Genomic DNA, 56,892 nt, shown 5'->3' with positions numbered 1-56,892 from the left:
ATATTAAAAAAGTACTTGCCTATTCAACCGTATCGCAATTAGGTTATATGTTTTTGGGTTTGGGTGTTGGTGCTTACACCGGCGCTTTCTTCCACGTACTAACTCACGCTTTCTTTAAAGCCTTATTATTTTTGGGTGCAGGTTCTGTAATCCATGCCATGGGCGGCGAGCAGGATATGCGCAAAATGGGCGGATTAAAAGGAAACATCAAGGTTACTTTTATTACCATGCTGGTAGGTACAATAGCTATTGCAGGTATCCCTCCGTTCTCGGGTTTCTTTTCAAAAGACGAAATTTTAGCGGCCGCTTTTGCGCATAGCACTACCTTTTATGTAGTGGGTGTAATTACAGCCGGCTTAACCTCTTTCTATATGTTCCGGATGATGTACCTTACCTTTTGGGGTAAGTTTCGCGGAACGCACGAACAAGAGCATCATTTGCACGAGTCGCCTGCAAACATGACTATCCCGCTTATTGTGCTGGCTATATTATCTGCTATTGGCGGGATGATAGGTGTGCCGGCAGTGATGGGTGGCCACCACGAATTAGGCGCTTATTTAGCACCGGTATTTGAGCAATCTACCAAACTATTAGGCGAGCATGAGCTAAGCCGTAATACCGAATGGATATTGATGGGTACATCGGTACTTATCGCCATAGTAGCTATGGGTTATGCTTATAGCAAATATGTAAGCAAAGCACACGTGCCGGTAGCTGACCAGGAGGAACGCCCTGCATTGGCCAACTTATCGTACCATAAGTTTTATATTGATGAGTTGTATGATAAAGTGATACGCAAGCCATTAGATGCCCTATCGGTATTCTTTTACAAAGTGGTTGAGCTTAGCGGTATTGATGGCTTTGTTAACGGATTAGGCAAAAGTTCGATTGAGGCAAGCAAAGGTTTGCGCCTTTTACAAACAGGCAACGTAGGCTTTTACATATTTATGATGGTGGTAGGTATTATTGCCATTTTGGTGTACAGTTTAGTTAGGATATAAGCGATAGCGTTTTAATATATAAAATGACGGTTAGTATATTACTTTTTTTACCGATAGTGGCAGCACTTGTAGTGTTGTTATTTAAGAACGAGGCTGCAAAGCACGTGGCGTTATTTTTTGCCGTAGCCGAGCTGGCCATTGCCATCTTTTTTTTAGCCGGCTTTGTTCCCGATGCATCTGTACAGTACGCAATTGAGCTGCCGTGGATACCTAAACTGGGCGTTTATTTTAACGCCGGTATTGATGGCATTAGCATGGTAATGGTATTGCTTACCACCGTATTGGTACCATTAATTATATTAACAACCTACCAGCATCAGTATAAAAACGCGAATGCCTTTTATGCATTGATATTGTTTATGCAAGCAGGTTTACTTACCGTATTTACCGCTTTAGATGGGTTTTTATTTTACGTGGGCTGGGAAGCAGCACTAATACCTATTTATTTTATATGTGCCTTGTGGGGCGGCGAAAACCGCATCCGTATTACTATTAAGTTTTTCATTTACACCTTTGCCGGCTCGTTGTTTATGCTGTTGGGTATTATTTACCTGTACCTGCAAACGCCAGGTAAGGTTTACGACCTGCATTCGTTTTACGCATTAACCTTAGATGCCAGCCATCAAAACTGGGTGTTTTGGGCATTCTTCCTGGCCTTTGCTATCAAAATGCCGATATTCCCGCTGCATACCTGGCAGCCCGATACCTATACCGAATCACCATCGGCAGGTACAATGATGCTATCAGGTATCATGCTAAAAATGGGTATTTATGGCGTTATCCGCTGGTTAATACCCAATGCGCCGGTTGGCTTTTTACAGTGGCAAAACTTGGTGATCGTATTATCGGTTATTGGAATTGTATATGCCTCGTTAATTGCATTTAACCAAAAAGACGGCAAGCGATTGGTGGCCTACTCGTCAATAGCACACGTTGGCCTTATTGCCGCGGGTATTTTTGCCTGGACCACACAAGGCGTACAAGGCGCCATGATACAGATGCTAAGCCATGGTATCAACGTGGTGGGTATGTTTTTTATATGGGATATTATCAGCCGCCGTTTAAACACAAGGGATATAAGCAGTCTGGGCGGTATTGCCAAAGTTGCGCCTAACTTCTCTATAGCATTTTTAATTATTGTTTTAGGTACAGTTGCCTTGCCATTAACCAATGGTTTTGTAGGCGAGTTTTTGTTACTTAAAGGGGTATTTAACTATAACATTTGGTTTGCAGCGGTTGCAGGCTTAACCATCATATTTGGCGCGGTATACATGCTGCGTATGTACAAAAATGTAATGCAGGGCGAGTTAAACGAACTAACAGCCACATTTACCGATATAGCAGGTTCGGAAAAATTAGTGCTGGGTATTATCTGCGTTTTAATTATAGGCATAGGGGTTTATCCGCAGCCTATACTACATATATCAGAAGCGGCGGTAACCAATTTAGTTGAATCGGTAAGCGCGAAGTTTGTAAATAGTAAGTTTTAAGGTTAAATTCTAAAATCTAATATCTAAACTCTAAAAATTAGAAGTGGATGAAGGAAGGCCATCGGCAAAGAAATATGACCTTGAAGACAGGACATTTGAATTTGCCAATGGCACAAAAGAGTTTTTAAAAAGGATAGATAAGTCGATACATAATATCGAATACTATAAACAGCTAATACGTTCCTCAGGGTCTGTTGCGGCTAATTTGATAGAAGCGAATGAAAGTTTTAGTAGAAACGATTATTCGCATAGAATTAAGATTTGCAGAAAAGAGGCTAAGGAAAGCCTGTTGTGGTTTAAGCTGATAGATATAGCAACACCATTAGAGGCAAACCGGACTGCTTTAATGCAAGAAGCAACTGAGTTGATGCGTATTTTTGGCGCGATACTCGAAAAAATGAAACAAATAAACCGTGAGTTATAAATTCCGGTCGGATCTTAGAATTTGAAGCGTAAGATATACCGCTTAGCATTTTGGGATTTAGAGATTAGAATTTAAGTTTTAAGATTTAGAGATTAGAATTTAGGTTTTAGAGATTAGGATTTAGAATTTAGGTTTTAGAAATTTAAACATGACCACTTTAATCATCATATCTGTTTTGCCTATAGTGCTTTTGTACCTGGGTTTGTATAAAGCTCAAAAAGCATTACTGCCGGTTACTATTGTAGGCCTGTTAGTGGCTTTAGGTGCCGCAATAATGGATTGGACGCCACAAAACAGTGCCCCTGTTATTTATAACGGAATGATGTTGTTCAACAATTATTCGGTTGCTTTTTCTGCGATCAGCATAATATCTACTATACTGATACTGATGCTGTCTAAGGGGTATTTTGAACGTATAAGCAAGAACATTGCAGAGTACTATGCTATCGTATTGTTCTCGTTAGCCGGTATTATTGTAATGGTATCGTACCACAACCTGGTGATGCTGTTTATCGGCATCGAGATAATGTCGGTAAGTTTATACATATTGGCGGGTATACGTAAAAGTGATTTCGCTTCAAACGAAGCGGCGTTAAAGTACTTCCTGATGGGGGCATTCTCAACCGGCTTCCTGTTGTTTGGTATCACCTTAATTTATGGCGCTTCAGGTTCATTTGACCTGGATGCCATACGCGATTATGTAACCGCCCACCCGCATGATATCGACCCGATATTTTATACCGGGATACTTTTGATAATTATAGGTTTATGCTTTAAGGTTGGTGCTGCCCCTTTCCACTTCTGGACACCGGATGTTTACGAAGGTGCACCATCGTTAATAACCGCCTACATGTCAACCGTAGTTAAAGCAGCCGGTTTTGCGGCGTTCCTGCGTTTATTCTCGGCCTGCTTTATACTAATGTCAGATTTTTGGGCACCGGTTTTATTAGTAATAACTATTGTTACATTATTTATCGGCAACATTACCGCCTTATATCAGCAAAGCTTTAAAAGGATGCTGGCATTTTCCAGTATATCACATGCAGGATATTTATTGTTTGCCATAGTAGCTATTGGGGCTGGTTCGGCAAATTCGGTGTTTGTGTATGCTACGGCTTATTCTATAGCTTCTATCATCGCATTTGGCGGCTTGATATTAGTAAGGCAACAAACCGGCAGTGACAACTTTGAAGGCTTTAACGGCCTTGCAAAACGCAACCCTTTCCTGGCGTTTGTATTAACGGTAAGTATGTTGTCATTAGCTGGTATACCGCTTACCGCAGGGTTTATTGGCAAGTTTTACATGTTTTCGGGCGCATTGGCGCAATACAAATATTGGTTGGTTATTATAGCTGTTATAAACGCTATCATTAGTATATTCTATTACTTCCGCGTTATCATTGCCATGTACTTCCGCAGTGCCGAACGTGCCGAGGTTGAAGTACCCGCTTACTACAAATTTGTATTAGGGTTTTCGGCGTTGGTAACCATCGTTATCGGTATCTATCCGGCCTTCATATCGGGCCTTATTTAGTAGATTAGGCAAGCACATTAAAACTAATTTCGCTTTCATTATTTGGCATCGGCGTATCGTCGACCAAAGAAAAATGCTTTGATTTACTTTTTTATGTGGAATAAAATTTTATATTAGTGAGAGCGGGGTAACGAAAAAAATGCAAAAATTCCTGCTGTAATCAACAAAAAAGTGGAATGCTTTACAGCTAATAGTGAAAAGTTTAAAGGCTATATATCCACTAATGCAAGCCAGCCCTGTCAGGATTATTTTTAATAGGCCCCCCTTATTTAATCCATGAGCATTAAAGCTATTTGATTTAATATTTGTAGTTTTACGGATATAGTTAATGGAAAATTTTTGGGAACACCTGCAAAATTTAACGGATGCGCGGTCTATAATAAGTGATGGTGGCTTTGTGCTGCTGCTTATTGTAGTATTTGCCGAAACCGGGCTATTCTTCGGGTTTTTTTTACCGGGAGATTATTTATTGTTTTTGGCAGGGTTGCTAAGCGCAGCCGGTATTATACAGGTTCCTATATATATACTGGTACTCAGCCTGATAGCATCGGGTATTTTGGGCAACTACACGGGCTACTGGTTTGGTTACCGAACGGGGCCTGTGCTATTCAGTAAAAACGATTCATTCTTCTTCAAAAAGCGTTATATAGCCGTTGCCGAAGAGTTTTATGCTAAATATGGTGGCATGGCGCTTATTTTAGGCAGATTTTTCCCCATAGTTAGAACATTTGCTCCTATATTTGCAGGTATTGTTAAAGTAGACCTTAAGAAGTTTACTTTATACAATATAATTGGCAGTGTAGGATGGGTTACCACTTTAACACTTGCCGGTTATTTTTTGGGCCGCAGGTATCCCGAGTTAAAGGATTACCTGCAATACATCATATTAGGATTAATAATAATAACAACAATTCCGCTGGTTATTGCTTACCTCCGAAGAAGGTTTGTAAAATCAAAGGACGAACAAAACAACTAAATATACATGAGCACACAGCATCCCTGGCATCAGGTTTCACCGGGTGATAACATTCCTGAAATAGTAAACGCGATCATCGAGATCCCTAAAGGGTCAAAAGCTAAATATGAAATAGATAAAGAGTCGGGGTTGTTAAAACTCGATCGGGTTTTATTCTCATCGGTAATGTACCCTGCTAACTACGGGTTTATACCACAAACCTATTGCGACGATAAAGATCCCTTGGATATTTTGGTATTGTGTTCTATTGATGTATTCCCGATGTCTATCATTGAGGCGAAGGTTGTTGGCGTGATGCATATGGTTGATAACGGCGAACAAGACGATAAGATAATTGCAGTTGCAAAAAACGATATGTCGGTTAATTATATAAATGATTTGGCCGAATTACCGCCACACACCATGACAGAGATCGTTCGTTTTTTTAAGGATTACAAAAAACTCGAAGACAAAAATGTAACTATCGAGCATCTGTTAGGTGTTAGATACGCACATAAAGTAATTGCCGAAAGTTTGGAGCTATATAAAGCAACTTTCCCCGTTTACCAATAAATAATTGATGGACCCCGGACCCTACGAGATAAACGTATTTTATATTTTCCTAACCATATTTTTGGTTCTGCTTAACGGCTTTTTTGTAGCCGCTGAGTTTGCCATGGTAAGGGTGCGTGGCTCGCAAATAGAGATAAAAGCTAAAGCCGGCAGCGGCGTTGCTAAAGTAGCCCGCGGCATTTTGCATAACCTTGATGGATACCTGGCGGCAACGCAATTGGGTATTACCATAGCATCACTTGGCTTGGGTGTTGTAGGCGAGGGTGTGGTTACTAATATAGTATTAAGTGCTTTTGTAAAAGTAGGCATCCACATTTCTCCGGGTTTTGAAACGGCCAGCCACGTTGTAGCCTTTACAACTATTACTATCCTTCATATTGTATTTGGTGAATTGGCACCAAAATCATTAGCCATACAAAAATCGGTGCGTACTACATTAGCTGTATCGTTACCGCTTAGGTTTTTCTTTGTGGTTTTCAGGCCGTTTATATGGCTGTTAAACGGTTTCGCTAACTTTATTTTAAAGCTTTTCGGTATAACAACTTTAGAAGGCGGCGAGGCACACCATAGTTCCGAAGAATTGCAGTACCTGCTTGAGCAAGGCAAGGAAACCGGCGCGCTCGACTCTAACGAGCACGAGCTTATACAAAATGTGTTTGATTTTAACGAGCGCGTAGTTAAAAACATAATGGTACCCCGCACCAAAATATCGGGTATAGAGGTAAGCACAACCAAAGAGGAGTTGCTGGAGATATTAATAACCGAAGGCTATTCGCGCATGCCGGTTTATGATGAGGTGATTGATAAGATCATTGGTATTGTACATGCTAAAGATATTTTGCCTTTACTTGCCCGTAACGAGTCAATCGTATTAAAAGACATTATACGTAAGCCATATTTTATCCCCGAGACCAAAAAAATAAACGACCTGATGGCCGAACTGCAGCAAAAGCGCATACAAATAGCCATTGTATCAGACGAGTTTGGCGGCACAGCGGGCATGGTTACACTTGAGGATATTGTTGAAGAACTTGTTGGCGAGATACAGGATGAGTTTGATGAAGAAAAGCCAATTGTTGAAAAAATAAACGACCGCGAATTTGTGGTAAATGCGCTTGCCCCAATTTATGACGTGAACGAGCACCTGCCGCATGATTTGCCCGAGGATGGCGATTTTGATACCGTATCTGGCTGGTTAGGCGATATATTCGGGAAAATACCTGATGTAGGTGAGCAAAAAGAATCTAACGGATATAATATTACGGTGCTAAAAAAATCCGATCAAAATATTGAATCTGTAAAGCTGGAGTTGCTGATAAACGAAGAGGACGCTGTAGATTTACATTAGTAATTATACTATGCAGCTTTTTTACACCCCCGATATTGATTCTTCATTATCCCAATACTTTTTAAGCGAAGAAGAAAGCAAGCACGCCGTGCGCGTTTTGCGCCTGGTTAATGGCGATGAAGTAACGTTAATAGATGGAAAAGGCGGCCTTTATAAAGCCGAAATTAAAGATGCTCACCCCAAGCGCACCATACTGCAAATCAACAACGTCATTAACGCATACAACAAGCGCAACCACTATTTACATATTGCTATAGCACCTACAAAAAACCTCGACAGGATCGAGTGGTTTTTAGAAAAAGCGACCGAGATAGGTATCGATGAAATATCGCTTATCATCTGCCAGCGATCTGAACGTAAAGATGCCAAGATAGAGCGGTTGGATAAGATCATCACTTCGGCCATTAAACAGTCCATAAAGGCTTATCATCCGGTTTTAAATCCTGTTACTCCGCTAAACCAATTCTTAAAGAAACCATTTGACGGGCAAAAATTTATAGCTCATTGTGCCGATGGCGAAAAAGTGGATTTGGCACAATCAATACTAAAACAAAGCCGTTATTTAATATTGATAGGCCCCGAAGGCGATTTTACCCCGGCTGAAGTGGATATGGCTTTGCATAACGGTTTTAAACCCATAACTTTAGGTGAAAGCCGTTTGCGGACAGAGACAGCCGGCTTGGAAGCCTGTTTTGAGGTAAACTTTTTAAACCGATGAAGAAAAGCATTTGTATTACCGCTTTTATAACACTGGTGCTTTGCATCAGCAGCTTTACTGCGCCATCATACAAAATGGGCCGGCTTAAATACAATGGCGGCGGCGATTGGTATGGCGACCGTACCGCATTGGTTAACCTGATCAAATTTTGCAATGTCAATTTAAAAACCAACTTTGAGCCCGAAGAAGAGGTGGTAGAGGCGGGCAGCGAGCAATTGTTTAATTATCCTTTTATATTTATGACAGGCCACGGCAATGTGGTATTTAGTGATTTAGAGGCTGCAAATCTGCGTAAATACTTAATTAGCGGGGGCTTTTTGCACATTGATGATAACTACGGCTTTGACAAGTTTATCCGCCCGCAAATGAAGAAGGTATTCCCCGAGCTTGATTTTGTTGAATTGCCCGTAAACTATGCTATATATCATCAAAAGTTTAACTTCCCGGCAGGATTGCCAAAAATACACGAGCATGATGGTAAACGCCCGCAGGGATTTGGGTTGATATATAAAGGCCGCCTGGTGTGCTTTTACACCTATGAGTGCGACTTGGGCAATGGCTGGGAAGATTACGGCACCTATGCAGGCGATACGCAAGAGGCGCGCTTAAAAGCCCTTAGGATGGGCGCAAATATGATACAATATGTGTTTACTAAATAGTAAGAGCGATGTATAAGATAAAGGTTAACAGTACGTACGATTTTGAAGTTGACAGGGCAGCAGCTGCCTTAGTAGTTAATACGGATATTATTGACGCTGATATCAAACAACTAAACAAATTGCTTTATCATATCATCAACAATAATGCTTCATACACCGCCGAGGTAATCAGCTTTGATAAAGAAGCTAAAACGGCCGAGATAAAGGTCAACAACAATATATATACTGTTGCCGCAAAAGATGAATTTGATGTGCTACTGGATAAAATGGGACTGAGTAACTTAAATACTGCCAAAATAAGCGATATAAAAGCACCGATGCCCGGCATGGTATTAAAGGTTTTAGTTGAAGAAGGGGCGGCGGTGAAAAAAGGAGATAACCTGTTTGTATTAGAGGCAATGAAGATGGAAAACATTATCAAATCGCCGGCGAATGTTGTTGTAAAAACAATTAAAATAAAACCCGGTGATAAAGTTGAAAAGGGGCAGATATTAATTCTTTTTTAGCCGAAACAATTGCGACAAACGAACATTTCTTAATAATATTTTAACAAAAGGGATAAATACATATGCCTTTTGTTGGTTTTGTGCTTTTTTATTGTGAAATTACTTCTCAATTAACAAAAGCATCACTTTATGAAGAAAATTTTACTATCGTGCCTGATTCTTTTTGCGTGCGTTACACTCGCGTTTAGCCAAAACGTAGTGATAACCGGAAAAGTAACAGATCAGAAGGACGGTTCCGCATTGCCGGGGGTAAGCGTTACTGTTAAAGGAAGTCCAACCATTGGCACACAAACCGATATCTCTGGTAATTACAGGCTTTCGGTACCTTCGGGCGCTACTACGCTTGTATTTAAATTTGTTGGCTATAAAGATGTTGATTTACCTATTAGCGGCAATGTTATTAATGCCCAATTAGGTACAGACTCTAAAGTACTTAATGAAGTAGTTGTAGTAGGCTACGGTACGCAAAAAAGACAAAATATTACCGGGGCCATTTCGCGGGTTACTTCAAAAGAGATTGAGGGCACACCGGTTACTTCAATTGAGCAAGCTATTCAGGGTCGCTCAGCCGGGGTGGTTGTTCAGGCAAATAATGGTAAACTGGGCCAGGGTATTAAAATAAACGTTCGTGGCCAGGCATCTATTTCTGCCGGCACCCAACCTTTGGTTGTATTGGATGGAATTATATTAAACCAGGCCGATATTTCAGGTATATCCGCTTCAAGCGATCCTTTGGCCGATATCAACTTTAATGATATAGAATCTGTTGATGTGCTAAAAGATGCTGCGGCATCGGCCATATATGGTGCCAGGGCCTCAAATGGGGTAATATTACTTACGTCAAAAAAAGGGAAAGCCGGACAGTCGCATATTAACTTTTCATCGCAGTGGGGGACAAATAAACCATCAAGGCATATGCAGTTTCTTAATTCAACACAATATGTGCAAATTTTAAGGCGCGCTGCTATTGGTGCAGGCAAGTTGGATTTTGCAAACCAAGACCCGACTAACCCTGATTATGCCACGGTTGATGCTGCAATTGCTGATGAGCAAGATTTTGTTGAAAGCAGACTTACCAGGTATGCAGCAGGTAATACCGATTATACGGCAGTTAACACTAATTGGGAAAACTTGGCCTATCAAAAAGCTCCGCAACAGCAGTACGATCTAAATATAACGGGGGGTAACGATAAAACCACTTATTATATTGGCGGCCAATACCTCAACCAAAAAGGTATTTTGGTGGCAAACGCCCTAAAAAGATACTCGGGCCGTTTAAATTTAACAAGCAAGGTATTCAGCACACTTGAAGTAGGCATGAATCTTAACTTTACCAGTAATTTAAACAATCGCTTATCATCCGATAACCAGTTTTCTACACCAATGCAAATTGTGGCTTTATCGCCTATAACTCCGCTTATAGATCCACGCAGCGGGCTGTTAAGCGGTAGTTTGCCTGGGGCAGCAAGTAACTTCCCTGTTTATTATAACCCATTGTTAAATGTGGCCAATTCCTATTATAACACAACTATATATAGAACGTTGGGCAATATTTTTGCAAACTGGCAGATCGTAAAAAAACTAAGTTTCCGTTCGGAATTTGGTGTAGACCAAACTAACCAAAATGAAGACAGCTACTACGGTAGGTTAACCTTCAGAAATACCGGGCAGGAAAATGGATCTGGTGAGAATACCAACAACAGCATTATTCATTATACGGTGAATAATTATGTTACCTATAAAAATGTATTTGCAAGCGACCATGCTTTAGACATTACCGGTGGTATGAGTTATGAGTACAGCCATTTTGTGGGTAATGATATACAAGGACAGCAGTTCCCATCTGATGCATATAAACAAATTGAATCTGCCGCAGTAAAATCAGGTGGTACATCAACTCAAAACGAGTACAGTTTTGTTTCGTATTTTGGAAGAGCTAATTACGCGTATAAAAGTAAGTATCTTTTATCTGTAAGTGCCAGAACGGATGCATCATCAAGGTTTGGTGCAAACAACAGGTATGGTTTTTTCCCGGCTGCTTCAGCAGGATGGATACTTTCGCAAGAGGATTTTCTTAAAAATTCCAACACCCTAAGTAATTTAAAACTTAAAACAAGCTATGGTTTAACAGGAAATGCCGAAATTGGTAACTATGCTGCTTTAGGTTTATTTTCTGGTGATGCCGGATATAACGGAACAGCAGGACAGCGATATTATCAAATTGGTAACCCAAATTTAAAGTGGGAAACCACCGCACAATTTGACGCTGGTGTTGAATTTGGCTTTTTTAACAACCGCTTCACAGGTGAATTTGATTATTATCGTAAAAACACCCGCGATTTGCTGTTGAACGTAAATATACCGGGTACTTTAGGGATATCTACACAAACACAAAACTTAGGAAAGTTATATAATCAGGGGTTAGAACTTACCCTGTCGGCCGATGTGTTTGTTGGGAAATTTAGATGGACAACCAGTATTAATGGGGCATACAATAAAAACGTAGTCACTTACGTAAACGGACAGATTTTAGGAACCAACGATTTGAACCGGGTTATTGAAGGCCAGCCAATTGGGGTATTTTATGGCCGCGAATATGCGGGAGTTGACCCGGCTAATGGCGACGCATTGTATTATGTAAATACAAAGGACGCTAACGGCAATTTAGACAGAAATAAAACTGCTGATTATAACGTTGCACAAAACGTAGTATTGGGTAACCCTACACCAAAGTACACCGGGGGCTTTACCAACAGTTTCGCATACGGAGGGTTTGATCTATCGGTAACCTTACAAGGTGCCGCAGGCAATAAAATATTTGCAGGTGGTGGCCAGTACATGAGCGCAAGCGCAAGTAATGGTTTTGATAATCAAACGGTAGATCAAATGAAATACTGGGATAAACCGGGAGATATAACAGATGTACCTGAACCAAGGCTATTTTATGCCAACGGAACCAATGCATCAAGCCGTTATTTATCAAGTGGCTCATACCTAAGGTGTAAAACAGTAATGTTTGGATACAACATCCCGCAAAGTATATTGTCTAAAATTAAGGTTGCAAAAGCAAGGGTGTTTATGAACGCATATAACTTGTTCCTGGTTACTAAATATAAGGGATGGGACCCCGAGGTTAATGCCGATTACCAGGCTACAAACATAAACCTTGGTGTTGATTTTTATTCGGCACCACAACCTCGTACCATTACTTTTGGAGTAAATATTGGATTATAATAAATTACTATAGCAATGAAAACGAAAAGATTTATATATATATCAACCTTTTGTATCGCGTTAATTTTAACTGCATGCAATAAGGAACTTGACCTGAAACCTCATCAGCAAATTGACCAGGATCAGGCTATTCTTACATCCCGCGATGTAGAGATTACTTTAATAGGCGCTTATAACCGGGCCGGACTATCAGATTTTTACGGCGGCAGTGTGTTTTTAGAGCCCGATCTGCTGGCGACGCAAAGTGTGATTGACTGGTCGGGTACTTACCAGGAGCTTACACAAATGGTGAGTCAAACTATACCTAACGATAATGGCTTTGTGGCCAACTTGTGGCTTGCAGGCTACCAGGTAATTAACCAAACCAACAATGTTTTGGCTAACGTTGATAAAGTTGATGCCGACCAAAAAGATCGTGTGGAAGGTGAGGCTAAATTTTTGAGAGGTCTTGTTTATTTTGACTTGGTTAGGCTATTTGGCAAAGCATATAATGATGGCAGCCCTACAGCTAACCTTGGCGTACCAATTGTGTTAACGCCAACTAAATCGGTTGATGCTTCTTCGCAGGTTGTACGAGCAACAGTTGATGCGGGTTATAAACAGGCTATTGCCGACTTAACAAGTGCCGAGACCTTGCTGCCGGATGATAATGGCGTATATGCCGCAAAAAATGCGGCATCGGCCATACTGGCAAGGCTTTATTTGCAAAAAGAAGATTATACCAATGCAGCCATTGAGGCAAATAAGGTAATAAGCTCGGGTTTATATGAATTAAATAAACCATATGCTAACGAGTTTGCTTTTAATAATCCCGGCCATGTTGATAATACGTCTGAGGATATCTTTGCCATTCAGGTAACCAACCAGCAGGGCGTGAATGATTTGAATACCTATTATGCATCAGCAGATTTTAGTGGCCGTGGCGACATCGCTATCAAACAAAGTTTTTTAAATACGTTTGAAGCAAATGATCAGCGACGCGATGTGTATTATGAAGCCGATGATGTATTATGGACAAGTAAATTCAATAATGTATATGGAAACGTGCGTATAGTACGTTTAGCAGAAATGTACCTGATACGCGCTGAAGCAAACCTGCGTAATAACACAGCTGTAGGCGACACACCCTTAAATGATGTAAATGTAATACGAAAAAGAGCGGGCTTAGCTAATGCAACAACCGTAAGTATTGCAAGTATTAATGTTGAGAGAAGGCATGAGTTAGCATTTGAGGGAGGCTTTTTCTTGCATGATGCTAAACGCCTTAAACTGAATGTAGGTGCCCTGCCTTACAATTCACCCAAATTAATATTTCCAATACCATTAAGAGAAATTAATGCTAACCCCAAATTGCAGCAAAACGAAGGGTACTAATAAACAACAAAATAAAAGCCCGAAGCTATTAGCTTCGGGCTTTTATTTTTAATACTGCGCACGGCACTACAACTCTCCTAATTTTATCAATGCGTAAAATAGTCCGGTGCAATGCAATGCCTGGGCTATTTTATTATCAGCCAAAAGCTGTTTTACTTCGGCTATGGTGTATTCTTCCACTACTAAATGTTCTAATTCATCCAGGTGTTGTTCCTGCACTTTTACGCCGCCTTTGGCCAGGTAACAAAAAGTTTTATTGTTTGCTGTAGACGGGTTGGCATATACGGTGCTAATTAGTTCAATATCATCAAACTGATAACCAGTTTCCTCCAATAACTCTCGCCGCATTGCTGCTTCGGGTATTTCGTCGCCATCAATAACGCCGCCTGGTATTTCAAGTGATACAATATCAGCGGCATGCCTATATTGGCGTACCATTAAAACTTTATTATCAGCAGTAATGGCTACGGCGTTTACCCAATTGGGGTATTCAAGCACATAATAATCTTCCACTATACGGCCGTCAGGCATTTCGCATTTGTCGGTACGTAATGTGGCCCACGGGCCTTTATGTATATAGGTTGATGAAAGGGTTTTCCATTCCATTATTATAGAGATTAGATGTTGGAGACAAGTGATAAGGTCTTTCGGTGCAAATAACTACCAACTGCCTGATGAGCCGCCGCCGCCAAAGCTGCCGCCGCCAAAACCACCAAAGCCACCACCGCCTGACGACCCGCCGCCGCCCCAGCTACCGCCGCCGCCCCAGTCGCTACCGCTACTACGACCACCGCCGCCAAGTAAATTACCGGCCAGGAACCACCAGAAAGGGCTTGCACCGCCGCGGCTGCCAATAATACGGCCACCGCCACCGCCGCCACCTCTGCGAAATATGATGATAAGGATAACTACAACAATAATGATAAGGAAACCTATAGGGCTTCCATTGCCTTTGCTTTTAACAGATTTTTTTTCAGCTTTGTATTCGCCTTTGGTGTATTTGATAATATCATCTGTAGCAGCATCAAGCCCGCCATAATAATCATTCTCCCTAAAGCGGGGCTTCATATCGTTTTGGATGATCTGTTGGGTAATAATATCGGGTAAAGCACCTTCGGCGCCGTAGCCGGTTTGTATGGTCATCTTACGGTCCTCAAGCGCAACCAATACTAAAATACCGTTGTTTTTATCCTTTTGGCCAATTCCCCACTTGCGGCCCAATTGCAAAGCATAATCGCCAATTTCATATTCCCCGGTCGATTTCATAATAACCACCGCTATTTGGGTAGACGAGGAATCATTAAAGGCAACCAGCTTACTTTCCAATTTTTGCTTGTCGCCTTCGGCAAGCGTATTGGTATAATCGGTAACCAGTGTATTGGATTTTTCAGGAATTTCCTGCGAAAACGCGGTGAATATGCAGAGCACTAAGCCCAGGCATAAAATAAGTTTTTTAAGCATTAAGTTTAGGTTAGTTACCATCCATAAAGGCTATATCGTCGGGCAATTCATTTTTATCATCAAGCAGGTAAGGGAAGTACTTTTTTAATTGTTCGCCGGCATTTTTTACGCCGGTAACAATCCCCTCAACCAGGTTACCATATTTAAAATGGTTAAGCATATCCTCTTTTGTGCTATCCCAAAAATCATCGGGCACTACTTTGTTTATGCCTGCATCGCCAATAATGGCAAACTTACGGTCAACAGTAGCTACGTATATCAATACCCCGTTGCGCAGTTTGGTTTTATGCATCTCTAACTGGGCAAAGTATTTAACAGCGCGGTCAAGCGCTTCGTCGCTACAGGTTTTGTCTATACAAACGCGTATCTCGCCCGATGTATTCTTCTCGGCCTCGGCTACTGCCTTTTGTATTTGCTGCTGTTCTTCTTCTGTAAATACTGCCATATAATTAGGATTACACTGATTATTAGAATGATTTCACCGATTAGTTGCCCACCAAATACTAATCGGTGTGATCCAAACTAATCGGTGAAATCAAAATTATTAGAATGCTACTTTTGGCGCTTTATCTGATCCGGCTTCCGATTGGAAGTACCCCTTCTCGTTAAAACCGAACATTTTAGCGGTTATATTAGCCGGGAACGTACGGATTTTGCTATTGTAGTCCTGCACGGCAACGTTAAAATCGCGGCGGGCAACAGATATGCGGTTCTCAGTGCCCTCTAACTGCACTTGCAGCCCCCTGAAGGCATCATTTGCCCTTAGGTTAGGGTAGTTCTCTGATGCAACTAATAGTCGCCCTAAAGCTGTGCTTAGCTGCCCCTGCGCCTGCTGATATTGCTGTATGCTTTCGGGAGTAAGTTTAGTGGGATCAACCTGTATAGATGTAGCCCTTGCGCGGGCATTGGTAACTTCGGTTAAGGTGCTTTTTTCAAAATTAGCTTCACCTTTAACAGTGGCAACCAGGTTAGGTATCAAATCGGTACGGCGCTGGTATTGGGTTTGCACTTCGCCCCATTTGCCTTTAACATTCTCGTCAGATTTTACCATGCCATTATAACTGCAGCCACCCATAAGGGCTAATACAACTACAACAGCTATTACGATAAATAAATTTTTCATTGCGTTTTTGTGTTTAATATGGTGATGTGAATTTACAAATTAGATTACAAAACCCATACCGATGTTACAAACTGTAACATTTACGCCATAATGGCAATATTTAGCTATGTAAATGTATTTAAATAGGGTTTAACAAGATATGATTTTATATTTGCTTCTGTTTAATTTGATAACTGACACGCACATTCTCTCCAAAATTCATGAAGAAAATATTTTCTGCTGTTTTAATTTGCACAGGCTTACACACCGCCGCGCAAACCACACCTCAACAAAACCTTGTACAGTACGTTAAGCCAATTATTGGAACACAACGTATGGGCCATACCTATCCGGGTGCTACCGTACCCTTTGGTATGGTGCAGCTAAGCCCCGAAACCGACACCGCCAGCTACGAACTGAACGGTAAATATAACCCAAAGGTATACGAGTATTGCGCGGGTTATCAATACGATGATAAAACCATAGTTGGTTTTAGCCATACCCATTTTAGTGGTACCGGCCATTCAGATCTGGGTGACTTTTTAATAATGCCAACAGTTGGTGCTTTAAAACTGAACCCAGGGGTGGCAGATAAGCCGGGGAGCGGCTACCGCTCAGGTTTCTCTCATGCTAACGAGGTAAGCGCAGCCAACTATTATAAAGTAAAGCTGGACGAAAGCAATATTATAGCCGAGATGACCACCAGCGCACGAGTAGGCTTTCATCAGTATACCTTCCCTAAGTCAGATCAATCGCATATTATATTAGATCTGATGGCGGGCATCTATAATTATCCCGACAAAACCGTTTGGACCTATGTAAAGGTGTTAAATGATAGTACGCTGGTTGGCTATCGCCAAACCGATGGTTGGGCACGCACGCGTAACCTGTATTTTGCAATGGCATTTTCTAAACCATTTATACAGCATGGCTTTAAGAAGTATGATAAACGCGAAGTATATGGCGGTTTTTGGGGTAAATTCAATCAAAGCAAAAACTTCCCCGAAATTGCAGGCAAGCAAATACGTGCCTACTTTGATTTTAAAACAAACGAAGGAGAAAAGATAAAGATAAAGTTTGCGTTATCGCCGGTAAGTATGGACGGCGCTATGGCTAACATGCAGGCCGAAGTACCGGGTTGGGATTTTGATAAAGTAAAGGCCGATGGCCAGCAACTTTGGGAAACCGAACTGGAGAAAATAACAGTTAACGCATCTACCGAGCGCAAGCAGGATTTTTATACCGCCATGTACCATACCATGATAAACCCAACAGTTTATATGGATGTTGACGGGCAGTACAAAGGCCTCGATCAAAACATACATAAGGCCGAGGGCTTTACCAATTATACCACCTTTAGTTTATGGGATACTTACCGCGCCCTGCACCCGCTGTTTAACATTATACAGCCACAGCGCAATGCCGATATGGTAAGATCGATGATGGTGCATTTTGACCAGAGCCCCGAGCATATGCTACCCGTATGGAGCAACTCGGGTAACGAAAACTGGTGTATGAGCGGCTACCACAGCGTTGCCGTTATTGCGGATGCCGTTGTTAAGGGCAATGCTCCTTTTGATGCTAACAAAGCCCTGGATGCCTGCGTGGCTACCGCCCGCCACCGTAGCTATGAAGGGATTGGCGAATATATAGACCTTGGTTACGTACCCGACGAAAAGACAGGTGTATCGGTATCTAATACTTTAGAGTATGCTTACGACGATTGGGCCATTGCCCAAATGGCCAAAAAACTTGGCCGAACAGATATTTATAACGAGTTTATAAAACGATCTGAAAACTATAAAAATGTTTACGACGCCAAAGCCGGCTTTATGCGCCCTAAACTGGCTAACGGAACTTTCCGCACTAAGTTTGACCCATTGAGTACCATTAACGAAGGCTTTATTGAAGGTAACTCGTGGAACTATACTTTATTTGCCCCGCAGGATCCTGAAGGTTTGATAAAACTGATGGGTGGCGACAAACGTTTTGTAGGGTATTTAGATTCGCTGTTTACCATGAACCTGCCGGATAAATATTTTGCCGAGACCGAAGATATTACCCGCGACGGTATTATTGGTAATTACGTGCATGGTAACGAACCATCGCACCATGTGGCCTACCTGTATAACTGGACGGATAAGCCATGGAAAACACAGGAACGCATACGCATGATATTACCGCGCATGTACAAACCAACACCCGATGGTTTGGGTGGCAACGATGATACCGGCCAAATGAGCGCCTGGTATATATTCAGCAGCTTAGGGTTTTACCCAATGGCACCCGGTTCGGTTGATTATGCTATTGGCAGCCCGGCGGTAAATAACGCCGTTGTGCAAGTTGGCGGTGGCAAAACTTTTACCATCAACGTAAAAAATCAAAGCGAAAAAAATGTTTACGTGCAAAAGATAACACTGAATGGTAAACCATTAACAGGTTTAAACATTACCCACCAGCAAATTATGGATGGGGGCGAAATGGTGTTTTATATGAGCAGTAAGCACAAGTAGTTATTTAGAGAATGGAGAGTGGTTGATTGGTTAAATGGCTGGTCAACCACTTTTTGTTTGTTGGCTTATGAAGTTCGCCACTGGGTTGATTTATTGATTACTGGCAGCCATGCCATAGAGTAATCAATAAATCATTGTAAACATAAAGGGGGTAATTATCAATATCTCTAATCCCTCAATCGTGTCATTAGCCCGCCAGGCAGTGGCGTTCTCTTGCTGCTAAGCTTTTTAACTTGTCTTTAAGTATGGTACGGGCACGGTGCAAAGTAGTACGCGATAATAATTCAGACATACCTAATTTACCGCTGATTTCCTGGTGCGAGTATCCTTCTATAGCGTACATATTAAAAACGGAACGATAGGTATCAGGCAGATCGGCAACCATGCTCATCAGCTCCTGCGCTTCTAAGCCATTATTATTGTAGCTGCTGCTTACCGGTATGTTTTGCTCAGCAAAGTCGTCAACCAACACCATTGTTTTGGCTTTGCGGTAGCGCGATATAGCACTGTGTACCATTATACGACGTATCCATCCCTCAAGGCTGCCTTCGCCGCGGTAATTGTTCATGTTCTTAAACATCTTTATAAAACCTTCCTGTAAAATATCCTGTGCCTCATCTTTATCTTTAGCATAGCGCATGCACACAGCAAGCATTTTAGGCGCTAAAATTCTGTACAACATTTCTTGTTGTTTACGGTCGTTGCGCAAACACCCTTCCCAAAGGGTGTGTAAGCGATTATCAACTGGAGCGATCATTTTTCTCATTCTTTAATGTACTTGGGCCTATGCCAAAACAGAGCCGATTTTATAAGATGCTGATAATCAACAAAATAATTTTAAAACATTTTTTAAACTGTTCGGTAGCGAACAGTTGACCGTTCTTTACCGAACGCTTTTAAGTGTACTATATACACTAAGCTTGTCATCTATACGGAATGCCCTGCAAAAGTGTAACAAGGGCTTATGTATATAAATTCTTTAGCTAGTCGCCAGCGTTTATCCTGCCGGGAATAAAAGCTATCTTTGCATCATCCGGGATAAAAACCCGGCACAACAGCATGATCAAAGAAATTGAAATTGTATGCCCGCCCGGGCAACAGGAAGACGAAACGTTACTGATATCACTTGCAGCCGCAACAGCCAACATTGCTGTTAAAAGTATAAATGGCATTAAAATACTCAAACGATCAATAGACGCCCGAGGCCGCAAGGTGTTATACCGTATGCAGGTGCGCCTGTACGTTGACGAACCTTACCTGCCCGAAGTGTACAACCTGCAATACCCAAATGTAAAGGATGCAAAGCGCGTGCTGATAGTAGGCGCAGGCCCGGCGGGGATATTTGCCGCCCTGCAATGCATAGAAATGGGCCTGAAGCCTGTAATACTGGAGCGCGGCAAGGATGTTAAGCAACGCCGCCGCGATTTGGCCAACATTAACAAACAGGGCCTGGTAAACCCGGAATCGAACTATTGCTTTGGCGAGGGGGGAGCAGGTACTTATTCGGACGGTAAGCTATATACCCGATCTACCAAGCGCGGCGATGTTACCGGCGTGCTAAAAACCTTTGTGGCCCATGGTGCTACCGAAGATATTTTGGTGGATGCACGCCCGCATATTGGAACCAACAAATTGCCGCAGATAATTACCGCCATGCGCGAAACCATTTTAAATGCCGGTGGCGAGGTGTTGTTTGATACCAAAGTAACTGCCTTGCTGGTGCAATTTGGTAAAGTAAAAGGTGTGCAGTTAGCCAATGGCGAAAAACTATTGGCCGATGCAGTGATATTGGCAACAGGCCACTCGGCGCATGATGTTTTCAGGATGCTGCATAGCCAGGATATTTTGATAGAAGCTAAGCCCTTTGCCCTTGGCGTGCGTATTGAGCACCCGCAAGAGATAATAGATCGCGCACAATATCATTGTGAGTACCGCGGGCCGGATCTGCCGCCATCATATTATAATTTAGTGGAGCAGGTGAACGACCGGGGAGTATTTTCGTTTTGCATGTGCCCCGGCGGCATTATTGCCCCTTGTGCCACTGCCGCTGATGAAATTGTAGTGAATGGTTGGAGCCCATCTAAACGAAATAATCCTTTTGCTAACTCGGGCACGGTTGTGCAAATAAATATGGAAGACGTAAAGGGCGATATGAATGACCCTTTCAGGATGCTGAATTTTCAGCAGCAGGCCGAGCATTTGGCCTTTAAGGCAGGTGGTGGTAACCTGGTTGCCCCGGCGCAACGCATGGTTGATTTTGTTGAACGCCGCGTATCTGCCGATCTGCCCCAAAATTCGTACCTGCCTGGCTGCAAAAGCACCGACCTGCAGCAAGTTTTACCCGACTGGATACACGAGCGTCTGCGCAAAGCCCTACCCGCCTTTGGCCGTAAAATGAAAGACTATTATACCAACGAGGCCATATTAGTAGGGGTAGAGTCGCGCACTTCATCACCCATAAAAGTACCGCGGGACAGGGAAACCCTGCAACACCCGCAAGTTGCCGGCCTATACCCCTGCGGCGAAGGCGCCGGTTATGCAGGGGGCATTATCTCGGCAGCTATTGATGGGGTAAATTGTGCGAATGCGGCGGTAGGATATCTATCGTAGAGGCGCGATACTTCGCGTCTCTCTCAGCGTTAGGGATTGTAGCGGATACCTGCCTGCGCCTAAGGCCTGCGCAGTATAAGCGTAAAGCCCGACCGCAGGGAACGCACATAAGAACCAATTATACTTAAACGTTATACAACCATGACAACTGCCCAAAACCTGCAAAATAAATTGCAAACCATACTAAGCGGAGATGCCTGGTATGGGCCTAATACCTATAGTTTGTTGGACCAAATCCCTTTTGAGGCTGCCTATGAAAAACCAAGCGGATCTATCCATAGCATAGCCGGTATTTTACTGCACATGCTGGGATGGACAATAGAGGTTACCGACCGCATGAATGGCCAGGTAGCAAAAGAACCCACCGGCGGCGACTGGCCCGACCCCGGCCAACCCAACGAAGATAAGTGGCATAGCCTGATAAGCGATTATAAACTGGCTAATACCGTACTAAGCGGTGTGATACAAAACTTTGCCGAAGATAAATGGCAGCAACCCATAAAAGACGCCCGTAACCGCGAACTGGGTACCGGCGTGAGCCACCTTGTACTAATTGAGGGCCTTATACAGCACCATATTTACCACAGCGGGCAAATTGCATTGCTAAGCAGAATAGTTGGCAGTTTATAGTTTGCTGTTAGCAAGCAAAGCACACTGCTAACTGGCTTAATAAGCCAACTCTTCGCAGCTAAAGCCGGCAATGTGCAGCATGTGGTTAATAGTTTGCGGCTCAACCCCGCTGCTTACTACGCGCAGTATATTGTCGCAATCCTCCAGGTCAAAATTGTATTGCCTTATTTCTGATAAAGAAGCAAGCAGGGGGTGTATCCTGCTTACTTCGTGCGTGGTACCAACGCTTGTTTCAAATATCAGCACATCCATAATTGTTGTTTTTTGGGTAGATGTATAGTTAAACTTTTAAATACCGTCATGCTGAACTTGTTTCAGCACCTCACATACAAATTGTCTATCTATCCTGTGAGATGCCGAAATAATTCGGCATGACGGTAAATTATTACTCCGCTGCTTTTGTTTCTTCGGCGGGTTGTTCGCCCATCCAGTCGCCGCGGCCACGGCGGCCCCAGCTGGCGCAGCGGTCGCGCATTTGCTCTTTAAAGCGGGCCTTGTCTTCCTCGCTCATGCCATTGAATTTTTCCATCATCATTTGCTTACGGCGCATCCAGGGGGCACCGCCGCCCTTGCCACCAAAGCCGAATAATATTTTACACAGCACAAATATGCCCATGGCCTGCCAAAAAGTTATTACGCCTACATGCAGTATGCCCGGCAGCAGGTTGTTCCATAGCTGCATTACTACAAAACTTATAAGGGTCAGTATAGCTGCTACGCCAAAAGGTATCAGCCAAAAGAATTTTTTACGGTTATTAAATGAAGGTCTCATTGTATGTATTTTTTACTTAATGTTTTAATATTCTGTTATTTCCTGATAAAGTTGTTTTAGCCGCTTGCGCAGGTGTACAACCGCATACCGCTTGCGCGATACCAGCGTTTGTACGTTATCGCCGGTGCGTTTAGCTATCTCGTCAAACGGTACGTCGTCCAGTTCGTGCCAAATAAATACCTGGCGTTGGTTTTCGGGCAGCTCGTCAAGCGCTAAAAAAAGCTGTTCCCAAAAAAGGCTGCGCATGTATTCGGTTTCGGGCGTGTTGGCCTCGGCCATTAGTATGGCGTTAAAGTCGGGCGCGTCGTCATCGTCGTCGCCGGTAGCGGGTAGCATATCGTCTAAAAGAGTTTCGGTATGCTTTTTATGCTTATCGGTTATTTTGTTGCGGGCAACTTTATACAGCCAGGCGCTGGTTTGTTCAATAGGGCCGGCGTTTATTACATTGCTAAACTGGTACCAAACATCCTGCAGAATGTCTTCGGCGTCGGCATCGTTATTCACCCGCTTGCGAATAAAGCCCAGCAAGCTTTTACCATACGACGCTATAGTTTGTATGATGTGGCTGTTTTTGTCCTGGGGCATTGTTGCGGCGGCTGTCAATTTTATCAGTGTTTAAAGATAAAGACGAGCGTGGTTGTAAAACATTTTAAATTATTTTTTATTTTTCGCCTCAGCCCGTCGTATCAACTCACCCCGACATCGCTAAGCCGCTCGTCGGTCCTCTCTTCGCAAGCGAAAAGAGGGCGGGAAGAAATTGTTGAACTTTGCTCCCTCTCCAAAGGAGGGGGCGGAAAAGCTTTTTAAAGACCTCTCCTTTTGGAGAGGATTTAGGTGAGGCCAAACTAAAACCCTCCCTGCACGTTATAACCCCATGGCCGATAAAAAGACATTGATACTGGGCGCCACGCCCGACGCAAGCCGTTACGCTTACCTGGCCGCTAATCGTTTAGTGCGCAGCGGGCACAGCATAGTAAACGTAGGCATAAAAACCGGCGAGGTAGCCGGCGTGCCTATAGAAAAACCCGAAACTATACACACCGATATTGATACCATTACCCTGTATGTAGGCCCCCAAAACCAACCGCCACTGTACGATTATATACTGAACACCCAACCCAAACGCATTATTTTTAACCCCGGCACCGAAAACCAGGAATTGCGCCGCCTTGCCGAACAAAAAGGCATTAAAACCGACTACGCCTGTACTTTGGTGTTGCTAAGCGTAGGGCAGTATTGATTTTTGAGGTGTTTTAGGGGAAAGGTAAAAGGCGAAAGGTAAAAGGTTTGATACGGGAGGTTCGGCCCTCTCTCCGCGCGTCTTTGCGAGGTACGAAGCAATCTCCAAACTGTGCAGATAAGTAACTATATTTGGTTATGACCACCTATTACCTAAGCACCGACCAGCCCAGCACTTGCCCTATTTGCGGCACGCGAACGGATATTATATCTAACTTCTTTCATACACTATTACAACTTACCATAAACGAGTGTTTAAATACCCAATGCAAACACGTATTTTGTGAGGTAGAAGGATAATATGAAAGAAGGCCAAAGTTTATGGACAAAAGAGCAGCTGATATTAGCTATTAATTTATATAGCAAGATACGCTTTGGCCAAATGCACGCCAGCAACAAGGATGTACAGGAATTAGCCGCGATAATTGACAGAACGCCGGCTGCTGTTGCCCGTAAGTTAGGCAACTTTGCCAGTTTTGACCCTAACCTGCAAGCCCGAGGTGTAAAAGGCTTAGAAAATGTAAGCAAGCTTGATAGGCAAGTTTGGCAAGAGTATATGAACAATTGGGATGAATTGTTTATTGAGGGAGAAACCTTGCTTGCTCAAAAGAAAGCCACGACAATAGAAGCACTTAACCCGTTAGAAGAGGAGGAATGGCAACCCGCCGAGGGTCGAGAAGCACGCCGGTCGGTGCTTGTCCGTTTAAATCAAACTGCTTTTCGCAAAATGGTATTGAGTAACTTTGATAACAAATGCTCTATTACCGGCATCGATCAAACTTCTCTACTTGTTGCCAGTCATATTTTGCCATGGAGTAAAGATGAAGGCAATAGACTTAACCCCAAAAATGGCTTAGCCCTAAATGCATTGCACGATAAAGCTTTTGATAGGGGATTAATCACTATTACCGAAGATTTTAAAATTAAAGTGTCGCCCGTATTTTTAAAAAGCAACACTATAGAAAGCATCAAAGAAAACTTTGTTAACTATGATGGTAAATTAATGATAGCGCCTAAGAAATTTTTTCCTGATATAGAGTTTTTGAAAATCCATAACGAAAGTTTTAAGGCTTAGTTCACTTATATCCGATTGCCACATCCACGTCATAGGGTTATTTTCGCTTATGCCAAACATCAAATTCTCTTACCTCTATCGCGATAGCAGCAACTATAAAAACTTCGGCTTTATAGTCTTTGATAATTCATGCAATATAAGCTTAGAGGGATTCGAAGCAATTATTCGCTCTAAACTAATAGATGATACTTGGTTTTATGCCAGTGAGTGGGGCTTGTCAAATCTGTATTTCGATACTATAGACATTGAAGCCGACCCGACTTGGCATGAATTTGAAAGTGTTGAGTATACCGAAGATACAGCGACAAATAGTTTATCAATTTCTTCTTTCTACTGTGTAGATGAGTTAATGAATAATGTTGCAATTTTTCCACACTACATTATAAACATGTAATTATGGGTAACTTGCTTTTAAAATTACAGGAAATTGAAAAAGGAAGTCATATTAGAGTTATTTGGCAGGTTTGAACAAGCTTGTTATAACCATGAGGGTTTAGAATACTGGAGTGCAAGAGACCTGCAATCAATTTTAGGCTACTTGCGATGGGAGAACTTTTTTAACGCCATTGAGAGAGCCAAAAAGGCCTGTGAGAATGCTGATTCTAAAATAGAGGATCATTTTCGTGACACCACGAAAATGATCGCGATAGCAAAAAGCGCACAAAGAGAAGTCGAAGACGTTGCTCTAACAAGATACGCCTGTTATCTCATCGCGCAAAATGGTGACCCATCAAAACCGCCAATTGCGTTTGCCCAAACATACTTTGCAGTACAAACTCGAAAACAGGAAATTATAGAGCAGCGCTTAATTGATGTTGAACGTGTGACGGCTCGCGACAAGCTATCCAAGTCTGAAAAGAAATTATCAGGGATATTGTACGAGCGAGGTGTAGACGGTAAAGGTTTTGCCCTAATTCGTTCAAAGGGCGACCAAGCTTTATTTGGTGGTTTTAGCACTAATGATATGAAGAAGAAGCTGGGCATACCAGCATCAAAACCATTAGCAGATTTTTTGCCTACGCTTACTATCAAAGCCAAAGATTTTGCCAACGAACTCACCAGCCATAATGTAATAGAGAAAGACCTGAACAAAGAAACCCAGATATCGCAGGAACATATCGACAACAACAAAGCAGTCAGGAACATTTTATTGCAACGCGGTGTTAAGCCTGAAGCGTTACCGCCAGCAGATGATGTAAAGAAATTAGAGCGGCGTTTAGAAACCGACGAAAAGAATGCTGCCAAAGGCTCAAAAAAATAACATGAAAAACCGCTACCTCCCAATACTACTACTCACTGCCACAGCTTTAATATCCGCTTGTTCGCCTAAGGGGCCGTATGCTTTAACTAATAAGGTGTATCAGCAGCATGCCGATAGCCTGAGCACTACTTTATTGGCCGAGACCCCTGCCGTGCTGGCCGATAGCACGGGCAAACCCATACCAAGCGACTGGGTGGGCACTGTTAATTTTAACCTGCGCAAACCCAATTACGTGGTGATACATTATACCGCGCAAGATTCGGTTGCGCAAACGCTGCGCACTTTTACATTGGTGAAACCGCAGGTAAGCGCCCATTATGTAATTGGCAAGGATGGCAAGGTGATACACATGCTAAACGATTATATGCGCGCCTGGCATGCAGGCACCGGCAAATGGGGCAGCGTGACTGATATGAACAGTTGCTCGATAGGTATCGAGCTGGATAATAAGGGCAACGAGCCTTTTGCACCGGCACAGATAAAAAGCCTGCTGGCGCTGCTTACCCAGTTAAAACGAACTTACAATATACCGGTGGCTAATTTTATTGGTCACCAGGATGTGGCCCCACCCCGCAAAGCCGACCCGGGTAAGTTGTTCCCGTGGCAGTTATTGGCACAAAAGGGTTTCGGCCTGTGGTGCGATACCACCCTTATACCCGCCCCCGAAGGATTTGACAGCACCACAGCACTGCGCCTAATTGGTTATGATACCAGCAACCTGAACGCCGCTATTACCGCCTTTAAAGCCCACTTTGTACAGTTTGATGATACCCCCGTACTCACCCCCTGCGATTTGGATGTGCTGTATAATGTGTACAGGAAGTATTGAAGAGGTAAGAGGTAAAAGGTAAAGGGTAAAAGGTAGCTCCCTACGATAGAAAGCCTTTGCCTTTAACCTTTCGCCTTTCACCTTTAACCTTTCTTCACCCAGCCATCCTTTAATGTTACGGTGCGGTTAAATACCAGCTTATCGGTAGTCGAGTTTTTGTCGAGTGTAAAGTAGCCCTTGCGTATAAATTGCACCGGTGTACCCGCTACGGCGTTGGCCAGGTCGGGTTCGATGTATGCGGTTGGCAATATATGCAGGCTGTTGGGATTAATATAATCTTTAAAGTCACCGTCCTCGTTGCTTGGGTCTTCTACCTGAAAAAGGCGGTCGTACAGGCGTATCTCCGCAGTAAGGGCGTGGTCCGCGCTCACCCAGTGTATGGTGCCTTTAACGTTTATGCCGCTGGTATCGCTGCCGCTTTTTGATTCGGGTATGTAGGTGCAATGTATTTCGGTAATATTGCCATCGGCATCCTTAACAATGCTTTCGCCTTTAATAATGTAGGCACTTTTAAGGCGTACCATTAACCCCACACCCAGGCGGAAGTATTTTTTGGTAGGCTCTTCCATAAAGTCGTCGCGCTCTATCCACAACTCGCGACTAAACGGAAACTCACGGCTGCCATCGCCACCTTCAACTTCAGGGTTGTTTTCGCCATGGAATATTTCCGTTTGACCTTCCGGATAATTAGTGATAACCAGTTTAACCGGGTCAAGCACGGCCATACGGCGCCAGGCGGTTTTGTTAAGGTCTTCGCGTATGCAAAACTCCAGCAAGCCTACATCTATCATGTTTTCGCGCTTGGCCACGCCAATACGCTCGCAAAACTCGCGGATGCTGGCAGGGGTATAACCACGGCGGCGCAGGCCGCTAATGGTAGGCATGCGCGGGTCGTCCCAGCCGTCTACATGGCCATCGGTAACCAGTTGCAGCAGCTTGCGCTTGCTCATTACCGTATAGTTTAGGTTAAGGCGGGCAAACTCATATTGTTTGCTCGGGAACAGGCTCAATTGCTCAATAAACCATTCGTACAATGGGCGGTGAGGTATAAACTCAACCGTACATATCGAGTGGGTGATCTCTTCTATGGCATCGCTTTGACCATGAGCAAAATCGTACATCGGGTAAATGCACCAGGCATCGCCGGTACGGTGATGGTGAGCATGTTTAATGCGATACATTAAAGGGTCGCGCAGGTGCATGTTTGGCGATGCCAGGTCAAGCTTGGCCCGTAGTACCTTGGCGCCATCGGGGTATTTGCCGGCTTTCATATCGGCAAAAAGTTGCAGGTTTTCTTCAACAGAGCGACTGCGGTATTGATTAGCCACACCGGGTTCGGTAGGGGTGCCTTTTTGCGAGGCTATCTCCTCGGCGCTACTATCATCAACATAAGCCAGGTCTTTTTTTATCAGGGCAACGGCAAAGTCGTACAGCTTGTCAAAGTAGTCAGACGCGTATAGCTCGTTGGCCCATTCAAAGCCCAGCCATTTTACATCTTCCTTAATGCTGTCTACGTACTCTACATCTTCCTTTACAGGGTTAGTATCGTCAAAACGCAGGTTGGTTTTGCCATTATATTTTTGAGCAAGGCCAAAGTTAAGGCATATCGATTTTGCGTGCCCTATGTGCAGGTAGCCGTTAGGCTCGGGCGGGAAACGGGTTAACACCCTTCCCCCATGCTTACCGGCAGCAATATCGGCTTCAACAATTTCCTCTAAAAAGTTTAATGATCTTTCTTCGCTCATGATAGGGGCAAAAATAGGAAAATACACAGAATTATACGTTTTTATGCATAATTATACAGCAGTGTGTATAAGGGCTGGTATAATTTTTTCTTTTAACTTTGATAAGCTTTTAAGCATAGCTGAATCTATGAGCGATACCCAATTTAACCGCCCTATACGTGTTTTAGTCGCGAAAGTAGGCCTTGACGGGCACGACCGCGGCGCCCGCATCATCGCCACCACCTTGCGCGATGCCGGCATGGAGGTAATATACACCGGCCTGCGCCAAACGCCCGAAATGGTAGTGAACACCGCCCTGCAAGAGGATGTGGACGCTATCGGCATCAGCATACTATCGGGCGCGCACATGACGGTTTTCCCTAAGGTGATGGCTTTAATAAAGGAGAAGAAGATGGATGATGTACTGCTTACCGGTGGTGGTATTATCCCTGCGGATGATATGGCCGAACTGCAAAAAATAGGCGTAGGCAAATTGTTCCCGCCGGGTACCAGCACGCAAGACATTGTTACCTATATAACCAATTGGGTGCACCAGCACCGTAATTTTTGATTGAACTTATTATGGAGTTTGAAAACATACTGGTCCAAACCAGGGGCCGCATACAATACATTGTCATCAATCGCGAAAGCAAATTAAACGCGCTAAATAAATTTACCTTAATAGAGCTGCACGAGGCTTTAACTGATGCTTTTAATGATGAAAGCATTGGCGGCATAATAATTACCGGCGCGGGCACAAAGGCCTTTGTTGCCGGTGCAGATATTACCGAGTTTGCCGATCTGGACGTTGCGGGTGGGCGCAACCTTGCCCGTGAGGGCCATACCAAGGTTTTTAATGTAATTGCTAACGGCAACAAGCCGGTAATAGCGGCTATAAATGGTTTTGCATTGGGTGGAGGGCTGGAACTTGCTATGGCCTGCCATATACGCATTGCTGCCGATACCGCTAAAATGGGCCTGCCCGAAGTTACCTTGGGCCTTATACCCGGCTACGGTGGCACCCAGCGTTTAACCCAATTGGTGGGCCGCGGCAAGGCGCTCGAAATGATAATGACAGCTGATATGCTTACCGCTGCTGATGCCTTGCAGGCAGGTTTGGTTAACCAGGTAGTGTTTCAGGCCGATTTACTGCCCAGGGCCGAAGAACTGATGAATAAAATACTTACCCGGGCCCCATTGGCCATTGCTGCCGCCATTCGGGCTGTTAACGATGCCGCTAATGACGGGGTTAATGGCTACGAAACCGAGATAGAAGAGTTTGGAAAATGCTTTGGTACGGATGATTTTAAAGAGGGGGTGGCCGCATTTTTAGAAAGGCGGAAGCCGGAATTTAAGGGCAAATAATTATCAAGTTTACAATAGCCTGACCAAAATACCCATCTGGTCAAAAAATAATTATCTGTTAATCAATCGATTGAATTAACGTGACAATAGGATGAAAAATTGAATGTGATTTGGTGCTTTACTTTGCCCTGTCTTTAAACAAAAAGACAAATGGTTTAAATAAAAAAGTCATGAAAAGTACATTAAAAATCACAACATTAATTTTAGCATTTGCCGGCTTATCATTTGCTGCAAAAGCCCAAACCTCTACCACCACATCTACTACAACTTCTAACGGTGTTCGTTATAGCATTGGTGTTGATGCAGGCATCCCAACGGGTAAATTTAACGATGCTTATAAATGGAATTTAGGCGGTTCGGTACAGGCGGATATCCCTGTAGCTAACCAATTGTTTGTAACTGTAAACGCAGGTTATAACAACGTATTTGGCGAAAAGAATTTAGCAGGCACAGGCTTAGATGTACCTAACGTACAGTTACTGCCTGTTAAAGCCGGTTTAAAATTCTTCCCGTTATCTAACTTTTACATACAGAGCGAAGCTGGTGCAGCATTCCTGCTAAACAAATCTGATTTCTTTAACGAGAAATCAACCGCGTTTGTTTATGCGCCGCAAATTGGTGTACAGTTCCCGGTAAGTGCAAGTAACTTTATTGATGCAGGTATACGCTACGAAGCTACTACCAAATACAGCAGCAATTTTGATGCAAGCAAAGTAAACTTTTTAGGTGTGCGTGTTGCATACGGTTTCTAAAACTGTTACCACTTAATAGTAAATAAGGGAGGCGTTAAGCCTCCCTTTTTTTGTTTTGTTTAGCACTGTTTTTTAGTTAAGATTTAAAATTCTTTGTAAATAATCAAATATTTGTACCTTAACTGCGAATACATCACCGGTAAACTGTAAATGCTAATATGAAGAAGATCCTCATCATTGATGACGAAGTTAATGTTGGCTTATTGCTATCTAAGTTTTTAACACGTAATGGCTTTGAGGTAGAAACCGCCCCCAACGGCAGTACGGGTATGGAATACCTTAAACGTAACCATTTTGACCTGGTACTTTGCGACTTTAGGCTGGAAGATACCGATGGCCGCGAGATGCTTAAAAACATTAAGGCCTTATACCCCAATACCGGCGTTATTATTATTACAGGCTACTCGGATATTAAAATGGCCGTTGAGCTGATAAAAATGGGCGCTTACGATTATATTACTAAGCCCCTTTACCCTGATGAGATATTAAATACCATTACCAAAGCTATTGAAACCCAATACGCCTTACAGGAAAAAGCTAGTAACGAATGGGGCAATAATGATAAACCCAGCCCGCGCGAAGGTAAAAAACAAATATTATCGGGCGAGTTTGTGGTGGGTACCAGCCGTGCATCAAAAGAGTTGTTAAGGCAAATTGAATTGGTTGCACCTACCAATTATAGTGTAATTATTTTAGGCGAAAGCGGTACCGGCAAAGAGTCGGTTGCTAAAAGCATACACTTAAACAGCCCTCGCCACAATCAGCCATTTATTGCGATGGATTGCGGGTCGCTTACCAAAGAGTTGGCAGCAAGCGAGTTTTTTGGCCACGAGAAAGGATCATTTACCGGGGCGTTATATACCAAGATAGGCCACTTTGAAATGGCGAATGGCGGTACCTTGTTTTTAGACGAAGTAGGTAACCTATCGTACGAGATACAAGCGGCATTGCTGCGCACGGTGCAGGAGCGTAAAGTAAAGCGTATAGGCAGTACAAAAGAAATAGATCTGGATGTGCGCATTATTATTGCCACTAATGAGAGCCTGCAGGAAGGTATACAAAAAGGAAAATTCCGCGAGGATCTTTATCACCGCTTTAACGAGTTTAGCATTTTTATGCCGCCACTGCGCGAGCGTGGCAACGATATAATGATGCTGGCCGACCACTTTTTAAATGTGGCCAACCAGGAGCTGGATCGTAATGTAACTACCTTCTCGCCCGAGGTAATAGAGTGTTTTATGAACTACCGCTGGCAAGGTAATATTCGCGAATTAAAGAATGTGGTTAGGCGGGCAACGCTGCTTAGCGAGGGTAATGAAATTACCATGAAGGCCCTGCCGCTGGAGATATCAAACTTTAAGGTAACCGCGTACGAGCCGGTAAACAATACAGGCGCACAAGGCAATTATGAGGTAAAAGAAGCCCCTAAGCACGATCTGAAAAATGCCGCGCTTGGGGCCGAGCACGAAACGATACTTAAAGTGCTGCGCGAGGTTAACTTTAACAAAACCAAAGCTGCCGAGATATTGAATATTGACCGTAAAACGCTTTACAACAAAATGAAAGCCATCAACCTAAAATAAAAAGTATGGATGGTGATGAACAAAAACCGGTTGATGCGCATACCTTCGCGATGCTTAAACATGATATAAAAAATCAACTGTCAAACATTCAGCTGGCTTTAGAAGGTTTACGTTACGAATTGCCGAATACCCAAGGCGACCATACTCTTTATATAGAAAGCCTTGAAAAGGCCGCCGCTAATATTGACGCACTGCTAAATTATATTGATTAAATAGTTAGTGCACAGGCCAAACGGCAAAACTTTTTACCATTTTTTTGTTTATATAGCATCACAATTAGCTTACAGGGGCATGTCCATTTTTAGTTACAAGCAGCGCAATAATATTATACTGGTAAGCATTATTGTGCTGGGTTGTTTTTTGCTGTATGCCCTAAGCGAATTATTCAGCTCAATTTTAGGCGCTATAGTGCTTTTCACCATATTCAGGCCGTTTTATTTGTATATGGTTGAGCAACGAAAGTTCAACCCGTCGGCTGCAGCGCTTCTCATTATTTTTATATCGCTTATTGTAATTGTTATTCCTTTCCTGTCATTAAGTATAATGGTGATTGGTAAGATAGGCAGCATTAACCGCGACTCGATACCCATTGACCAATGGTCGCAAAAGATTGATGCCTTTGCGGGTAGTAATTTAAACCAGCCGCACCTTGCCGAAAATACTATACAAAAGCTTGGAGCCTATATAGCCGACCTGTTTCCATCACTTATTACGGGTTTTGCAGGCATTTTAATTACCCTGCTGGTAATGTATTTTTTGCTGTACTTTATGTTTGTGCAAATGCGCGAATTTGAAATGGGTATGCTTAAGTATGCACCCTTTCGCGAGCAGCATGCTTTAAAATTTGCTACCGAACTGCGCAATTCTACTTATTCTAACGTATTGGGGCAGGGGGTTATAGCCGTTACACAAGGGATACTGCTGGCCATGGGTTTTTATGCCTTTGGCATACCCGATGCCGTATTTTGGGGGGTAATAGGGTCGTTTATTTCGTTTTTGCCGGTGGTGGGTGCACCAACCCTTTGTATACCTGCAAGCATTATACTATTTGCAAACGGGCACAATGTAAAAGGGATATTGCTTTTAGCGTATGGTTTGCTATTTATTGGCAATGTAGATAATGTACTGCGTATGATGATCAACAAGCGCATTGGCAATACGCACCCTATTATATCCGTTATAGGAGTGTTTATAGGGCTACCACTATTTGGAATATTAGGACTGGTTTTTGGCCCTGTATTACTATCGTACTTTTTATTGCTGCTAGAAATTTATGAAACCAACCGCATGGCTGCCGAACGGCTGGAGCGTATACGCATGCCCGAGGATAGTAACTAAGGCATTTTATACTTATTTTTGTATTAAACAGCTCAAACTGTAAAAACGGACAATTAATTTATAATTATCAAAAACAAAAACTCAAATTAAAAATTTATACTAATATGAAAGATAACTCAAAAGTAGTAATTGCATTGCTGGCAGGATTAGCAGCAGGAGCAGCATTGGGTATATTATTTGCACCAGAAAAAGGTACAGAAACACGTGATAAGCTTTCTGAATCACTAAAAAACCTGGGCGATACTATTAAAGAAACAGCCGCTGCCGAAATTGATAACCTTGTTGGTTTAAAAGATAGGGTTGTAGAAAACATTAAAAGTAAAGTTAAAGGCGCCGAAGAAGAATACCAGGACGACCTGGAGCACGCATAATTACCGGGTACTGAAAAAATTAATAAGGTACGGAACTAACTAATGACTATGGAAACTGAAAAAGAACCAGTACGCCCAATAATTGATCAGCTTAGCGAATATGCTGAAACACGTTTTAAACTTTTAAAATATGAAGTTATTGAGCGAGGCACATCATTAATAGCCGATATGGTTATCCAGATAGTGATTGTTATAAGCCTGTTGCTTACATTTTTATTTGCAAGCTTTACACTGGCCTTATTTTTAGGTAGTGTGTTGCACTCGTACTGGCAAGGTTTTGGCTGTGTTGCCCTTATTTACCTTGTTATAGCGGTAATTATAATGGTTAATAAAAGGGGTTTCCAAAAACCAATTATTAACGCGTTGGTTAGAAAGCTGTTTAATTAATTTTACTATGGACACACCTATCAGAAATATATTTGAATTACAAACCGAGATCGGCAGGTTAAAAAATCTGGAGGCCCAGCAAGCTATAGCGTTAAAAACACGCTTTGCGGGTCCTTCGGCTATATTTTCCACATTCATGTCGTTGTTCCCCAAATCGCCTGATACTGATGGCGTAAAAAGTGCGGGGCTGTTTCAGCAGGACTTTTTAGGACTATTGTCGAGATTTGTATTACCTATTACATTAAATAAAACCTTATTTAAACACTCTAACTTTATAGTAAAAGCCTTGGTTGGTATACTGTCACAAAAAGCATCACATTACATCAGCGAAGATGCTGTTGGCGGCTTATGGAGCAAAGTAAAAGGCTTGGTAAACAACTTTACTAAAAAGAAAGATACAGAAAAGCCAGTACCGGCTTATGTTAAAGACTGATCCTGTTGCGAAACACGATCTTTTAGAAAAGGGGTAAACTTACAGAGTTTGCCCCTTTTTTATTGGGTTAAACTAAAAAGCTTATTTTCGCATTTTATTTTATAAAGTGGGAAAAGACAAGATCAGGCGGTTTGCAGAGATAGAGACCTTTAGCAACGTTTTACAATTAGATGCAGGCAAACCTTACAAGGGCAATTGGGCAAATGATTTTTTTAAGAATAGCAACCCGGTAGTACTGGAACTGGCCTGTGGTAAGGGCGAATACACGGTTAACCTGGCCCGTATGTTCCCCCATAAAAACTTTATAGGGATTGATTATAAAGGCAACCGTATTTGGCGCGGCGCTAAAACAGCTATTGAAGAAAGCGTAAATAACGTTGCATTTTTACGCATGCAGATAGAAACCCTTACCGATTACTTTGCCCCCGGCGAAGTGGACGAAATATGGATAACCTTCCCCGACCCGCAGCCGCAATTAAGTCGCGAGAAGAAACGCCTTACCTCGCCACGGTTTTTAGATATGTACCGCATAGTGCTAAAGCCCGGTGGTTATATGAACCTTAAAACAGATAACGACGGCTTTTATGAATACACTGCCGGTAAAATAAGCGAGCTGGCCCTAAACTTGCACATCAACACCGCCGACCTGTATCACTCGGAATTTGCAGATGAGGTATTATCTATTAAAACGTATTACGAAAAAAAATACTTGCAGCATAACAAGAATATAAACTACCTTAAATTCTCGTTTTAAAAACCCATGCCCGATTACAATTTTTTTGATAACGTGTACGATGTTGTTAGGCAAATACCCGCGGGCAGGGTAACCTCCTACGGCGCTATTGCGGCCTACCTGGGTTCTAAGCAATCATCGCGGGTTGTGGGTTATGCCATGATGGCTTGCGGCAATGCACAGCCGCCTGTGCCTGCCCACAGGGTAGTGAACCGCCAGGGCCTGCTTACGGGTAAATTCCATTTTGGTGGCGATACCATGGAGCAGCTTTTAGCCAATGAGGGTGTTGTGGTAATAGACAACCAGGTGCTAAACTTTAAAGCGCTGTATTGGGACCCTGCAGTGGAGCTGGCGCTTTAGAGTATCTCCAGCAACTCCATCCTGTTACCAAAAGGGTCTATAAAGGCAAAGCGGTCGCGGCCGGGTATAACCGGCTCTTCTACAATTTCAACCCCGTTATTTTCTAAATGCTGGCGCGCGGCGGCAACATCAGTTACCTCTAATGCGGTATGCCTTATAGTTCGTGGCAGTGCAGGCTCTACGCCAATATGTAGCTGCCCATCGCCAATGTTAAACCAATACCCTGCGGATGAGAACAGATGGTCGGGGCGGTAAATTTGTTCAAGGCCCAAAACCGCGCCGTAAAACTGCCGCGCCTCTTCCAGCCGATCGGGCGGCACACAAACATGAAAATGGTCTACGCGTTTAAAGGTGATCATTAGGATAAGAGGTTTAATAAAGATAAGGTTGTTATTATTCGTCTTCGGCAAAAGTTAAAACATAGTTGTTAATATCTGATACCGAAAATTCGGTAGCGCCGTAAAACGTTTTTTCGAGGCCTTTAAGCACGGTAACCTGGTCTTTAATATCCTCAAAAAAGGCCCGTATGCCCTTAAGTTTAATATATAATAACAGCGATGCGCCATCGGTGCGGCTAATCTCGGGCAATTCATCGCCAAGGCTTTCCATGGTTTGAAACATCATGGTAACATTACCCTTCATCATCATGGCCCATACTAAATCGGTGCCGGTTTCGGGTACGGTTACTATCAGTTCAAATCCTAAAATGCGGTACCAGGCAATAGTTGCATTAATATCTTTAACAAATAGGTTGGGTGAAAGGCTTTCCATAGCAATTTATTAAAATAAGTAATTTACGCCAAGTTGGTATTGGCTTAGCGTTGAACCAATAGATGCGTAATCGTCCAGGCGGCTTGGTGCGAGCATATAATCTGCATACAGTTGAATTTTTTTGTTTATTGTAGCGCCCGCTTTAATTGGGAACGAAAACCATAGTTTTTTAAATTCGGGGAAATCAGCTTTGGTATTGGTATAATTGGGGCTGGTTGTAGTAAGGCTGTGTTTTCCGTACTGCGGTATGTTTAGCGCAAAGCCACTGCCAATAAACAGCTGTAAATTGTCGGCAGAATAGTAATTATAAATTAATTGTGGTGTAAGGGCGATATTTGTTTGCTTAAGATTATTTAAAGTAGACCTTGTGCCTAACGTTGTATTTGCAGCGGCGGGGGCTTCAATATCGTTAAAACTATAGGTGCTACTTATAACAGATGCTTCTACCCGTATGTAAAACCGCTGCGTATTTTTGTTTATTAGAAAATCTACCCCGGCGGTAATAAGTGGCGAAACTTTTGACTGACTTGTACCTGCCGGAAAAAAGCCATTAAAGTCGATTGTGAATTTATTAATGCTTGTACCAGCGCCAGCAAAAAACCTTATTCCAAAAACATTTTCGGAGCTAAGTTGCAAATTGGTTGAGCCGTTTATGGCTTTGGCAATTTTAATCAGATCGCTTTCTGTGTAAGACGAAACTGCTATTCCCTTTGCCAATTTACTATTGTTGGGATCATGCATTTGCGCCAGCGATTGTAACTGCACCCTAAAACGGTTCACCGTGTTTATACGTTCGCTGTTTTCGCTATCAAGGTACTGCCCATATATTAATTCTTCTGCATTGGCTCCGCTCTCGGCAATGTAATACCTTGTTTTTATTTTATCGGTGTAGGTATATAAAGTTACTTTTGAGCCTTTTGAAATAATCTTTAAAAAAAGCGTATCGGTTAAATTTTTAATTTCAGCCTGAACAGTAATATTACCTACACCTACCGGATTTTGGCTTACAATAGTTACAAAACGTTCAAAATACTCTGCTTTATCTACACCAAATGCTTTAATATTGTTAACAGCATATTTACCCTCTGCCTTGCCAATGCTTTTAAAAGTGATGCTTTTAGGATTATTGTCCCACTCGCGGTAATCTATACTGCCCTTAATGGTATCGCCGCTAAGGCTTACAATATAGCCAGGTTTGTAATTTCGTTGAGCCAGTAAAAACGAGGGAATTAAAGAAAAAATTAGTAGGGTATAAAAGTATTTCATTTGTTAAGGTTAGGTTTGTAAAAATATCATTTTTAACCGTAATCAGGAGGGGGATTTTTAATTTCATGGGACAACTTATAAACGATTTTGAAGCCTATCGTACCAAAATGAACGATAGGATAATGGAGACTGCCAACACCAACATTAAGCGGTTTTTCGCCTTAGATACCACCACTTACGCCGATGGCGCGCTGGATGTTAAAACAAAAGAAATGCTGGGCCTGGTGGCATCAATGGTATTGCGTTGCGACGATTGCATAAAATACCACCTGGGCAAATGTCACGAAGCCGGTGTACAGCACAACGAAATGAACGAGGTGTTTATGATAGCCAACCTGGTGGGCGGCTCGATAGTGATACCGCATTACCGCCGCGCGGTGGAGTATTGGGATGAGTTGAATGGAGTTGGCGGTTTGCAGTAAACAGTTTACAGCTATAAACAAACTTGTAATAAATTAAGCTAATTTAGACGTATGCCAACTGCCAACTTAAAACCTCCAACTGATAACTTAAAAAGGTGCCACTGGTGCGGAACCGACCCCTTGTACATGAAATACCACGACGAGGAATGGGGTAAGGTAGTACATGATGATAAAACACTGTTTGAGTTTTTAACGCTCGAATCGGCACAGGCAGGTTTAAGCTGGATAACCATTTTACGCCGCCGCGAGGGTTACCGCAAAGCCTTTGCCAATTTTGATGTGCACAAAGTGGCTGCTTTTACCCAAGAAGACCAACAGCGTTTATTGCAGGATGAGGGGATTATCCGCAATCGTTTAAAAGTGTCGGCGGCTATTCGTAACGCGCAATTATTTATAGAGGTGCAAAAAGAGTTTGGTTCGTTTTATAATTACCTGTACAGCTTTATGCCCGATGGCAAGCCCATTACCCGCTATGATGGCCCTAAAGTAAGCACGCCCGAATCTGACGCGATAAGCAAGGATATGAAAAAGCGGGGTTTTAAGTTTTTTGGCACTACCATTTGCTATGCCTACACGCAGGCTACCGGCATGGTGAACGATCATGTTCCCGAATGCGCTTTCAGGTAGATATTTCAGATCCTAAAAAGATTTCACAGATTTAAATCTGATGAAAAACATAATCGTATTTTTGAAACGAACAACCTCATCGGTGTAATCACAAAAACAATCGGTGCAATCATAAATTATCATGAAGAAGCTTTTTCTATTGGATGGTATGGCCCTTATATACCGGGCACATTTTGCTTTAAGTAAATCGCCGCGTTTTACATCGGGCGGCTTAAATACGTCGGCGGTAATGGGTTTTACCAACACCCTGCTGGAGGTATTAAAAAAGGAAAAGCCAACCCACATGGCCGTAGTTTTTGATACCGATGCACCAACCGACCGCCATACCGAATACGAAAAATACAAGGCCCATCGCGAGGCTATGCCCGAAGATTTGAGCAAAGCCTTGCCTTACATATTTAAAGTTGTGCTGGGCTTTAACATTCCGTTGATAACATCTGACGGGTACGAGGCTGACGACATTATAGGCACCCTGGCCAAAAAAGCTGAACAAAAAGGTTACCAGGTTTACTGCATGACCCCCGATAAGGATTTTGCGCAGCTGGTGTCTGAAAACATCCGCATATACAAACCTGCCCGTATGGGTAACGATATGGAAATACTGGGCGTAAAAGAAGTGCTGGAGAAATGGGAAATTGAACGCCCCGAACAGGTGATTGATATTTTGGGCCTTTGGGGTGATGCGGTAGACGGCATACCCGGTATACCCGGCGTGGGCGAAAAAACAGCAAAGCTGCTTATTAAACAATATGGCTCGGTTGAAGAGATAATAGCCCATAGCCACGAATTAAAAGGCAAGCTGCGCGAAAACGTAGAACAGTATGCCGAGCAGGGGCTGATGTCTAAACGGTTGGCAACTATCAACCTAAACTCGCCGGTTGAGCTGGACGAAGCGGGTTTAGAAATGTGTGCTCCAAGCAAAGATCTGCTGGAGCCATTGTTTGCCGAACTGGAATTCCGTACCCTGGGGCGCCGTGTGTTTGGCGACGACTTTAGCATTACCGAAACCCGCGCCGTGAGCATGCAAACCGACCTGTTTGGTAACCCCGTTGCTGATGGCCGCACTACCCTATCGGTTGATGTGCAGGACATTTACGAAGCACCCGAGCCTGTTGATATCAAAAACATCAACACTGTAACGCACGAGTATATTTTAGCCGATACCTTTGAAAAGCGCGCCGAACTGATCAACGTACTTAAGCAGCAAAAACACTTTTGTTTTGATACCGAAACTACTGGTACCGATGCCAACCATTGCGAGTTGGTGGGCTTATCGTTCGCGGTGAAACACCACCAGGCGTGGTATGTGCCGGTGCCGGCAGATGAGCAGGAGGTTATAAAAATAGTAGCCGAGTTTAAACCTGTATTTGAAGATCCCAACATTGGCAAAACTGGCCAAAACCTAAAGTTTGATATATTGATGCTGAAATGGTACAATGTAGAGATGAAGGGCGACCTGTTTGATACCATGATGGCGCATTACGTAATAGACCCCGATACCCGCCATAACATGGATATCCTGTCGGAGAATTACCTAAGCTACAAGCCTGTTTCTATCACCGAGCTAATTGGACCTAAAGGTAAAAATCAGGGCAATATGCGCGATGTGGAGATTGAAAAGATAAAGGACTATGCCGCCGAAGATGCCGATGTAACCCTGCAATTGCGCACCATATTTGAGCCTAAGATAAAAGAGGTAGAGGCCGAAGACCTGCTGCATAAAATAGAGAACCCGCTGATATATGTACTGGCCGATATTGAGCACGAAGGGGTAAAAATTGACCACGATACCCTGCGCGAGTTCTCTAAATTATTAGAGATCGATATTGCCGTTTTAGAGAAAACCGTTTTTGAAAAAGCGGGAGTACGTTTCAACATCGCATCGCCAAAGCAATTAGGCGAGGTGTTGTTCGAGAAACTAATGCTCGATCCTAAAGCAAAAAAAACCAAAACAGGCCAATACCAAACCGGCGAGGACGTGCTGCTATCCTTAGCGGCCAAAAGCGATATTGTAAGGGATATACTGGATTTTAGGCAGCTGCAAAAACTCAAATCAACCTACGTAGATGCGCTGCCAACCATGGTGAACCCTAAAACCGGCCGCGTGCATACCAGCTATAACCAGGCGGTAGCCGCGACAGGCAGGCTAAGCAGCAACAACCCCAACCTGCAAAACATACCTATACGTACCGAGCGTGGCCGCGAGGTAAGGAAAGCCTTTATTCCGCGCGATGAAAACCACAGCATCGTATCTGCCGATTATTCGCAGATAGAGCTGCGCATCATTGCCGAAATTAGTAAAGACCCCAACATGCGCCAGGCCTTTGTTGATAATATTGATATCCACACCGCTACCGCCGCGAAAGTTTACGGCATTGGTTTAGAAGAAGTAGACAGCACCCAGCGCCGTAATGCCAAGGCGGTTAACTTTGGTATTATTTATGGACAATCGGCATTTGGCTTATCGCAAAATTTGGGCATACCACGTAAAGAGGCTGCCGAGATCATCGAAAACTATTTTGCCCAATACCCCGGCATCAAACAATACATGGCCGATACCATGAACTTTGCCCGCGAAAACGGTTATGTAACCACCCTGATGGGCCGCCGCCGTTACCTGCGCGATATTAACAGCGCCAACCAAACCGTACGCGGCTTTGCCGAACGAAATGCCATTAACGCACCCATACAAGGCTCTGCAGCCGACATGATAAAGATAGCGATGATCAACATCCACCGCGAGTTTAAGGCCCTTAAACTGGACGCACGCATGACCATGCAGGTGCATGATGAGTTGGTATTTGATGTGCCAAACCACGAGATAGAAATTGTAAAACCCATCATCCTAGAGAACATGAAAAACGCCATCAAAACCGAGGTGCCGATAATGGTAGAGATAGGTACGGGATTGAATTGGTTGGAGGCGCATTAAAACCGATGGAATTTAAAATCGTTTTTCATGATATAATAACGGATATCAATAACGACAATATTGATATTTATGTAGTGTTTCCCGATGATAGAGTGTTTGTGGGGAGTTTGTTTACCCAAACCAATATTCAGCACTTGATGGACAAGGAACAACAGGATTTCTTTTGGGCTTCTGATATGATTATTGTAAAGGATTTGAATAAGTCAACGATTCATAAAACGGTCGAAGATTTGATTAGTTTAGATTATCTAAAAAGTGCTTTTACTGAGGTAGGAAATGTAACCCAGACCTTTCCGGACTATAAAACTTATGACGATATACTTTATGTATCATTAAAGGCATTACCGCGTTAGGGATTACAGCGGATACGGTCCATTAGCTAACGGATAAGTGCTGTACAGTATGTCCGAAAAGCCCGGCAAGTAGGTAACGCCAAAACCTCAGCCAGATTTCCTTCAACCCGTGCACATATTAGCACTCGCTCAAACTAACGGTATCCCATTAACAAATTCACAATAAACGTAACCCTCCGTTGTACATTTATATCGAAATGGTAAACAAGCGACTGTTTTAATTAAATTATAGCAGCATTGTAAACACATTTTTCAAATTATCTGTTTGTTCATATGAGGAAATGTTTAGTACCTTAACCCTAATATAAGCCAAATGAGAATATTTCACCTGAGTGCCGAGTGTTACCCTATTGCAAAAGTTGGCGGCCTGGCCGATGTGGTTGGGGCATTGCCAAAATACCAAAACCTGGCAGGGTTGCAGGCGGCCGTAGTTATGCCTTATTATAACCGCAAGTTTGTACACGAAAACGTATTTGACATTGTTTTTCAGGGCACCACGCTGCTGGGCACACGCCGTATATATTTTGAGATATTAAAAGAACAAACCGATAAACTTGGCTTTGAGCTTTACCTAATAAAAATACCAGGGCTGCTCGACCGCGAGAACGTATACAGCTACCCTGATGAGAAAGAACAATTCATCGCTTTTCAGATAGCGTTTTTAGACTGGATAAATTGGAGCGGCCAAACGCCTGATATTATCCATTGCCACGATCATCACTCGGGCCTGGTACCATTTTTAATGTACCACTCGTCGTTATACCGCAGGCTGGCCAATGTACCAACGGTATTTACCATACACAACGGCCAGTACCATGGTGCCTTTGGTTGGGAAAAGCTGAATTATTTACCCGAGATAGACTTTTATAAAACAGGGTTACTTGACTGGAACGGTGGTATTAACCCGCTGGCATCGGCAGTAAAATGCTGCTGGAAATTTACTACAGTATCGCCAAGTTATTTGCAGGAATTATCTATAAATTCAAACGGGCTGGAATACTTGTTTTATGTAGAGCGCGATAAAGGTGTAGGGATTATAAACGGTATAGATACCGAAGTTTGGGACCCGGCTACCGACCCGATGGTGCCCGAAAAGTATACTGCCGCTACCATTAACAAAGGCAAGCAAAAAGATAAAGAATTGTTATGCGAACGGTTTGAGCTGGCTGCCGATAAGCTATTGATAGCCTTTATTGGCAGGCTGGTAAGCGAAAAGGGATCTGACCTGCTGCCCGCGGCTATCGAGCGCAGTATTAAAGAGCATGGCGATAAGGTTAACTTTATTATATTAGGCACAGGCGACCCTGAAACCGAAAATGCGCTTAAATTACTTAAACAACTTTACCCTGCCAATTGTAATGTATTTATAGGCTACGATGAAGCATTAGCGCATTTAGTATATGCCGGGGCCGATTTTTTACTGATGCCATCAAGGGTTGAGCCCTGCGGTTTAAACCAATTATATGCCATACGCTACGGCACCATACCAATTGTGCGTAGCACCGGCGGATTAAAAGATACCGTTATTGATTTTGGAGACGAGGGGGGCTACGGCATTCGCTTTGCAAATGTTGAGGTTGATGATATTTGCGTATCAATAACCCGTGCGGTAGCGCTGTATAAGGATAGTAAAAAGATGCAAACGCTGCGCAAGCGTATGATGGCCCTCGACTTTTCGTGGGACCGGTCGGCAAAAGAATATATAGATCTGTATAAAAGTTTAAAACCCTAAGATATGACATCGAAAGTAATCAGCATTGTACTTGGAGGCGGGCAGGGAAGCCGCCTGGCGCCGCTTACCCTAACACGTTCAAAGCCGGCAGTGCCCATTGCGGGCAAGTATCGCCTGGTTGATATTCCAATATCTAACTGCCTGCACTCGGGTATCGACCGTATTTTTGTGCTAACGCAGTTTAATTCGGCGTCGTTAAACAAACACATCAAAAACACCTATCACTTTAGTACGTTTAGTACTGCCTTTGTTGATATTTTGGCCGCCGAGCAAACACCAACCAGCGGCGGCTGGTTTCAGGGTACGGCCGATGCAGTGCGCCAAAGTTTGCACCACCTGGGTGTGCACGAATTTGAGTATGTGCTTATCCTATCGGGTGACCAGCTGTACCAGATGGATTTCGAAGAAATGATCAATCAGCATATCGAAAAGAATGCCGATATATCTATTGCCACTATACCGGTGCATGTAAATGATGTGCCCGGCTTTGGTATATTAAAAACAGATTCGGATAACCTGATCACCTCGTTTATCGAAAAACCTAAATCGGGTTTCGAGAACTGGGTATCAGAGGTAAGCCCCGAAATGAAGGAGCAGGGCCGTATTTACCTGGCATCAATGGGTATTTACATTTTTAACCGCAAACTGCTTTACGAATTGCTGGAGGGTAACGACAATACCGATTTTGGTAAAGAAATTATCCCGCAATCTATAGAGGGGCACAAGGTAGTGAGTTACCAATACGAAGGTTACTGGACAGATATTGGTACCATCCCATCTTTCTTTGATGCCAACTTAGGGCTTACAGATGATATCCCGCAGTTTAACCTGTTTGATAAAAATCATATTTACACCCGCGCACGTATGCTGCCGCCCACAAAAATATCGGGCACACACCTCGAGCGTTCGATAATTGCAGATGGCTGTATCATCAGCGCAAGCATGATCACCAGATCCATTATTGGTATACGTACCCGCATTGGCTTATATACCAGTATAGAAAACTGCTATGTAATGGGTAGCGATAATTACCAAACGCTCGAAGAAATTGCCGAGTGTAAAATTAGCGGCGCACCTATTATGGGTATCGGCGACAGGTGTACCATTAAAAACGCCATTATAGATAAGAATACCTATATAGGCGATGATGTTAAAATAAACTGTGGCGCAAAACTACCCGACGGCGATTACCCGGCCTACACCGTAACCGACGGCATTGTGATTGTTAAAAAACGCGCTATTATACCAAGCGGCACGGTTATATAAAGTTTAGCTTTTCAAATAACTATCTGCGGCCCTGGTTGGACAAATCAGGGTCGCTTTTTTTAGGCTGACGTATTAAATTTAGATTTTTGGCTTATTTAGCAGTCATGCTTACTTCGACTATCAGCAAATCGGCAACTGCGGTTACTGTTTGATGGATAATATCTTCGCAGCCGCCATTGAAGGTATAGCGCCGGTTTACCATCTTACCTTTAATTAATGCCGATACAAACATAGTACCTACAGGTTTTTCATCGGTTTCGCTGCCGCCGGGAGTGGTTAGGCCGGTAACCGCAAGGGTAATATCGGCGCTGATAACGCCTTGCAGGTTACGTGCCAGGGCCTTGGTAACCTCCTGAGATTCCGGCGTAAACTCCTCTATCAGCGTATGCGGAACATTTAATATCGATTCTTTAAGGGATGCATCATAACACACAATGCCACCCTTTAACACCTGCCCCGATTGCGGGGCGATAGCAAATTCAGAACATAGCCAGCCTGCGGTAGCGCTTTCGGCAAAGGCGATAGTAAGGCCTTTATCGGCCAGCAATTTGCTGCACATTAGTATTTTTTCTTCTGCCATTTTATCTCAGTTACTTTCCGGTTTCCATATGTGGGGCATCCACAGGTTTTGATTCGGGCGAGCCTTTTTGCCTCAAAAATATCGTTAACACTACAATTGATAATACAGATAGGAATTCGCTTTGCCAGTTTTGAAAAGTTTCAAACCAAAAATTGGGTTCGGCTATATAGGCTAAAGCAGTTTGGGCTGGCTGCCCTTGTATTATTTGTTCGGTATTGTGGTCTTGCCAGCTTCCGTAAAAGTGCAAGCCCCAGCTTATAAAAAACAGGGTAAAAAAAACAATGGATAACGAGTGGCTGTACAAAGTGAGCAGCCAGCCACCTTTTTTTACCGGCCAGGGTGCGTTAGGCGATGCCTTTGGTTCGCGGTCGACATCTTCGGCCTCATCCAGGCTTTTTGATTCTGCTGAGCCTTGCTGCCTTAGCTTAACGGTAAGCAATACATACAGGGCCATTTGCAAAAACTCACTTTGAAAATTTTCGAAAGTGGACGATATAAAATGCCCGGTGCCCAGGTAAGCAACAAAAGCCAGTTCGGTGGCATGCTCCTGGCGCAGCTCTTCGTTATGTGTTTTCCAACCGGTATAGGCCTGCGCAAGCAGCGTTATACAAAACAACGACAAAAATACGATGCTAAGCCCGTTGCGATAAAATACCCCCCGTTTTTGCATAACAATAAAACAGCCGGTACTCATAAAAGTTTTAAGCGGAGGGCGGGGCGGTTAGTACCGTTCGGCTGTCTATCCGGAGAACATTCCAAATATCGGCATTAAATTTTACGCCTTTCGTGACACTGTTTTGTCAGTAGTTTGGATGACCAATTTTTTTGCGGGGTCACAGAAATTAATAGGAATTACAAGTGTTATTTATATATTAGATAGGTTACCCACTGCAAAAAATTAAAAAGACTTACAGCTACACCAACAAAAATCTGCAAAAAAACAAAGCCGCTTTACGAACAGGCAAAGCGGCTTTTATAAAGTGTGGGTATTTTTAAAATTACAGATCTAAACTTTCGCCAATGGCAGGTAATTTTAAGTTAAGGCCGGCATTAACAAACTTTTGCTGCACATCCTCCTTATCTATCTTTATCACCGGGAACGAATCATAATGTATACCTATGATGTTTTTGCAATTGATAAAAGCGGCTGCTTTAATGGCGTCATCAGCACCCATGGTGTAGTTATCGCCGATGGGTAAAAAGGCCCATGCCAGCTGCTCATCTTCCAGTAACTTCATATCGTAGGTTAGGGCGGTATCGCCGGCAAAGTAAATAGCCTTATCTTCAGAATAGATAACAAAACCCGCAGGGTTACCGCCGTTGCTGCCATCAGGCAATGCGCTGGAGTGTACGGCATTTACCATTTTTACACGGCCAAAATCAAAGTTAAAGCCGCCGCCAATGTTCATGCCATGTACAGTGTCAATACCTTGCTTACCCAGCCAACCGGCTATTTCGGCAATGCAAATCACCTTGGCACCGCTTTGTTTTTGCACCTGCACCAGGTCGGCAACGTGGTCGCCGTGGCCATGCGAAACAAGTATGTAATCGGGCTTAAGGCTGCTTACATCAATGTGCTTAGCCAGCTCGTTATAGGTAATAAACGGGTCGAACAGTAGTTTTTTTCCTGCAGTCTCTATCTCAATAGTCGACTGGCCATAATAAGTAACTTTCATAGGTATGGTGTGTTTTTTAAGCGTTTTATTTAACGCAAATAACGCATTATATATGCCTTTGGTTGCTGTTAAGCAAAGGTTTTACATTTTACTTACCAAACAACCCGCCCATTCCGCCAAACATAGCACTGGTAATGGCAGCCATCTCGCTTTGGCTTACGTTATCGGCCTGTTCCATAGCTTTGTTTATGGCAATAACCAGCAGTTCTTCCAGCCCTTCTTTATCGGCTTCCTTTAAAAAAGCCTCATCAATAGTAACCGATTGTATTACTTTGTTGCCGTTGGCTTGTACGCTTATTTTGCCACCTTCGGCAGTGCCTGTTACAGTAATGGCATCCAGCCTTTTCTTTACTTCGCCCGCCTTAGCCTGGGCTTCCATTATTTTATCGAACATATGTTTTTGAATGTGCAGATATGCAAATGTGCGTATGTGCAGATGATCAGCATATCCAGGTTAATTATCTAATTAAAAATATCATTTGCACATCTGCATATCCACGCATCTGCACATCTGAAGCTTAATCTTCACTCGTATCGCCGTTACCGTTGTAGGCGCCTTTGCGTATCACCGGCATGCCTGTCATTTTAAACAGGTCGTCAAGGTGCAGCAGGCTGCCGTTAACCACGTTACCTAACAAAACTATAGTTACATCGTTTTTCATGTCGCGCAAATAAATGTGCCTGAAACCATGCCACCAGCCGGTATGGTAAACCACCTTTTGGCCGGGGGCTTCAAACAAGCGCCAGCCGTAGCCATAATTAAAGTGCCCGCGTATCATGGGGTTATGCGGCGTATAGGCCGAGTCTTGAGTGGCGGGTTTTATCAGTTTGCCTGCCCTTAGCGCCTGGTCAAAAATGTACAGGTCGCCAACGGTGCTGTATATGCCTTTATCGCCAACTGGGCCATCCAGGTAATTTTGCGCTACCGAGTATCTCCAGCTGTTGCGGTCGTGACCTACCACATCAACCGGAATTTTATCGTAAACCGCTTTTGAATATACAGCCGTATGCGTCATGCCGGCGGGTTTAAAAACATTCTCTTTCATGTAGTCGGCATAGCTTTGGCCGCTAACCTTTTCAATAATGGCACCCAGCACCATAAAGTTAGAGTTGTTGTATAAAAAGCTGGCGTTAGGCTTATTAAAGCGGGCCGGCTTGTACTTGGCTATCATGGCCATGGCTTCGGCGTTGGTAAGGCCTTTGCGCTGGTCTAAGTGCTGGCTACGGTATATATTGTCAACAAAGTATACATAGTTCATCATGCCCGAGCGGTGCGTAAGCAGCAGGCGAATGGTAACCCCATCGTAAGGGAAATCCGGAAAGAAATCCTTAACGTTTTGGTCCAGCTTTATTTTGCCGCGTTCCCAAAGTTGCATAATGGCTGTACCAGTCATGGTTTTGGTAACCGAAGCCAGTTCAAACTGCGAGCCTAATTTTAAGCTGTCGCGGGTAAGGTGGTTGGCCCAACCAAAAGAATTTTCGTATATGATTTTACCTTTTTTTGCAACCAGCACATTGCCGTTAAAGCCGCTAACCTTATGCAAATGCTGCATAAAGGCGTCAATTTGCTTATCGCCGGTTTTGGGGTCGTACTTTAAAAGTTCGGTGGTGTTAAAGGGTTTGCCGTTATCGGCTACGCCGTTTTGATTATGCCCGGCGCCGGATTTGCAGGAAGTTGTAAAAAACAGGAAAATAGCAAGGGATGCAACACTTGTACACACAGATCTCATAGGTAAATAGTTCTTTCACTTAAACGAAAGCGAAAATTAGAAATTATATAGTAGCTATAAAGATTAAATGTTAAATAATGTTTCAACATTATTAGAAATGATTTAAATTTATACACCAAACCTAATTATATATATGAGAGTGAACAGAAAATGGCTTAGAATAAGCTTTACAACTATTGTTGTGATTTCTGTAGCAGTTGCACTGGTTTATGTTGACAATCTTGTTAATTACAACCGGGAAGTACGGAATGACATGGATGCCCACAAAATTTTAAACGCGCGGCAGCACGATATTTTAAACAGCGTTGTTTGGAGTAAAGTAGAATTCATAGCTTGTTTAGTAGTATTGATATTTACCCTGATGGTTAAAAGCATCGAACCAAAGTTTAACAACAAGCTAAAGTATTATGGCGAATAAGCCTGCTTAACAAAAAGATTACGCCATCTCACTGGGCTTAATCACATAAAACGCTAAATTTGCGCCTGCAAATACATACTATCAATATGAGTTTCAGAACTGAACACGATACCATGGGCCCGGTACAGGTGCCTGCCGATAAATACTGGGGCGCCCAAACCGAGCGCTCGCGCAATAACTTTAAAATTGGCCCCGAGGCATCAATGCCAAAAGAGATAATAGACGCGTTTGCCTATTTAAAAAAAGCTGCCGCTTATACTAATACCGATTGCGGCGTACTGCCTGTGGAGAAACGCGACCTTATAGCACAAGTGTGCGATGAGATATTAGCGGGTAAGCTGGAAAGCGAGTTTCCACTGGTGATATGGCAAACCGGATCGGGTACGCAAAGCAACATGAATGTGAACGAGGTGATTGCCAACCGCGCGCATGTATTGCAGGGCAACCAATTGGGCGAGGGTAAAACCTTTATACACCCCAATGATGATGTAAACAAATCGCAATCATCAAACGATACCTACCCAACGGCTATGCACATTGCCGCTTATAAGGCATTAATTGATGTAACCATACCAGGTGTAGAAAAACTGCGCAATACGTTAAAAGCAAAAAGCGCGGCATTTAAGGATGTAGTAAAAATTGGCCGCACCCACTTAATGGATGCTACGCCGCTTACCCTTGGCCAGGAGTTTTCGGGCTATGTATCGCAGTTAGACCACGGCTTAAGGGCATTGCATAACACCCTTGACCACCTGGGCGAACTGGCATTGGGCGGTACCGCTGTTGGTACCGGTATAAATACCCCGAAAGGTTACGATGTTAAGGTAGCGGCCTACATTGCCAAATTCACCAACCTGCCTTTTATTACTGCCGAAAATAAATTTGAAGCACTGGCCGCGCATGACGCCATTGTTGAAAGCCACGGCGCGTTAAAGCAAATAGCTGTATCGCTAATGAAGATAGCTAACGATATACGCATGCTGGCATCTGGCCCGCGCAGCGGTATCGGCGAGATACATATACCCGATAACGAACCCGGATCATCTATTATGCCGGGCAAGGTAAACCCAACCCAAAACGAGGCCGTAACCATGGTTGCCGCGCAGGTAATGGGTAACGATGTGGCCATTAGTATAGGCGGATCAAACGGGCATTACGAATTGAATGTATTTAAGCCTTTAATGGCAGCTAACTTTTTGCAATCGGCGCGTTTAATTGGCGATGCCTGCGTATCGTTTAACGACCATTGCGCCGTTGGCATTGAGCCAAACTACGAGGGCATTAAAAAGCATTTAGAAAATTCGCTGATGCTGGTAACCGCGCTTAACCCGCATATTGGTTACGAAAACGCAGCTAAAATTGCTAAAACAGCGCTAAAAGAAAAACTTACCCTGCGCGAAGCGGCTGTTGGCCTTGGCCTGCTTACCAACGAGCAGTTTGACCAATGGGTACGCCCCGAAGATATGATAGGCGGATTAAAATAATTAATTAAGCCTCAACCCAACCCCTCTCCACAGGAGAGGGGCTTTTTTATGCTTACATCATGCAAAAACATTTCGCCTTTTACCTTTTCGCTTTCGGCCTTCTGCTTTTAGCTTCTTCGTGCAGCTTTAACCCCGATATGCAGGGGCCGGGCCAACCTGCTTTACAAGGCGAATGGCAGCAGGATAGTGTACCTATGCAAAAGCAATTGGTTAACTACTCCCTGTACAAATTCAGGTTTAGCTGCGATTCGTTTTTTGTGAGTATGCAAACCTTTAGCAAAGTAAACCCTGGTGCCGATACCTGCATGAAAAGCGGCCGGTGGACAGAATATGCTAAAGGCGATTATCAGCAAAGAAATGACACGCTGCATTTAAAGGGACTTTTTACAAATGCCAACTGGAGATTAAAGGATCCGGGCGGTTGTTTCAGATCGGGCGTGTATGAGGAATCTTTCAAGCTAAGCAAAAAAACAGATTCGTTAATTCAATTTTCGCCAACATCAAGCGTTATACCTATTAACGCGCGTTTAATAAAGCGGAGTACCTGCACTCCAAAACCGCTATAACTACCATGAAAGCAAGCTTTTTAAAAAAGATATTACTAGCCGCAACTATATTTTACCTGCCCCTACAGGCTATGGCATGGGGTACAAACGGGCACCGCATTGCCGGGCAAATTGCCGATAGTTACCTTACACCCAAGGCCCGCAAGGCCATACAGGCCATTTTAGGTAACGAGTCGATAGCAATGGCAAGCAACTGGGCCGACTTCATAAAATCAGACCCGGCATACAATTACCTATCGGTTTGGCATTATGTAGATTTTGACAAGAACTACACTTACCCCGAAATGCAGGCTTTTTTAAAGCAGGATACAGCGGCGGATGCCTATACCAAAATGAATTTTTTGATAGGCGAACTAAAAAAGAAAACGCTGTCTAAACCCAATAAATTACTTTGCCTGCGCATGCTGATACATATTGTTGAGGATGTGCACCAGCCCATGCACACCGGGCATACCGACGATAAAGGGGGTAACGATATTAAATTAAACTGGTACAACACGCCAACCAACCTGCATTCGGTTTGGGATTCGCAGCTGATAGATCTTCAGCAGTTAAGCTATACCGAGTATGCCGCTGCTATTAACCATACCACAGCTGCCCAACGCGCCGAATGGCAAAAGGCGCCTATTAGCCAATGGCTGTTCGAATCGAGCCGAATAGCGGATAAAATATATGCCGAAGTTAAAAACGGCGATACCATAAATACCTACAAATACAATTTTAACCATATAGCTACCGTTAACAATCAATTGCTAAAAGGCGGTGTAAGGTTAGCCGGGGTGTTGAACCAGTTATTCGGTTAGGGTTGTTGTAAGGTTGGAAAGTTATAAACCATATCAACTTTACAACCTTTTAACATTAAAACGTTACAACAATGCGTATACTAATGGTTTGCCTGGGTAATATTTGCCGTTCGCCGCTTGCGGAGGGTATAATGTGGCACGAGGTGAAAAAGGCGGGACTGGATTGGGAAGTTGATTCGGCAGGTACAGGCCACTGGCATGTGGGCAACCCGCCCGACAGGCGGTCTATCCGTGCGGCTGCAAACGAAGGGGTAGACATTAGCCAACAGGTTTGCCGATTATTTACGGTAAGCGACTTTGACGATTTTGATTTGATACTGGTGATGGACCGCAGCAACCTGGCCGACATACTGGCCAAAGCCCGTACCGCTGATGACCGCAAAAAGGTAAAGATGCTTTTAGGAGACAAAATAGTACCCGACCCATATTATGACGACAACCAGTTTGCCCCGGTATTTAAACTGATTGAAGCAGGGTGTAGGGCAATCATTAAACAATATACAGACAACTAATTTGTATATTTGGTATAATCAATTCTTAATTCAAATGATATGGATAGGATAATTCTTGAAGTTGATGATGTAGCAGCGAGAAAATGGCGTTATAGTACGCGCGAAAAAAAAGCAGAATTAACAAGCACTATTAATCAGATCCTTAACAAGGCATTAGATAAAAGTGATGAGGGTTTTTTTACACTTTTAGATAGGATAGGAAAAGAAGCAGAAACAAACGGGCTTACAGAAGAGGTATTGAATAAGCTCTTAAATGAAGACTAATCGTTTTGTTTTTGATACTAATACGTTAATAAGTGCTGTTTTAATCTCTAATTCAACGGGTAGAAGGGCACTAAATACCGCGGTTAAAGTTGGAGCACTTGTTTTTTGTGAGGATACAATTAATGAGCTGGGGTCTGTTTTAGTGCGGTCAAAGTTTGATAAATACGTCTCATTGGATAGCCGCATAGATTTTCTTAAAGGTATAAAGGAGCGTGCACAGATGGTTGGAATAATAAGTATGTTTACTGACTGCCGTGATGCCAACGACAATGTATTTCTAAACTTAGCGTTTGATGCAAAAGCTGATTGTATCATATCCGGTGATGCCGACTTGTTAGTTTTAAATCCCTTTAAGGATATCCCGATTCTATCTGCTTCGGAATTTTTGTTGCATTATTCATAACTTAAATCATGAAAAAGATAATCTTAAGCTTAGTACTGTTTTTGTCGGTAGCCGCTGTAAAAGCGCAGGACAACGCTATAGATAATATAACAACCTCTTATATCGGCGTGAAAAATGCCCTGGTGGGTAGTAACGGTGTATTGGCAAAAAGCCGTGCTAAAGAATTGTTAGCGGCATTATCTGTACCGGTTAAGGGCTTGCAGCCTGCACAACAAAAGCTTATGGCAAGTTATGCCGATAAGTTAAAATTTGATAGCCGCCATATTAGCCAAACTACCGTAGTAGAACACCAGCGCGAGCATTTTGAAAACCTGTCTAAAAACATGTATGCCCTGTTATTGGGTTTAAAGCTGAATAGCACTACCCTATACCAGCAATATTGCCCCATGAAAAAGGCCTATTGGCTAAGCGAAACAGAAGAAGTACGCAACCCCTATTACGGCGATAAAATGCTGGAATGCGGCGAAGTAAAAGCTACATTGAAGGGTGCTAAGTAATATATTGGTAATTTTGATGTTTAATATTAAAGCGTTGTATTTATAATCAGCGAGTTAACTGTATATTTGTATATGATGAAAAAGGGAATAGTGATAATGATGGCGCTGCTGTATTTAGTTACAGCAACCGGCTTTGCACTAAACCTGCATTACTGCGGCAATCATGTTGCTGCGGTACAAATAAACGCCCCCGCTAAAGCCTGCGGTACGCCAATGGCCAAAATGAAAATGAACTGCTGCAAAAACAGCAAGCTTGATGTAAAGGTTAAAGACAGCCATCAAAGCGAGCAAACTTCGTTCATCGCTAAAGTATTTGCGGTGGCTATCCCTAAATTTAATTTGAGCAGTTACCTTTTTGCCGCGCCAAAATTACAAGCACTAAAATTCTCAGAAAAAAACCCGCCCGATAAAATTTTAAACTCCATTTCTATTTTAGCTAAAGATTGTTTTATTAGGATTTGATGGCTGTGAAAAAACATAAGAAACTTCACACATACATCAACAAAAAATTAAAATAATTTAAGCATAAAATGAAAACTTTAAAGATATATATCATCCTGTTTATAGCAACTGTTACGGTTGCAAAGGCCCAGTTCACCAAAGCCGAATTACAAGTTAGCGGCCTTACCTGCTCTTTGTGCGCACGCACTACCGAAAAATCGTTAAAGGCCCTACCCTTTGTTAGCGAAATTAAACCCGACCTGATACGTAACGTATTCACTATCACCTTTAAAAGCGATGTGCCGGTTGATTTTGAGCAAATAACCAAAAAGGTAAAAAACTCGGGGTTTTCTGTTAACTACCTAAAAACCACGGTTAATTTTGATAACATTAAGCTTGCCGACAATACCTTTACTTACGGTAACGACACCTACAAGCTACTAAACGCCGATAAAGCATTGAGCGGGCCGGTATCGTTAACCTTTGTAGATAAGGGGTTTGCACCTAATTCGGTATCAAAAAAGTACTTAGGTAAAACTCCTGAGGAAACAGCCAATGCGACCGGCCGCACCTACCACGTAGCTATTTAACATCTTCGTAAAACAATAATTTATGAAGAAGATACTATTGGCAATTTGCCTTATGGCATTGTCGTATACTGTATTTGCGCAAGAGTTATATGTAAATACCGAGCCGGCCAGCAACATGGCTACCGGATCGTTAGGTATACGGCTGGAGAACCAGGGGTTTTTCTCGCCCACGTTTAAAAACCGCACCACGCTGGAGGCCATGTACGGTGCCGGGCCAAAATTGATGATACATGGTGCCGCCTATATGTCTGACATGTACCAGCAAAGCCAGCGCTTTGAGGGAGGTAGCTTTTATGCCAAATACCGTTTCCTTTCTATCGATACCGTTCAGGAGCATTTTAGGGGGGCGGTGTTTGGTAAGGCAGCAATAAGCAGCAACCGCTATAACACCCAGGAGATAGCTTTAGAGGGCGATAACACAGGTTTGCAAGGCGGCGTGGTATTTACCCAGCTTTTGCATAAACTGGCTTTATCAGCATCGGCAAGCTATATACGGGGCTATGATAATGCGGGGGCAAATGGAGCGGTGATAACCGGATCAAGGGATGCTATTGCTTATACCTTGTCGGCAGGGCAATTGATATTCCCAAAGGTATACCGCGATTATAACCAAGTTAACCTAAACCTGTATGCCGAGCTGCTGGGCAAAACTAACCCGGGGTATGGCCAAAGCTATTTGGATATAGCCCCGGCTGTTCAATTAATATTTAACAGCGTATGCCGGCTCGACCTGTCGTACCGCGTCCCCTTGCAAAATACCATGCAGCGTAACAGCGCCAACATGTACCTGGTAAGGTTTGAGTACAACTTCTACAATCTTTAAAAATGAAAAAGTACATCTTCACTATAGTTGTAATGGTGAGCTCATCTGTTGTGTATGCGCAGCAGATGGGAAACATGCAACACATGAAAAGCGATACCACCAAAAAAACGCCCATGCACCATCATATAATGATGAAGGGAATGGACCATGATACTGCTAAACATACCATGGGTATGATGACCAGCCAGTTCTCGCTTGACCTGCCCATGAACAGGGATGGTTCGGGGACATCATGGGTGCCCGATGAAACGCCGATGTATATGTACATGATACACAGTAAAAAGTGGATGCATATGATACACGGCAGCTTTTTTGCCCGCTATAACAAGCAGGACCTATTTAACAAAGGCAGTCGTGGCGATAGCCAGTTTGATGCACCTAA

The 56,892-nt window shown here is 43.2% G+C and carries 66 protein-coding genes (2 of these 66 running past the window's edge); 49 read left to right on the top strand and 17 right to left on the bottom strand.

All coding sequences use genetic code 11. The features are described 5' to 3' along the window. From nuoL to FFF34_011730, 12 genes are all read left to right on the top strand, one after another. Positions 1 to 1,001 carry the 3' portion of an NADH-quinone oxidoreductase subunit L gene (nuoL, locus tag FFF34_011785; protein ID TSD64584.1) on the top strand. The gene continues 904 nt to the left of window position 1, outside the view, so the window shows 1,001 of its 1,905 coding nt (coding positions 905-1,905); its start codon lies beyond the left edge, outside the window; the stop codon is at positions 999 to 1,001. Between the two features lie 23 nt (positions 1,002 to 1,024). Continuing rightward, positions 1,025 to 2,491: an NADH-quinone oxidoreductase subunit M gene (locus FFF34_011780; GenBank protein TSD64583.1), complete on the top strand. Its 1,467-nt coding sequence runs from the start codon at positions 1,025 to 1,027 to the stop codon at positions 2,489 to 2,491. Positions 2,492 to 2,534: 43 nt separating this feature from the next. Continuing rightward, positions 2,535 to 2,915, top strand: coding sequence for a four helix bundle protein (locus FFF34_011775; GenBank protein TSD64582.1), 381 nt, complete (start codon positions 2,535 to 2,537; stop codon positions 2,913 to 2,915). 148 nt (positions 2,916 to 3,063) lie between these two features. Further along, on the top strand, positions 3,064 to 4,449 hold the full coding sequence (locus FFF34_011770) for an NADH-quinone oxidoreductase subunit N (GenBank protein TSD64581.1): 1,386 nt from the start codon (positions 3,064 to 3,066) through the stop codon (positions 4,447 to 4,449). 328 nt (positions 4,450 to 4,777) lie between these two features. After that, positions 4,778 to 5,425, top strand: a complete 648-nt coding sequence (locus FFF34_011765; GenBank protein ID TSD64580.1) for a DedA family protein — start codon at positions 4,778 to 4,780, stop codon at positions 5,423 to 5,425. Between the two features lie 6 nt (positions 5,426 to 5,431). After that, entirely contained in the window at positions 5,432 to 5,977 is a 546-nt protein-coding gene (locus FFF34_011760; GenBank protein ID TSD64579.1) for an inorganic diphosphatase, read from the top strand. A gap of 7 nt (positions 5,978 to 5,984) precedes the next feature. Continuing rightward, entirely contained in the window at positions 5,985 to 7,325 is a 1,341-nt protein-coding gene (locus tag FFF34_011755; GenBank protein TSD64578.1) for an HlyC/CorC family transporter, read from the top strand. Between the two features lie 10 nt (positions 7,326 to 7,335). After that, on the top strand, positions 7,336 to 8,043 hold the full coding sequence (locus tag FFF34_011750) for a 16S rRNA (uracil(1498)-N(3))-methyltransferase (protein ID TSD64577.1): 708 nt from the start codon (positions 7,336 to 7,338) through the stop codon (positions 8,041 to 8,043). Further along, the gene (locus FFF34_011745) at positions 8,040 to 8,702 is read left to right on the top strand and encodes a DUF4159 domain-containing protein (GenBank protein TSD64576.1); all 663 of its coding nucleotides are present in this window, start codon (positions 8,040 to 8,042) and stop codon (positions 8,700 to 8,702) included. The genes FFF34_011750 and FFF34_011745 overlap by 4 nt, the downstream gene beginning before the upstream one ends. Before the next feature lie 8 nt (positions 8,703 to 8,710). Further along, positions 8,711 to 9,208 carry an acetyl-CoA carboxylase biotin carboxyl carrier protein subunit gene (locus FFF34_011740; protein ID TSD64575.1) on the top strand — a complete coding sequence of 166 codons (498 nt, stop codon included), beginning with the start codon at positions 8,711 to 8,713 and terminating at the stop codon, positions 9,206 to 9,208. Between the two features lie 129 nt (positions 9,209 to 9,337). After that, entirely contained in the window at positions 9,338 to 12,442 is a 3,105-nt protein-coding gene (locus FFF34_011735) for a TonB-dependent receptor (GenBank protein TSD64574.1), read from the top strand. A 15-nt stretch (positions 12,443 to 12,457) separates the two neighbouring features. Further along, complete coding sequence (locus FFF34_011730) at positions 12,458 to 13,816, top strand: RagB/SusD family nutrient uptake outer membrane protein (GenBank protein TSD64573.1); 1,359 nt, start codon at positions 12,458 to 12,460, stop codon at positions 13,814 to 13,816. A gap of 66 nt (positions 13,817 to 13,882) precedes the next feature. Here FFF34_011730 and FFF34_011725 read toward each other — a convergent pair whose 3' ends face one another. The 4 genes from FFF34_011725 to FFF34_011710 all read right to left on the bottom strand — a co-directional run bounded on the left by FFF34_011725 (position 13,883) and on the right by FFF34_011710 (position 16,400). After that, positions 13,883 to 14,425, bottom strand: coding sequence for an NUDIX hydrolase (locus FFF34_011725; protein ID TSD64572.1), 543 nt, complete (start codon positions 14,423 to 14,425; stop codon positions 13,883 to 13,885). Between the two features lie 51 nt (positions 14,426 to 14,476). Beyond that, a complete protein-coding gene (locus tag FFF34_011720; protein ID TSD64571.1) occupies positions 14,477 to 15,277 on the bottom strand; it encodes a TPM domain-containing protein in 801 nt (266 codons plus the stop codon). A 10-nt stretch (positions 15,278 to 15,287) separates the two neighbouring features. Beyond that, complete coding sequence (locus tag FFF34_011715) at positions 15,288 to 15,722, bottom strand: TPM domain-containing protein (protein TSD64570.1); 435 nt, start codon at positions 15,720 to 15,722, stop codon at positions 15,288 to 15,290. Positions 15,723 to 15,821: 99 nt separating this feature from the next. Then, entirely contained in the window at positions 15,822 to 16,400 is a 579-nt protein-coding gene (locus FFF34_011710) for a LemA family protein (protein TSD64569.1), read from the bottom strand. A gap of 200 nt (positions 16,401 to 16,600) precedes the next feature. On the opposite strand from FFF34_011710, the gene FFF34_011705 reads away from it, so the two are divergent. Further along, positions 16,601 to 18,892: a glycoside hydrolase family 92 protein gene (locus tag FFF34_011705; GenBank protein TSD64568.1), complete on the top strand. Its 2,292-nt coding sequence runs from the start codon at positions 16,601 to 16,603 to the stop codon at positions 18,890 to 18,892. Between the two features lie 187 nt (positions 18,893 to 19,079). Here the strand turns inward: FFF34_011705 and FFF34_011700 are convergent, their stop codons facing one another. Beyond that, on the bottom strand, positions 19,080 to 19,649 hold the full coding sequence (locus FFF34_011700; GenBank protein ID TSD65058.1) for an RNA polymerase sigma factor: 570 nt from the start codon (positions 19,647 to 19,649) through the stop codon (positions 19,080 to 19,082). Positions 19,650 to 19,951: 302 nt separating this feature from the next. Here FFF34_011700 and FFF34_011695 point away from each other — a divergent pair, with 302 nt between their 5' ends. Beyond that, positions 19,952 to 21,502, top strand: a complete 1,551-nt coding sequence (locus FFF34_011695; GenBank protein ID TSD64567.1) for an FAD-binding protein — start codon at positions 19,952 to 19,954, stop codon at positions 21,500 to 21,502. A gap of 141 nt (positions 21,503 to 21,643) precedes the next feature. Beyond that, on the top strand, positions 21,644 to 22,132 hold the full coding sequence (locus FFF34_011690) for a hypothetical protein (protein TSD64566.1): 489 nt from the start codon (positions 21,644 to 21,646) through the stop codon (positions 22,130 to 22,132). 36 nt (positions 22,133 to 22,168) lie between these two features. Here FFF34_011690 and FFF34_011685 read toward each other — a convergent pair whose 3' ends face one another. From FFF34_011685 to FFF34_011675, 3 genes are all read right to left on the bottom strand, one after another. Beyond that, complete coding sequence (locus FFF34_011685) at positions 22,169 to 22,384, bottom strand: hypothetical protein (protein TSD64565.1); 216 nt, start codon at positions 22,382 to 22,384, stop codon at positions 22,169 to 22,171. 133 nt (positions 22,385 to 22,517) lie between these two features. Further along, complete coding sequence (locus FFF34_011680) at positions 22,518 to 22,904, bottom strand: hypothetical protein (GenBank protein ID TSD64564.1); 387 nt, start codon at positions 22,902 to 22,904, stop codon at positions 22,518 to 22,520. A gap of 24 nt (positions 22,905 to 22,928) precedes the next feature. Continuing rightward, positions 22,929 to 23,489 carry a sigma-70 family RNA polymerase sigma factor gene (locus FFF34_011675; protein TSD64563.1) on the bottom strand — a complete coding sequence of 187 codons (561 nt, stop codon included), beginning with the start codon at positions 23,487 to 23,489 and terminating at the stop codon, positions 22,929 to 22,931. A gap of 289 nt (positions 23,490 to 23,778) precedes the next feature. On the opposite strand from FFF34_011675, the gene FFF34_011670 reads away from it, so the two are divergent. From FFF34_011670 to FFF34_011650, 5 genes are all read left to right on the top strand, one after another. Then, positions 23,779 to 24,144, top strand: coding sequence for a CoA-binding protein (locus tag FFF34_011670; protein ID TSD64562.1), 366 nt, complete (start codon positions 23,779 to 23,781; stop codon positions 24,142 to 24,144). A 300-nt stretch (positions 24,145 to 24,444) separates the two neighbouring features. Then, the gene (locus FFF34_011665) at positions 24,445 to 25,218 is read left to right on the top strand and encodes an HNH endonuclease (GenBank protein ID TSD64561.1); all 774 of its coding nucleotides are present in this window, start codon (positions 24,445 to 24,447) and stop codon (positions 25,216 to 25,218) included. A gap of 49 nt (positions 25,219 to 25,267) precedes the next feature. After that, the gene (locus FFF34_011660; GenBank protein ID TSD64560.1) at positions 25,268 to 25,612 is read left to right on the top strand and encodes a hypothetical protein; all 345 of its coding nucleotides are present in this window, start codon (positions 25,268 to 25,270) and stop codon (positions 25,610 to 25,612) included. A gap of 33 nt (positions 25,613 to 25,645) precedes the next feature. Beyond that, complete coding sequence (gene dinD, locus FFF34_011655; GenBank protein ID TSD64559.1) at positions 25,646 to 26,479, top strand: DNA damage-inducible protein D; 834 nt, start codon at positions 25,646 to 25,648, stop codon at positions 26,477 to 26,479. A 1-nt stretch (position 26,480) separates the two neighbouring features. Further along, complete coding sequence (locus tag FFF34_011650; GenBank protein ID TSD64558.1) at positions 26,481 to 27,308, top strand: N-acetylmuramoyl-L-alanine amidase; 828 nt, start codon at positions 26,481 to 26,483, stop codon at positions 27,306 to 27,308. 83 nt (positions 27,309 to 27,391) lie between these two features. Here FFF34_011650 and FFF34_011645 read toward each other — a convergent pair whose 3' ends face one another. After that, a complete protein-coding gene (locus tag FFF34_011645; protein ID TSD65057.1) occupies positions 27,392 to 29,056 on the bottom strand; it encodes a glutamine--tRNA ligase/YqeY domain fusion protein in 1,665 nt (554 codons plus the stop codon). 124 nt (positions 29,057 to 29,180) lie between these two features. Between FFF34_011645 and FFF34_011640 the strand changes: the two genes are divergently transcribed. The 11 genes from FFF34_011640 to FFF34_011590 all read left to right on the top strand — a co-directional run bounded on the left by FFF34_011640 (position 29,181) and on the right by FFF34_011590 (position 36,354). After that, entirely contained in the window at positions 29,181 to 29,603 is a 423-nt protein-coding gene (locus tag FFF34_011640; GenBank protein TSD64557.1) for a cobalamin B12-binding domain-containing protein, read from the top strand. Positions 29,604 to 29,614: 11 nt separating this feature from the next. Then, positions 29,615 to 30,397 (top strand): enoyl-CoA hydratase, encoded by a 783-nt coding sequence (locus tag FFF34_011635; protein TSD65056.1) that lies wholly within the window; start codon positions 29,615 to 29,617, stop codon positions 30,395 to 30,397. A 170-nt stretch (positions 30,398 to 30,567) separates the two neighbouring features. Then, positions 30,568 to 31,149, top strand: coding sequence for an outer membrane beta-barrel protein (locus FFF34_011630; GenBank protein TSD64556.1), 582 nt, complete (start codon positions 30,568 to 30,570; stop codon positions 31,147 to 31,149). A gap of 158 nt (positions 31,150 to 31,307) precedes the next feature. Then, a complete protein-coding gene (locus FFF34_011625; GenBank protein TSD64555.1) occupies positions 31,308 to 32,732 on the top strand; it encodes a sigma-54-dependent Fis family transcriptional regulator in 1,425 nt (474 codons plus the stop codon). Between the two features lie 5 nt (positions 32,733 to 32,737). After that, entirely contained in the window at positions 32,738 to 32,944 is a 207-nt protein-coding gene (locus tag FFF34_011620; protein ID TSD64554.1) for a hypothetical protein, read from the top strand. Positions 32,945 to 33,023: 79 nt separating this feature from the next. Further along, positions 33,024 to 34,070: an AI-2E family transporter gene (locus FFF34_011615; GenBank protein TSD64553.1), complete on the top strand. Its 1,047-nt coding sequence runs from the start codon at positions 33,024 to 33,026 to the stop codon at positions 34,068 to 34,070. Between the two features lie 104 nt (positions 34,071 to 34,174). Further along, on the top strand, positions 34,175 to 34,441 hold the full coding sequence (locus tag FFF34_011610) for a YtxH domain-containing protein (protein ID TSD64552.1): 267 nt from the start codon (positions 34,175 to 34,177) through the stop codon (positions 34,439 to 34,441). A 42-nt stretch (positions 34,442 to 34,483) separates the two neighbouring features. Continuing rightward, a complete protein-coding gene (locus FFF34_011605) occupies positions 34,484 to 34,828 on the top strand; it encodes a phage holin family protein (GenBank protein TSD64551.1) in 345 nt (114 codons plus the stop codon). A 7-nt stretch (positions 34,829 to 34,835) separates the two neighbouring features. Continuing rightward, positions 34,836 to 35,261, top strand: a complete 426-nt coding sequence (locus FFF34_011600) for a hypothetical protein (protein TSD64550.1) — start codon at positions 34,836 to 34,838, stop codon at positions 35,259 to 35,261. A gap of 106 nt (positions 35,262 to 35,367) precedes the next feature. Continuing rightward, positions 35,368 to 36,015 (top strand): tRNA (guanosine(46)-N7)-methyltransferase TrmB, encoded by a 648-nt coding sequence (gene trmB, locus FFF34_011595; GenBank protein ID TSD64549.1) that lies wholly within the window; start codon positions 35,368 to 35,370, stop codon positions 36,013 to 36,015. Positions 36,016 to 36,021: 6 nt separating this feature from the next. Beyond that, on the top strand, positions 36,022 to 36,354 hold the full coding sequence (locus FFF34_011590) for an MGMT family protein (GenBank protein ID TSD64548.1): 333 nt from the start codon (positions 36,022 to 36,024) through the stop codon (positions 36,352 to 36,354). Here the strand turns inward: FFF34_011590 and FFF34_011585 are convergent. Genes FFF34_011585 through FFF34_011575 form a run of 3 tightly spaced genes read right to left on the bottom strand, consistent with a single transcriptional unit; the run spans position 36,351 to position 38,391 of the window. Then, a complete protein-coding gene (locus FFF34_011585) occupies positions 36,351 to 36,713 on the bottom strand; it encodes a glyoxalase (protein ID TSD64547.1) in 363 nt (120 codons plus the stop codon). The genes FFF34_011590 and FFF34_011585 overlap by 4 nt on opposite strands. Positions 36,714 to 36,747: 34 nt before the next feature. After that, positions 36,748 to 37,125 (bottom strand): glyoxalase, encoded by a 378-nt coding sequence (locus tag FFF34_011580; GenBank protein ID TSD64546.1) that lies wholly within the window; start codon positions 37,123 to 37,125, stop codon positions 36,748 to 36,750. Between the two features lie 9 nt (positions 37,126 to 37,134). Beyond that, complete coding sequence (locus tag FFF34_011575; GenBank protein TSD64545.1) at positions 37,135 to 38,391, bottom strand: PorT family protein; 1,257 nt, start codon at positions 38,389 to 38,391, stop codon at positions 37,135 to 37,137. A 65-nt stretch (positions 38,392 to 38,456) separates the two neighbouring features. Between FFF34_011575 and FFF34_011570 the strand changes: the two genes are divergently transcribed. The 6 genes from FFF34_011570 to FFF34_011545 all read left to right on the top strand — a co-directional run bounded on the left by FFF34_011570 (position 38,457) and on the right by FFF34_011545 (position 45,723). Beyond that, positions 38,457 to 38,813, top strand: coding sequence for a carboxymuconolactone decarboxylase family protein (locus tag FFF34_011570; protein TSD64544.1), 357 nt, complete (start codon positions 38,457 to 38,459; stop codon positions 38,811 to 38,813). Positions 38,814 to 38,864: 51 nt separating this feature from the next. Continuing rightward, positions 38,865 to 39,440: a DNA-3-methyladenine glycosylase I gene (locus FFF34_011565; GenBank protein TSD64543.1), complete on the top strand. Its 576-nt coding sequence runs from the start codon at positions 38,865 to 38,867 to the stop codon at positions 39,438 to 39,440. A gap of 121 nt (positions 39,441 to 39,561) precedes the next feature. Further along, entirely contained in the window at positions 39,562 to 42,372 is a 2,811-nt protein-coding gene (gene polA / locus FFF34_011560) for a DNA polymerase I (GenBank protein TSD64542.1), read from the top strand. Positions 42,373 to 42,377: 5 nt separating this feature from the next. After that, entirely contained in the window at positions 42,378 to 42,725 is a 348-nt protein-coding gene (locus tag FFF34_011555) for a hypothetical protein (GenBank protein ID TSD64541.1), read from the top strand. Positions 42,726 to 43,038: 313 nt separating this feature from the next. Then, the gene (locus FFF34_011550; protein TSD64540.1) at positions 43,039 to 44,457 is read left to right on the top strand and encodes a glycogen synthase; all 1,419 of its coding nucleotides are present in this window, start codon (positions 43,039 to 43,041) and stop codon (positions 44,455 to 44,457) included. Positions 44,458 to 44,460: 3 nt separating this feature from the next. Beyond that, entirely contained in the window at positions 44,461 to 45,723 is a 1,263-nt protein-coding gene (locus FFF34_011545; GenBank protein ID TSD64539.1) for a glucose-1-phosphate adenylyltransferase, read from the top strand. A 91-nt stretch (positions 45,724 to 45,814) separates the two neighbouring features. On the opposite strand, the gene FFF34_011540 is transcribed toward FFF34_011545, so the two are convergent. The 5 genes from FFF34_011540 to FFF34_011520 form a co-directional block, all read right to left on the bottom strand. Beyond that, positions 45,815 to 46,303, bottom strand: coding sequence for a CinA family protein (locus FFF34_011540; GenBank protein ID TSD64538.1), 489 nt, complete (start codon positions 46,301 to 46,303; stop codon positions 45,815 to 45,817). A gap of 10 nt (positions 46,304 to 46,313) precedes the next feature. Next, complete coding sequence (locus tag FFF34_011535; GenBank protein ID TSD64537.1) at positions 46,314 to 46,973, bottom strand: hypothetical protein; 660 nt, start codon at positions 46,971 to 46,973, stop codon at positions 46,314 to 46,316. Between the two features lie 328 nt (positions 46,974 to 47,301). Continuing rightward, entirely contained in the window at positions 47,302 to 47,979 is a 678-nt protein-coding gene (locus FFF34_011530) for a metal-dependent hydrolase (protein TSD64536.1), read from the bottom strand. Between the two features lie 88 nt (positions 47,980 to 48,067). Beyond that, positions 48,068 to 48,373 (bottom strand): YbaB/EbfC family nucleoid-associated protein, encoded by a 306-nt coding sequence (locus FFF34_011525; GenBank protein TSD64535.1) that lies wholly within the window; start codon positions 48,371 to 48,373, stop codon positions 48,068 to 48,070. A 124-nt stretch (positions 48,374 to 48,497) separates the two neighbouring features. Beyond that, positions 48,498 to 49,709 carry a beta-lactamase family protein gene (locus FFF34_011520; protein TSD64534.1) on the bottom strand — a complete coding sequence of 404 codons (1,212 nt, stop codon included), beginning with the start codon at positions 49,707 to 49,709 and terminating at the stop codon, positions 48,498 to 48,500. A gap of 133 nt (positions 49,710 to 49,842) precedes the next feature. Here FFF34_011520 and FFF34_011515 point away from each other — a divergent pair, with 133 nt between their 5' ends. From FFF34_011515 to FFF34_011460, 12 genes are all read left to right on the top strand, one after another. Further along, positions 49,843 to 50,127 carry a hypothetical protein gene (locus FFF34_011515; GenBank protein ID TSD64533.1) on the top strand — a complete coding sequence of 95 codons (285 nt, stop codon included), beginning with the start codon at positions 49,843 to 49,845 and terminating at the stop codon, positions 50,125 to 50,127. 86 nt (positions 50,128 to 50,213) lie between these two features. Then, a complete protein-coding gene (gene fumC, locus FFF34_011510) occupies positions 50,214 to 51,611 on the top strand; it encodes a class II fumarate hydratase (protein TSD64532.1) in 1,398 nt (465 codons plus the stop codon). Between the two features lie 59 nt (positions 51,612 to 51,670). Further along, entirely contained in the window at positions 51,671 to 52,177 is a 507-nt protein-coding gene (locus FFF34_011505) for a fumarate hydratase (GenBank protein TSD64531.1), read from the top strand. A 5-nt stretch (positions 52,178 to 52,182) separates the two neighbouring features. Further along, positions 52,183 to 52,980, top strand: coding sequence for a S1/P1 nuclease (locus FFF34_011500; protein TSD64530.1), 798 nt, complete (start codon positions 52,183 to 52,185; stop codon positions 52,978 to 52,980). Positions 52,981 to 53,051: 71 nt separating this feature from the next. After that, a complete protein-coding gene (locus FFF34_011495; protein TSD64529.1) occupies positions 53,052 to 53,492 on the top strand; it encodes a low molecular weight phosphotyrosine protein phosphatase in 441 nt (146 codons plus the stop codon). Positions 53,493 to 53,531: 39 nt separating this feature from the next. Further along, positions 53,532 to 53,756, top strand: coding sequence for a hypothetical protein (locus tag FFF34_011490; GenBank protein TSD64528.1), 225 nt, complete (start codon positions 53,532 to 53,534; stop codon positions 53,754 to 53,756). Further along, positions 53,746 to 54,159: a putative toxin-antitoxin system toxin component, PIN family gene (locus FFF34_011485; GenBank protein ID TSD64527.1), complete on the top strand. Its 414-nt coding sequence runs from the start codon at positions 53,746 to 53,748 to the stop codon at positions 54,157 to 54,159. The genes FFF34_011490 and FFF34_011485 overlap by 11 nt, the downstream gene beginning before the upstream one ends. Before the next feature lie 8 nt (positions 54,160 to 54,167). Further along, positions 54,168 to 54,656: a DUF3347 domain-containing protein gene (locus tag FFF34_011480; protein TSD64526.1), complete on the top strand. Its 489-nt coding sequence runs from the start codon at positions 54,168 to 54,170 to the stop codon at positions 54,654 to 54,656. Positions 54,657 to 54,728: 72 nt separating this feature from the next. Beyond that, on the top strand, positions 54,729 to 55,118 hold the full coding sequence (locus tag FFF34_011475) for a hypothetical protein (GenBank protein TSD64525.1): 390 nt from the start codon (positions 54,729 to 54,731) through the stop codon (positions 55,116 to 55,118). 68 nt (positions 55,119 to 55,186) lie between these two features. After that, complete coding sequence (locus FFF34_011470; GenBank protein TSD64524.1) at positions 55,187 to 55,687, top strand: heavy-metal-associated domain-containing protein; 501 nt, start codon at positions 55,187 to 55,189, stop codon at positions 55,685 to 55,687. 22 nt (positions 55,688 to 55,709) lie between these two features. Beyond that, a complete protein-coding gene (locus tag FFF34_011465) occupies positions 55,710 to 56,510 on the top strand; it encodes a hypothetical protein (GenBank protein TSD64523.1) in 801 nt (266 codons plus the stop codon). Positions 56,511 to 56,512: 2 nt separating this feature from the next. Then, on the top strand, positions 56,513 to 56,892 hold the 5' end (the start) of the coding sequence (locus tag FFF34_011460; GenBank protein TSD64522.1) for a hypothetical protein. 1,015 nt of this gene lie beyond the right edge of the window; only the first 380 of its 1,395 coding nucleotides appear in the window; it begins with the start codon at positions 56,513 to 56,515; its stop codon lies beyond the right edge, outside the window.

It is taken from the genome of Inquilinus sp. KBS0705, assembly GCA_005938025.2.
Taxonomy (GTDB): Bacteria; Bacteroidota; Bacteroidia; order Sphingobacteriales; family Sphingobacteriaceae; genus Mucilaginibacter.
Note: the sequence above shows the minus strand (reverse complement) of the source record. Positions and strands in the feature narration are given on the sequence as shown.

Bases quoted from the DNA above. Each gene is read 5' to 3' on its own strand.
- FFF34_011780 (TSD64583.1), top strand. From the start codon at position 1,025: ATGACGGTTAGTATATTACTTTTTTTACCGATAGTGGCAGCACTTGTA.
- FFF34_011770 (TSD64581.1), top strand. From the start codon at position 3,064: ATGACCACTTTAATCATCATATCTGTTTTGCCTATAGTGCTTTTGTAC.
- FFF34_011765 (TSD64580.1), top strand. From the start codon at position 4,778: ATGGAAAATTTTTGGGAACACCTGCAAAATTTAACGGATGCGCGGTCT.
- FFF34_011760 (TSD64579.1), top strand. From the start codon at position 5,432: ATGAGCACACAGCATCCCTGGCATCAGGTTTCACCGGGTGATAACATT.
- FFF34_011755 (TSD64578.1), top strand. From the start codon at position 5,985: ATGGACCCCGGACCCTACGAGATAAACGTATTTTATATTTTCCTAACC.
- FFF34_011750 (TSD64577.1), top strand. From the start codon at position 7,336: ATGCAGCTTTTTTACACCCCCGATATTGATTCTTCATTATCCCAATAC.
- FFF34_011745 (TSD64576.1), top strand. From the start codon at position 8,040: ATGAAGAAAAGCATTTGTATTACCGCTTTTATAACACTGGTGCTTTGC.
- FFF34_011740 (TSD64575.1), top strand. From the start codon at position 8,711: ATGTATAAGATAAAGGTTAACAGTACGTACGATTTTGAAGTTGACAGG.
- FFF34_011735 (TSD64574.1), top strand. From the start codon at position 9,338: ATGAAGAAAATTTTACTATCGTGCCTGATTCTTTTTGCGTGCGTTACA.
- FFF34_011730 (TSD64573.1), top strand. From the start codon at position 12,458: ATGAAAACGAAAAGATTTATATATATATCAACCTTTTGTATCGCGTTA.
- FFF34_011720 (TSD64571.1), bottom strand. From the start codon at position 15,277: ATGCTTAAAAAACTTATTTTATGCCTGGGCTTAGTGCTCTGCATATTC.
- FFF34_011715 (TSD64570.1), bottom strand. From the start codon at position 15,722: ATGGCAGTATTTACAGAAGAAGAACAGCAGCAAATACAAAAGGCAGTA.
- FFF34_011710 (TSD64569.1), bottom strand. From the start codon at position 16,400: ATGAAAAATTTATTTATCGTAATAGCTGTTGTAGTTGTATTAGCCCTT.
- FFF34_011705 (TSD64568.1), top strand. From the start codon at position 16,601: ATGAAGAAAATATTTTCTGCTGTTTTAATTTGCACAGGCTTACACACC.
- FFF34_011700 (TSD65058.1), bottom strand. From the start codon at position 19,649: ATGATCGCTCCAGTTGATAATCGCTTACACACCCTTTGGGAAGGGTGT.
- FFF34_011695 (TSD64567.1), top strand. From the start codon at position 19,952: ATGATCAAAGAAATTGAAATTGTATGCCCGCCCGGGCAACAGGAAGAC.
- FFF34_011690 (TSD64566.1), top strand. From the start codon at position 21,644: ATGACAACTGCCCAAAACCTGCAAAATAAATTGCAAACCATACTAAGC.
- FFF34_011685 (TSD64565.1), bottom strand. From the start codon at position 22,384: ATGGATGTGCTGATATTTGAAACAAGCGTTGGTACCACGCACGAAGTA.
- FFF34_011680 (TSD64564.1), bottom strand. From the start codon at position 22,904: ATGAGACCTTCATTTAATAACCGTAAAAAATTCTTTTGGCTGATACCT.
- FFF34_011675 (TSD64563.1), bottom strand. From the start codon at position 23,489: ATGCCCCAGGACAAAAACAGCCACATCATACAAACTATAGCGTCGTAT.
- FFF34_011670 (TSD64562.1), top strand. From the start codon at position 23,779: ATGGCCGATAAAAAGACATTGATACTGGGCGCCACGCCCGACGCAAGC.
- FFF34_011665 (TSD64561.1), top strand. From the start codon at position 24,445: ATGAAAGAAGGCCAAAGTTTATGGACAAAAGAGCAGCTGATATTAGCT.
- FFF34_011660 (TSD64560.1), top strand. From the start codon at position 25,268: ATGCCAAACATCAAATTCTCTTACCTCTATCGCGATAGCAGCAACTAT.
- FFF34_011650 (TSD64558.1), top strand. From the start codon at position 26,481: ATGAAAAACCGCTACCTCCCAATACTACTACTCACTGCCACAGCTTTA.
- FFF34_011640 (TSD64557.1), top strand. From the start codon at position 29,181: ATGAGCGATACCCAATTTAACCGCCCTATACGTGTTTTAGTCGCGAAA.
- FFF34_011635 (TSD65056.1), top strand. From the start codon at position 29,615: ATGGAGTTTGAAAACATACTGGTCCAAACCAGGGGCCGCATACAATAC.
- FFF34_011630 (TSD64556.1), top strand. From the start codon at position 30,568: ATGAAAAGTACATTAAAAATCACAACATTAATTTTAGCATTTGCCGGC.
- FFF34_011625 (TSD64555.1), top strand. From the start codon at position 31,308: ATGAAGAAGATCCTCATCATTGATGACGAAGTTAATGTTGGCTTATTG.
- FFF34_011620 (TSD64554.1), top strand. From the start codon at position 32,738: ATGGATGGTGATGAACAAAAACCGGTTGATGCGCATACCTTCGCGATG.
- FFF34_011615 (TSD64553.1), top strand. From the start codon at position 33,024: ATGTCCATTTTTAGTTACAAGCAGCGCAATAATATTATACTGGTAAGC.
- FFF34_011610 (TSD64552.1), top strand. From the start codon at position 34,175: ATGAAAGATAACTCAAAAGTAGTAATTGCATTGCTGGCAGGATTAGCA.
- FFF34_011605 (TSD64551.1), top strand. From the start codon at position 34,484: ATGACTATGGAAACTGAAAAAGAACCAGTACGCCCAATAATTGATCAG.
- FFF34_011600 (TSD64550.1), top strand. From the start codon at position 34,836: ATGGACACACCTATCAGAAATATATTTGAATTACAAACCGAGATCGGC.
- FFF34_011590 (TSD64548.1), top strand. From the start codon at position 36,022: ATGCCCGATTACAATTTTTTTGATAACGTGTACGATGTTGTTAGGCAA.
- FFF34_011585 (TSD64547.1), bottom strand. From the start codon at position 36,713: ATGATCACCTTTAAACGCGTAGACCATTTTCATGTTTGTGTGCCGCCC.
- FFF34_011580 (TSD64546.1), bottom strand. From the start codon at position 37,125: ATGGAAAGCCTTTCACCCAACCTATTTGTTAAAGATATTAATGCAACT.
- FFF34_011575 (TSD64545.1), bottom strand. From the start codon at position 38,391: ATGAAATACTTTTATACCCTACTAATTTTTTCTTTAATTCCCTCGTTT.
- FFF34_011570 (TSD64544.1), top strand. From the start codon at position 38,457: ATGGGACAACTTATAAACGATTTTGAAGCCTATCGTACCAAAATGAAC.
- FFF34_011565 (TSD64543.1), top strand. From the start codon at position 38,865: ATGCCAACTGCCAACTTAAAACCTCCAACTGATAACTTAAAAAGGTGC.
- polA (TSD64542.1), top strand. From the start codon at position 39,562: ATGAAGAAGCTTTTTCTATTGGATGGTATGGCCCTTATATACCGGGCA.
- FFF34_011555 (TSD64541.1), top strand. From the start codon at position 42,378: ATGGAATTTAAAATCGTTTTTCATGATATAATAACGGATATCAATAAC.
- FFF34_011550 (TSD64540.1), top strand. From the start codon at position 43,039: ATGAGAATATTTCACCTGAGTGCCGAGTGTTACCCTATTGCAAAAGTT.
- FFF34_011545 (TSD64539.1), top strand. From the start codon at position 44,461: ATGACATCGAAAGTAATCAGCATTGTACTTGGAGGCGGGCAGGGAAGC.
- FFF34_011540 (TSD64538.1), bottom strand. From the start codon at position 46,303: ATGGCAGAAGAAAAAATACTAATGTGCAGCAAATTGCTGGCCGATAAA.
- FFF34_011535 (TSD64537.1), bottom strand. From the start codon at position 46,973: ATGCAAAAACGGGGGGTATTTTATCGCAACGGGCTTAGCATCGTATTT.
- FFF34_011530 (TSD64536.1), bottom strand. From the start codon at position 47,979: ATGAAAGTTACTTATTATGGCCAGTCGACTATTGAGATAGAGACTGCA.
- FFF34_011525 (TSD64535.1), bottom strand. From the start codon at position 48,373: ATGTTCGATAAAATAATGGAAGCCCAGGCTAAGGCGGGCGAAGTAAAG.
- FFF34_011520 (TSD64534.1), bottom strand. From the start codon at position 49,709: ATGAGATCTGTGTGTACAAGTGTTGCATCCCTTGCTATTTTCCTGTTT.
- FFF34_011515 (TSD64533.1), top strand. From the start codon at position 49,843: ATGAGAGTGAACAGAAAATGGCTTAGAATAAGCTTTACAACTATTGTT.
- fumC (TSD64532.1), top strand. From the start codon at position 50,214: ATGAGTTTCAGAACTGAACACGATACCATGGGCCCGGTACAGGTGCCT.
- FFF34_011505 (TSD64531.1), top strand. From the start codon at position 51,671: ATGCAAAAACATTTCGCCTTTTACCTTTTCGCTTTCGGCCTTCTGCTT.
- FFF34_011500 (TSD64530.1), top strand. From the start codon at position 52,183: ATGAAAGCAAGCTTTTTAAAAAAGATATTACTAGCCGCAACTATATTT.
- FFF34_011495 (TSD64529.1), top strand. From the start codon at position 53,052: ATGCGTATACTAATGGTTTGCCTGGGTAATATTTGCCGTTCGCCGCTT.
- FFF34_011490 (TSD64528.1), top strand. From the start codon at position 53,532: ATGGATAGGATAATTCTTGAAGTTGATGATGTAGCAGCGAGAAAATGG.
- FFF34_011485 (TSD64527.1), top strand. From the start codon at position 53,746: ATGAAGACTAATCGTTTTGTTTTTGATACTAATACGTTAATAAGTGCT.
- FFF34_011480 (TSD64526.1), top strand. From the start codon at position 54,168: ATGAAAAAGATAATCTTAAGCTTAGTACTGTTTTTGTCGGTAGCCGCT.
- FFF34_011475 (TSD64525.1), top strand. From the start codon at position 54,729: ATGATGAAAAAGGGAATAGTGATAATGATGGCGCTGCTGTATTTAGTT.
- FFF34_011470 (TSD64524.1), top strand. From the start codon at position 55,187: ATGAAAACTTTAAAGATATATATCATCCTGTTTATAGCAACTGTTACG.
- FFF34_011465 (TSD64523.1), top strand. From the start codon at position 55,710: ATGAAGAAGATACTATTGGCAATTTGCCTTATGGCATTGTCGTATACT.